This is a genomic window from Blautia parvula, assembly GCF_020215665.1.
Lineage (GTDB): Bacteria > Bacillota > Clostridia > Lachnospirales > Lachnospiraceae > Blautia > Blautia celeris.
Genome location: NZ_CP084061.1, coordinates 346,029 through 403,699 on the forward strand (window position 1 = coordinate 346,029; position 57,671 = coordinate 403,699).

A 57,671-nucleotide genomic window follows, 5' to 3' on the forward strand; every position below is an offset into this window, starting at 1 on the left:
ATAAGATGCGCGTCCGCGTGATCGGGGAGCCCTCTGTCTTTGACGAGGACCTGCAGGCAAGGATCAGAGAACTGGAGGAGTATTCCAGCCAGTTTGATGAGCTGCATTTCCAGATCGCGCTGAATTACGGCAGCAGGGATGAGATCAAAAGAGCGGTGCAGGATCTTGCCGGGGATGTGAAAAAAGGCGTGCTGGACCCTGCGCAGATCACAGAGGATACCATATCCGGATATCTGGATACCAAGGGACTTCCGGACCCTGACCTGTTGATCCGTACCAGCGGGGAGGAGCGCCTTTCCAACTTTCTCATGTGGCAGCTTGCCTACACGGAGTTTTATTTTACCGATGTGGCATGGCCGGATTTTAACAAGGCTGAGTTTGAAAAGGCCATTTGGAAATTTAATCAGAGAGACCGCAGATACGGCGGCGTGAAGGAGGAGTAACATGTTCAAGACAAGGCTGTTAAGCGGAATTGTGCTGGTCATCATTGCCCTTGCCACCATTATTCCGGGAGGAATCGTGCTCTTTGCCACGCTGGCTGCCATCTCCCTCATCGGTATGCAGGAACTGTACAAAGCCATGAGAGTACATGAAAATCAGGCCGGCAGCCTGGAGATCATGGGGTATGCGGGGGCCATGGTTTACTACCTGACCCTTCTGCTGGACAGGGAAGAATTTTCCCTTATTGCCATTTTATTTGCATTGGTCCTCATTATGTCCGTGTATGTGTTTACATACCCAAAATACCATGCAGACCAGATCATGGCTGCCATGTTCGGTGTTATTTACGTGGCTGTCATGCTTTCTTATATCTATAAAACCAGGAATCTGGAAGGCGGTGCATGGCTTGTGGGCCTTATCTTTATAAGCTCCTGGGGCAGCGATACCTGTGCCTACTGTGTGGGAATGCTCATCGGCAAGCACAAAATGGCGCCTGTGTTAAGCCCGAAAAAATCCGTGGAAGGCGGTGTGGGCGGCGTTGTGGGGGCCGCGCTTCTGGGCGCCCTGTATGCAGTGGTGATTGCAAAATGGAACCCTGCTTCCGGCCATACGGCCCTTATGTATGCCCTGATCTGCGCGGTGGGTGCATTGATCTCCATGGTTGGAGATCTGGCGGCATCCGCGATCAAGAGAAACAAAGAGATAAAGGATTACGGCAGACTGATCCCGGGCCACGGCGGTATTCTGGACCGTTTTGACAGTGTCATATTTACGGCACCGTTCATCTATTTCCTGGCAAATGTACTGCTGTAAATGAGGTTGTGATGATATGAAGAAAATTGCGATATTAGGTTCCACAGGTTCCATCGGCACACAGACTTTGGATGTGGTGGAGAGAAATGATGACCTGCAGGTGGTGGGAATTGCCGCAGGCAGCAATATCCGGATGCTGGAAGAACAGATTCGGCGCTTTCATCCGAAGCTGGCGGCTGTGGGGGATGAAAAAAAGGCGGCTGAGCTAAGAAAAAGGGTCGCAGATACGGATTGTACGGTGACAGGAGGCATGGAAGGGCTTCTCGCCCTGGCTGCCATGCCGGAGTCGGATATACTGGTCACAGCCATTGTGGGCATGATCGGCATCCGCCCTACTGTGGAGGGTATCCGGGCCGGTAAGGATATTGCCCTTGCCAATAAGGAGACACTGGTGACAGCCGGGCATATTATCATGCCCCTTGCCAAAGAGTACGGCGTGCGTATCCTGCCTGTGGACAGTGAACACAGTGCCATCTTCCAGGCTCTGAACGGGGAGGACCCTTCCAGGATCCACAAACTGCTGATCACAGCTTCCGGCGGGCCTTTCCGGGGAAAGAAGCGGGAGGAGCTTACGAATATCCGTGTGGAGGACGCTCTGAAGCATCCCAACTGGGCCATGGGGCAGAAGATTACCATTGACTCCGCTACCCTGGTGAACAAGGGACTGGAGGTTATGGAGGCAAAGTGGCTGTTCCATATGGATCTGGACCGGATACAGGTTGTGGTGCAGCCTCAGAGTGTCATTCACTCCATGGTGGAGTTTGTGGACGGGGGCATCATTGCCCAGCTTGGAACTCCGGATATGCGGCTTCCCATTCAGTATGCCTTGTATGGGGGCGAGAGACGTTTTCTTCCCGGAGAGCGTCTGGATTTTGCGGCACTTGGATCTATCACTTTTGAGGAGCCGGATATGGACACCTTTAAAGGGCTGCCGCTGGCTATGGAGGCATCCAAAAGGGGTGGTTCCATGCCCACGGTATTCAACGCTGCAAATGAAAAGGCAGTAGGTATGTTTTTGAACAGAAAAATCGGTTTCCTGGATATTTATTCAATAATTGAAGAAGCTATGGAAAGACATAAAGTGATTGAGAATCCGGACGTAGATGAAATTACAGGCATCGAACAGGAGACTTACAGATGGATTGAAGGCAGGTGGTAGATTGAGTTTTTCCGGTATTATAAATATTTTGATTGCAGTTATTATCTTTTCCCTGATCGTTATTTTTCATGAGCTGGGACATTTTCTGCTGGCAAAGAGGAACGGCATTGCAGTGACGGAATTTTCACTGGGTATGGGGCCGAGGCTGATTTCCACAGAGAAGGGCGGCACCAGGTATTCCCTGAAGCTGTTTCCCATCGGCGGTTCCTGCCTGATGGTAGGAGAGGATGACGATGACGACAGCGCAGGTTCCTTCAACAACGCCTCTGTGTGGGCCAGAATCTCCGTGGTGGCGGCAGGTCCTGTGTTTAACTTTATCATGGCCTTTGTCTGCGCCATGATCATCACCAGCGTGGTGGGGTATGACCCGGCCAGAGTGACCGTTGTGCAGGAAGGGTCTGCGGCGGAAGCGGCGGGACTTAAGGAAGGCGACCTGATCACGGAATTCAACGGAAAGCATATTTCCATAGGCAGGGATTTGAGTCTTTACCAGACACTGCACGGGTATCAGGATAAAACCATTGATATGAAAGTGAAGCGGGACGGGAAGACAGAGGACATTTCCTTTACTGCTGACAGCATAGAGAAGAAGATGCTGGGATTTACCTACAGCAGTGAAGGCCCTGCGCAGATCATGGAGATCTATATTGACAGTCCCATGATGAAAGCCGGTCTGCAGGCCGGGGATGTGATCACAGGCATTGCGGGCACGAAGATCACAGACGGAAAAGAGCTTCAGGATTATATGGAGGCGCATCCGCTCACAGGGGATGAGATCACTCTGACTGTGGAGCGTAACGGCAAGGAGCGGGAAGTTACGGCAAAACCTCAGATGCGGACTGTGGTCAGCAGCGGGTTTGACTATAACCTGTACAGAGAGAAGACCGGATTTTTAGGCGTGCTCAAATACAGCGCCGTGGAGGTCCGCTACTGGATCACCAGTACGGTTCAGAGCCTGGGACTTCTCATCAAGGGGACATTTTCCGTAAATGACCTGTCCGGCCCGGTGGGGATTGTGGACGCCATCGGAGATTCTGTCCAGGAGGCAAAATCCGAGGGCAGCGTGATATTGAGCATGCAGATGCTCTACTGGGTGATCCTTCTGTCAGCCAATCTGGGCGTTATGAACCTGCTGCCCATTCCGGCACTGGACGGAGGTCGTCTGGTATTCCTCATCATAGAGGCCATACGCGGCAAAGAGGTGAACCGGAATGTGGAGGGTATGATACACTTTGCGGGGTTTGTTCTTTTGATGCTGCTCATGGTGTTTGTCCTGTTTAATGATATCAAGAGGCTGTAAAAGAAAATCCGGGAGGGTTGGGTACAAAGAATCTGTACCCGGCCTTTCCGGATTTTTTGGTGATGGTTATACAAGTTCCGCGATTCTTGTGACGCCCACGTAGATCTCCTGTATTTTGTACCAGGTGGGATAATCCACAATGCCCGTGACAGGCAGGCTGAAGATCCGCTGAAAATCCCGTACAGCCCGCTGTGTGCCCTCCCCGTAGATGCCGTCCACGGTTACGGCCGGCAGTGCGGGATAGCCCTGGCGGATGGCATTTAGCTGTTCCTGTAGCTGCTCCACCTTGTCGCCGGAGCTGCCGATATCCAGATTGCTTCCCGGCCATGAGATGGGGATGCCGGCAATCTCCTCAGCCGTATTGATATACATGTTGTCACCGTAGAAATTCCGGAGGATCTCAATGGCGGTGTAGCCCTGGTCGCCCAGATACTTGGACCCCCACTGTGTCATCCAAATTGCAATAGCCCCTAGAGCGTGTTTGAAAATGCATTCCGACAATCTGTACGCCCCACTCTGCGGCATATTTGCCCCCTATTCAGTCAGCGTAGCCCGCTACGCTAAATGCCTTTATGTTTCACGCAGAATAAATTTTCAGTCTGCAAGGCGGCTTCAAATTTATCTATGAATAGTAATACTGTATATCTAGGCTGTCGTTGTCTCTATTATATACTATTTTTGATATGATTGATTGTAAAGATGTACTTTTTTGCTCTATGGTAAAATTAGAAGATGTGACGATATCATATGTGGTTTTTATCAGTTCTTTCATTAAAGGAGTGTAGTCTTTGGAATCCGGTTGATCAAGCTCGGCTATTTTTTGCGCAATACTCTCGCGCTCTTTTTGAAGCAACAGCTTGTTTTCGCGGTATTCTTCTAAACTATCAATGCCATTTTGATAGGCAGTTTTGATTCGCTTTTCTTTCATATCTACTTTATCATACAGCTTTTTTAAAATATCTGCTTCACTGTGATTTTGGTTCGATTTTCTTTTGATTTCAAAATATAAATTTTTACTACGTGTTGCATCTTTGAGTGCCTCGAAAAAGACAGGTTCTATTTTGTGGGTGCTCAAAGTAAGGCTTGATAGACATTTTCCTTTTGAATATCCATAACAGGAATAGTAAAAAGTATCAACCGTTCCATTCTTTTTGTAGTGATTTTTACAAACCATAGTTCGGCCACAGACGGGGCATTTTAATAGCCCACTCAACCAATGGCGGTAACTGGATGTCGGTCTTTTTCCCTTGGGCTTATAGGTGGTGTTATATCGTTCTTGGGCTTTATTGAATAATTCTTCGCTTATTATAGCCTCGTGATATCCTTTAGTAATAACCCACTCTTCTTTTGGCCGAATTTCATTAGTTTCATTTACGGTGCGATTCCAGCGGATCATACCGCAATAAGTAGGATTTTGTAAAATATATTCTATGCTGCGTCGCTCAAAGGGTTTATTATGACTTGTTTTATAACCTAATGCGTTTAGGGCACGAGCAATCTCGAATAATCCCATTCCTGCATTAACATACTTGTTAAAAATCATTTTAACAACTTCAGCTTCTTCAGGAACTATAACAGGAGGCTCTCCTTTTCTATCTATTTTATATCCGAGAGGAGGTCGAGCTTGGTATCCTCCTCGAAGCGCTTTTTCCATCATTCCACGTGAAACTTCCCCGGAAAGGCGAATAGAATAATATTCGTCCATCCATTCTATAATTCTTTCAATCAGGCTGCCAAAAGGGCCTTCTATGATAGGTTCTGAAACACTAATAACTTCTATATTGCATTGCTTTCTAAGTAAAGATTTATAAAGTATAGACTCTTCCTGGTTTCGGGCAAATCGAGAAAATTTCCATACATAAATCACTTTGAAAGGTGCAGGCTTTTGCTTAGCCAAAGAAATCATTCGTAAAAATTCCGGCCGTTTATCCGCCTTTTTTCCAGAGATTCCTTTCTCAACGAATACATAGTCATTTGAAATTATAACACCATCGGTTTTTGCATGATCCATAATTAGCCTTTTTTGCGCGTCTGGAGACAGCTCATCCTGCATATGTGTTGATACTCTTATATATGCAGCTCCAAATTTTGCCTGGCTTATCTTTTTATCATTCATTTCTTTCAAATGTAATCACCCTCAATGTTTTATGTAAAACGCCCCGAACTTTATACTGTAGCTGCAGCCCTTGTCTGTGAGTCTGTTTTTGTCACAGATAATGCTGATATCCGGCTCAACGTAAGTTTTATCATCTGCAGTCAAATTGACTGCAAATGAGTATAACTCTTTTCTTTAAATAATGGCATAAAGATAGCTCCTTTCATTTTAAAATATATCAGGAGATATTATTATTTATTACCTTTATTTATATCATATCTTAATAAAAAATTCTTCAGCTGTTTGTCTGTATATCAAGGATACTAAAACGGCATGATGAATAACGGTATGCAAGTTGTACAACCCATAGGTCATACCATTGAATAAAAGAAATAGGGGAGTGTTGATTATGACATATAGAAATATTGTAATAATTAACGACAAAGAAGTAGATATAAAAGAACTTACGGAAGAAGAGAGGAAATGCCTTGCAGAATTTTGGAACAGGAGAGCGGCAAATGCAATAGGATATCAGGAGGTTAAATCACCAAAGAAGATTTGTTAAGAGCCCTCTTGTATAAAGGTGCCATTACTGGCACCTTTCAGACTGTAGACAATCACCCTCTTTTTGGAGGCGGTTGTCTATTTTCAGTTTAACCTGCCCTTTCCAGATGGTATAATAGGATCATCAGGAAAGGCAGGTTTTTCTTTATGATGGGGAAAAAAGATAACGCAGAAAGAACACAGATGGAAATCGCAAGTCTGGAGGATCTTGTACCTAGAAACCATCTGGTACGGAAGCTGGATGAAGCTATTGACATGAGTTTTATATATGAGGAAGTGAAAGATTTATACAGTGATTTTGGACGTGAAAGTATCGATCCGGTTGTATTGATTAAAATTGCCATGATCCAGTACATTTTCGGAATCCCTTCCATGCGCAAAACAATTCGTGAAATTGAAGTAAATTTTGCTTACAGGTGGTATCTGGGCTATGGAATGCATGAGGAAATCCCTCATTTCTCCACCTTTGGCAAAAACTATTCCAGACGTTTCAAAGACACGGATTTGTTTGAGAAAATCTTCTCAAAGATACTGTCCGAGGTTGCAGCAAATGGTTTTCTTGATACAGAAAGCTTGTTTATTGACGGCACTCACATCAAAGCCAGTGCCAATTCTCATAAATATCAAAATGAGGTTATCCGAAAAGAAGCACGCAGTTATGAGAAGGAACTGCAGGAAGAAATCAAAAGGGATCGTCAGGAACACGGAAAGAAGCCACTGAAAGAAAAAGAAAAGGAACCGGAAATGATCACACAGAAGGTCAGCACCACTGACCCTGACAGCGGCTGGTTCCATAAAGGTGAGCATAAGCAGGTCTTTGCCTATGCTGCCAACACCTGTTGTGACAAGAATAATTATGTTTTGGATTTTGAAGTGACTGCGGGGAATGTCCATGACAGTGTGTCGTTCTGGCATTTATACCGACGATTAAGGCAGAATTGGAAATATGGGATATACTACGTAATGGATGCAGGATATAAGATACCGTCAATCGCCCGCCAGCTGATAAAAGATGGAAAGACTCCGGTCATGCCGTACAAAAGGCCTATGACTCAAGCTATTTTTCAAAAAATATGATTTTGTATACGATGAATTCTTTGACTGCTATCTATGCCCGGATCACAAAGTGCTTCATTACACGACAACAAACCGTGAAGGATATCGGGAGTATAAAAGTGACTGGCTTATTTGCCAAAGCTGTCCTCACCGGGATCGTTGCACAAACAGTAAAGATTCCGTAAAAGTAATTACGCGTCATGTATGGGAAAACTACATGGAGCAGGTCGAAGAAATCCGTCATACAATCGGAATGAAAGAACGATACAAACAACGCAAGGAAACCATAGAGAGAGTCTTTGCAGATGCAAAGGAAAAACACGGAATGAGATACACTCAGTACAGAGGTCTGGCTAAGATCAAAATGGAGCTTAACCTCTTATTTGGCTGCATGAATCTAAAGAAACTGGCAATTTGGAAATGGCGGATAAAATGGGGAGCGAAATACCGCTCTTCATCATTGCAATTTTTCTGTTCCAGCATAAAATTTAGAGAGTGTGAAACTTTTTCTGTAAAATAGGATTTATAAGATTCTTCTATGATAAAATAAAAATCATAGGAGGGCCTTTTATTATGGCAAGACAAAAGAAACCAGTACACAGAGTACATATGACGGAAGGAAAGCGCAGCATTATCCATCAGCTTTTGGAAGAATACGATATTCAGACAGCTGAAGACATTCAGGATGCCCTGAAAGATCTTCTTGGCGGAACCATCAAGGAAATGATGGAGGCTGAGCTGGATGATCACCTGGGATATCAAAAATCGGAACGCTCAGACAATGATGATTACCGGAACGGTTACAAACGAAAACGGGTCAACAGTAGTTACGGTTCCATGGAAATCGATGTGCCGCAAGACCGAAAATCTACCTTTGAACCACAGGTGGTCAAAAAACGCCAGAAAGACATTTCTGATATTGACCAGAAGATCATTTCCATGTATGCGAAGGGAATGACTACCCGGCAGATATCTGAAACTATTGAAGATATCTACGGATTTGAGACCTCGGAAGGATTTATTTCTGATGTTACAGACAAGATCCTTCCTCAGATCGAAGACTGGCAGAACCGTCCTCTGGATAATGTCTATCCCATCCTTTACATTGACGCCATCCACTATTCTGTCCGTGACAATGGTGTGATCCGCAAGCTTGCCGCCTATGTCATCCTTGGGATCAATACAGAAGGAAAGAAAGAGGTACTGACAATCCATGTGGGAGAGAATGAAAGTTCAAAATACTGGCTGTCTGTTTTAAATGAACTGAAGAACCGGGGGGTAAAAGACATCCTCATCATCTGTGCGGACGGCCTTACGGGAATAAAGGAAGCCATTGCTGCCGCATTCCCCAAAACAGAATATCAGAGATGCATTGTCCATCAGGTAAGAAACACATTAAAATATGTTCCAGATAAAGACAGGAAGGCATTTGCCGCAGATCTAAAGACCATCTACCAGGCAGCTGATGAAAAAAAGGCGCTGGCAGCACTTGACCGGGTAACAGAAAAATGGACGCCCAAATATCCGAATTCCATGAAGCGCTGGAAGGATAACTGGGATGCCATATCCCCAATTTTCAAGTTTTCAGCAATGGTCAGGAAGGTCATATATACGACTTATGCCGACAAAGAAACTATACCGACATTTCTAAGAAATCCCGTATTTACAAGGTCTTTCTAAAAAAATGTCGGTATAGTTTTTATAGCCGGTATAAAGCTTCCGATATTTTTTTATCCTTCCAGTTCTTTTCTGCATCTCCTCCATCCGGATTGGTCTGTTCCAATACCTTTGCTAATGTATCCAGGGTCACAAAGGCGTAGAATCCGGAGGTGGTTGAGATATTTTCATGTCCAAGCATCTGCTGGATATAGGATAAAGGACATCCCTCCTGGTATAAGCTCATCGCCCTGGTCTTTCTTACCATGTGGAAATGGATGTCCTCCGGCATTGGGACCCCTTCATTCCGGCATTTTTCCGCATACTTTTTCAAGACTTTCTGGATGCAGTCATCTGACAGCCCATGCCTCACCCCATGTGTGGCCGCATAAAAGAGAGGCGCGTCCGGTTCAGGGAGATCCCCATGAAATTCCCCGAGATATCCCCTCAGGTGCTGCACAGTCTTTTTCATCAGTGGGACACTCCTGTATTTTTCGCCTTTTCCAAGTATCCGGATATAAGGTGTTTCCGCATTAAGATGCAGGTCATGGACCTTCACCCCTGTCAGTTCCCCTACCCGCATGGCGGCATCATATCCAAGGACCAGGAGCACCCGGTTCCGGCGTTCAGACCGTTTCTCCCTACCAGGCGCGTCAAGAAGTGCCTTTATCTGATGATCTTCAAAATACCTGATCTCGCCTCCGGGAACATTCAAACTATGTATCGTCTGGCTTGAAACAAAGAGCGGGGTAATATCGATGCATTCTTCCGATGCATACGACAGCAGGGCTCTCGCTGCGGTCAGCCGGAGATTACAGGTCTTTGGACTCCAGCTCTTGATATCAGCCATCCATACAAGATAATCTTTCAGGCTTTTTCTGTCCAGGTCATTGAAACATACACGTTCACGGCAGATACCTTTCATCTCCTCCAGAAAGTCAATACAGGTGTTGAGCGAGGAGCGGTAAGAAGCAACTGTATTCCCGCTCTTTTTCCTGATCTTTGGAAGCTCGTGGTCCAGAAAGCGTCTGGCCGTCTCCCAGAAGAAAACGCTGTCAAACCTTTTGGGGTTGTTTTTATCATTCCTCCCTGCCATCATCCACCTCCGGTATCAGCCCTTCCGAATGCCCGGACATCTCCAGGATCCCGCCATAAATATCCGGCACAAGATGGAAATAATACAGGGTATTTTTGATCTCGGAATGCCCCATATACCGCATAAGGTAAGGGAGCATGGCGTTTACGTCCTTCCCCTCCCGCAGCCAGCGGTTCATGTTGGCATAGACAAAGTGATGTCGGAGATCATATGCACGGATGCTGATGCCCGAATCCTTCTTTTCCGGGAAAGCGGCATACCAGAAACGCAGGAAGTTCCGTTCCAGCCAGCAGGCACCGTATGGACGGCCTTTCCTGTTTGGGAAAAAGAACGTGCGGTCCGGGAACAGGCGGCTGATCCGGCTGTCATAGCCAGCCAGATATTCCGTAAGTTCTTGGGAAATATAGACTCTCCGGCTCTTGGGCCCCTTGGACTGGAGGACATCGAGATAACCCTGATCCAGATGTACGTTTTGCCTGGCAAGTGTGCGTGCCTCTTTACAGCGGAGCCCACAGCAGTACATAAGCCGGAAGATCGCGGGGAGGATCAGATGCCTTCCCTTTAAATAGGGTGTATCCGGCATTCGGTCGCATTCCATGAAGAACGCGATGATCTCATCCTCCGTAAAAAATACGGTTGGGCCGGTGTGGGGGGATGCAGCCTTCCGGACGGGATAAGATATGCTTTGAGGCCCCGTGCATGAAGGTATCTGCTGAACTCACGCAGAAATGCGGCCGCATTATAAAGGCCTCCCGGGGTATCCTGGAGCCTTTCAAGAAACCCCTCAACGCTTGCTTTGTCCGGAACTGCGGTTTCAGGAGCTGTCTCCATGACAAACCGGACATACTTCTTTAGATAATAAGCTCCAGTCTCGTATTGATACCCATTAGCCTTTTTATAAGAAACAAACTGGCTGACAAGTTCCGGAAGAGATTTACTGTACATGGGCGATACCCCCTTTCCAAACAGGAGGGAGCGGGAGCGTACAAGCAGCCAGACTGATGGCATCCGTTAAAAGATATACGGATACCGTGTTTGGATCTCTGTGCCCGAGAACTGCTGAGATATCTGGCATGGGGATGCCCGCCCGCAGCATGGAGGATGCGGCGTGGTGCCTTGTCATCCGGCTCCCCACAGGCCGTCCTTCGTTTTTGATCCCGGCAAGCCCCTCCAGTTTTTTCAGGATCTCATAAATGCTCCCCGTACCCAGGGGCCCAAACGGTGCAAAAGTTTTCAAAAAAACATTGTCTGATCCGCTCTTAGGGCGTTCCTTCAGGATGTAATCAGCGATAGCATTCCCGTAAGACGCCCTCAAGGGAAGGATGAGCGGTTTCCCCGTCTTATCCTGAATGATGGAAATGCAGTCCTTCTCCCAGTCGATATCTTTCAGCTTCAAAGAACAGACATCGGTCCCCCGGAGCCCTGTCTCTAAAAGAAGCTTACAGACAGCAGTATCTCTTTTTGTCAAAAGCCCTGATGAGAGCGTTGTTCTGAGAGCCGCAAGCTCCTCCTCCTGATAGATCTCTATGATCTTTATTTCCTTTGGCAGATGCACCGGTATCTCCAGAAGAAACTGTGCCGTGTGGCCATTACTGGAAAGGAACCTGCGCAATCCTGCCAGGCCGCTTCCAATCGTGGACGGCTGGTACCGTCCATCTTTGTAAAGAGATACGATAAAAGTGCTCACATCATCTGTCCTGATATCGGATAACTTCCCATACCCGTTTTTTTGGCAGAACAACAAAAAATAGGTAACGATACGCTGATATCCGGCTATGGTATTGGGGCTGAGTCCCTCCTGTTCCAGAACTTTGACAAAGCTTTTTATTTCCAATCGGAATCCTTCATTCACAAGTTTTTCGGATATACCTTCTGTATCCTGCCTTCTCCAGTCAACAGTCCCTGTTTGTATAAGCGACAGGAGCAGCCGGATACAGCGTTTTCGGTGGGTCAGTTCCTTCTGGATCCATTTTTCACTGCATGTGGCCGGACTGTCCAGAAAAGTTTTTATGAGTTCCTCCGAAAGCCTTCCCTCTCCCATATGCTGTGCCAGAGATATCAGAAGCTGGTAACTGGACTGGTAATGTATAAGTGTCTTTTTTCCATACCTTCTTTCGGCCATCTGATCCATTACTTCCTGGATCGATCCATTAAGTTCCTTTTGTTTTTCCCTCATCATAGGAAACCTCCTTCTTTTTGTTCCATCATGAGGGATATTTAAGAAAAGGTCAAAAACTATACCGATATTTTTTCGAAAGAGCCAGTGAATGAGGGATTTGTTAAAAATGTCGGTATAGTTTTTTTGTCGGCATAAGTCGTACTATGCCGATTTCGTGATAGTACGACAAATGCCATTGAATCGCTGAATTCCACTTATCGAAAGCTGAACCGCCAGAGAAGCGTATTTCCAAGCGACACAGCGTTGCTCAAAGCGTTATATTTAGCAACCTTTGAGGCCACAAAGAAATGGACCACAACCATCCGGAACTGGGCTCAGGTGTATGGAGAATTAAGTATCATGTACGAAGGACGGCTTCCGGAGTGATCGAACATGAGCGAATAACAGGCGGATTTACCGCCTGCTGTTGACATGCCTTTTTGTAACTGTTATATATAAAGTAAGGGTGAAAAGCCTATTCTTAAGACTTTTCACCACTCATTATCATAGAAGAATCTTATTTACAGACTTTTCTTCATAGTCTCAAAATTTAAATTTGAAAACTGGAAATGGGTAAAAAAACGGTTCGCGGACATGACATCGCGAACCGTTTTGTCTACAGTCTGAAAGGTGCCATTACCGGCACCTTTATCAAAAATCGTCATATAGGAGGATACGAATATCCGCAATGCGCCACCCCTTCTCTTTTCCATTGCACAGGCCGCTGATACTGCAATTGGCTCACAGCTGCCTGTGATTATATTTATTAAAATTATAACAAATCCATTCTGATTCCGATATGGAACATGCGCTCAAAAATAGCACAATATGCTTATTATTCTACAATAGACGCAGTTTCTGATAAATACTTTTTTAGTAAATTTTTTCCAATCTCCTGGCTTTTAAATGAATGACTGCCCAACTTTTTTACAGGCATAATACCCAACAGAGAATTTGTCAAAAACATCTCATCATAATCTAATATCATATCAGGAGTTAAAATCCGTTCCTTAATTTTGCAGGAATCATATATATATTTTCGAATAATTCCCGGCAGCATGCCGCAGGACATTGGTGGTGCGATAATGTCTTTGTCCTTTACAAAAAATATATTTGTGGTAGCGCCTTCTGAAAGTTCTCCTTTTGTATTCAAAAATATTGGTTCCTGAATTCCCCTCTTCCTGAAGCTTCTTTTTTCCATTAGGCAATCACCATAATTCAAAGTTTTGTGATAGGTCAAAGGAGAGGTTTCATTGCGCCGAACAGCGGAATAATCTGTAATAAATCCTTTTTCATAATCTTTTTTACGGTATGTATTTGGCCTGGTGGAAATAAGTACATTTTCTTTTGAAACTGTAATTTTTAACACCTTACTTCCCTTCTGCATATCTTGATTTTCTAAGGTATTTTTTACTTCCCTCTTTATTTCATCCATGGATATATTCGTAAGATTTAAAAATTTTAGAGTATTCAAAAGCCGATCATAGTGGTGAGACAGAAGTATAGGAACTCCATCTTTAACTGCAATTGTTTCAAAAGCACCAATTCCAAAAAAAAATCCGTCATCTGCTATTATCATTTTTCTCCTTTCAAATCATGCTGCATAAAAACTTTTGTCATTATTCATCACCAATAGCTTCCAGAATAGCCTTTGCTTTCTGTAGGGTTTCTTCATATTCAAATTCTGAGTCAGATTCACAAGTAATCCCCCCTCCAACGCCTATATAATAGGTATCATTTTGATAAACAGCGGTACGTATAACAATATTAAAATCACAATCTCCATTAAAAGAAAAGTACCCGATAGAACCGGTATATAAATTTCTTCTATCATGTTCCAGTTCATCAATAATTTCCATAGAACGTATTTTGGGAGCGCCGGTAATAGAGCCACCTGGAAAAGTAGCTTCTATTAAATCAGTAGTCTGAATTGTTTTCTTCATTTTACCGATAATAGTAGTAACCAAATGAAACACTGTAGCATAAGTTTCTACTGCAAAATGCTCCGTTACTATCACGCTTCCTGGTTCACAAACATGATTTAAATCATTCCTTTCTAAATCTACAATCATCAGTAACTCACTACGGTCTTTGGAGGATTGTTGTAATTCTAATTTTAACTGTAAATCTTCTTTTTTTGTTTCTCCACGCTTTCTGGTCCCTTTGATTGGTCTTGTTTCTATATTACCATTTTTCACCTGCAAAAAACGTTCTGGTGAAGCACAGGCAATTTGATAATCTCCTCCTTGAAAAAAGACGCCAAAAGGAGATGGATTATATACACGCAAATAACGATAGACATCATAAGGTTCTTTCTGACTGTATATTTTTAATTGCTGTGTCATATTTGCAATATAAATATCACCCTCTATGATGTAAGAAATCATTTTTTCAATGGCTTTTTTGTAATCTTCTTTTGTAAAATTTGGAGAAAATAACGCAAGTTGATATTTTTTTGGGGGTTTTAGAGAAAGATTACAAGATTTAATTTCTTTTTCCAATTCTGTAATTGCTGTTTCCGCATCTTTAGTTTCACCTCTTGCGGTGATATAAAGTGCTTTTTCTTTTTTATCATCAATAATCAAGAAATCATAAAATGCAAACATAGCTTCCGGCATATGGATTTTTTTTGGATGACGGGTAGAAATATGTTCAAACTTTCTTCCATAGTCATACGAAAAGTAACCAATTGCACCGGAAACCAATGGTAATTTCGTTGGATTTTTTTCCTGATATTTTTGTAAGGCCTTTTTCATTCCAAATTCAAAAGTTTCAAACTGCGGTTCATCATTTTTATAAAAAACTCCATCCTCTTCTTTTAATATCAAATAAGGCTCTAAGCCGATAATCGAAAATTGCCCCAGTTGATTTTCAAGAGAAGAATCTAAGAAAACAGCCATTTTTCTATTTTTATATTGCTCAAAAATATCTTCTGATTTCACATAAAAATCTAATTTATGAACTATAGTTCTCATGTATCTTCCACCATCCTTTGCATAATTCAATATAATTTTTAAGTATTTCGTGACCATATTCAGTTAACACGGCTTCAGGATGAAACTGCACACCAAAAATAGGAAATGTTTTGTGATGAATACCCATAATTATTCCGTCTTCTGAGCGTGCATCTATCTCCAATTCATCAGGAAAGCTTTCTTCACTGATAATTAAAGAGTGATAACGAGTTACATTGTAATGTAATGGAAGTCCTGTAAACAATTCTTTTTGATTTGTCACTATTTTAGATACTTTACCATGCATGGGTTTTAATCCCTTTTGAACGATCGCTCCAAACACATGACCTATAATTTGATGTCCCAGGCAAACACCTAAGATTGGAAGTCTGCCCGCCATTTTATTAACAATTTCTTTGCAGTTTCCACAGTCTTCAGGGCTTTTAGGTCCCGGCGATATAATCAATCCTTCAATTCTTTTAAGGGATACTAAATCTTCAATTTCTTCCACAGAAATTTTATCATTACGCACTAACTCTACCTTTTCCCCTAATTCTTCCATATAACATACAAGATTGTACACAAATGAGTCATAATTATCAATCATTAAATACATTTTTTTCCTCCAAAAAAACTGCCAAAAAAGTCCTTTCAAAGAACTTTTTTGGCAGTCTTCCAATTTCTGGGCACACCGATTATTGAGATAATTCATTATATCAGATTTTAGTAAACTTGTCTAGTCTTTCTCATGTACAGGTTTTGATAAAAAAATGTCCGTGACGAAAAGAAAAGCATTGTGCAAAATACATAAAAGATTGCACCGTAATTTGTAAAAAATATAAGAAAAACCTTATGATTTGTAGAAATACAAGAAAACCCTTTGACATTTAGATGTGAAAGGAGTATATTTAAATGCATCAAAGCGAAAACGTTTTTGAAAGCGATATTGTAGGTGATTATATGGCAGTTTCTATTAAAGATGTGGCTAAAAATGCCGGTGTATCTGTAAGTACAGTTTCAAGAGCCTTGAATGGTTATACGGATGTAAATGAAAAAACGAGAAAAAAGGTTCAAAAGACAGTACGCGAATTAGGATATGTGCCAAATCAGAGTGCTAAGAATCTATCCTCTAAGTCAAAGAGAAATATGGCATTGATCATATCTGATTTGTATAAAAATGAAAGAATGGATGAATTTACCGGCAATATACTCAGGGGAATTTATGAGTATGTGAACGAAAGAGGAACCACTGTAGCAACTTATGGAATCAGCACGAAAATGCAGAAAGAAAAACTATTGGAGGATATGTGCAGTGAATATAGTCTTTCGGGCGTTATTATCATGGGTATGAAAATACAGGATGAATATTTAATAGAAGCAGGTAGACTGGATATTCCCTGCGTTGCTATTGATACAGTGCTTCAGGGGAAAAATATTGCTACTGTGATGACGAATGATGAAGCAGCTTTTGAAGAGATCACAGACTATGTGTTGGATCAGGGACATAGAGAGGTGGTTTTAATAAAAGGTAAAGAAGATGCGGAAGTAACACATAAACGTTACCGGGGATTCAAAAAAGCCATTGAAAAGCATAGAATAGATATAGATAACATAGGGATTTTTGATTGCTATTTTAATGAAGCAAAAGCATTTGAAAATACAAAAGCATACATAGAAAAATATCAAAAAACAAGAGCTACCGCATTTATCTGTATGAGTGATCTGATGGCGCTTGGTGTCTGCCGAGCAGTAAGTGAGTGTGGATACTCTGTACCAGAAGATTTTTCTGTAACGGGATTTGATGGACTTTATACCCTGGACTATATAAAACCGGGAATTACCACCATAAACCAGAATATCAGGGAAAAAGGATATGTGGGGATAAAAGTTTTAAATGATATGCTGAATGGAGAAGTGGTTTCTGACAGGATATTTGTTCCTCATAAACTTATTGTAAGAGATTCAGTAAAGAGATTAGATATTTAAAAAGCAGCAGAGCCTGCTTTTTAAAATATAATTTTTCAAAAACGTTTTTGGAAATAAATAACATTCTTTAGGAGGTAAAATTTATGAAAATCAAAAAAGTAACAGCATTGGTATTGGCGTCTGTTATGGCGCTTAGTCTGACGGCATGCGGCGGCAACAAAAATGAAACGTCAGAAGGTGGAGAGGCAAAAGAAAGCAAAGGAGTTATCGAATTAAAGTTCCCAACATATCTTGCTGGTGAAAATGTGGGAGCAACTTTCTTTCTTCCTGAAATAGAGCGTTTCAATGAAAAGTATGAAGGAAAGTATAAAATTACAGTTGAAGAAGTTCCTCAGGCCTCTTATGCAGATAAAATCAAACAGCTTGCCCAGCAGAATAAGCTTCCTGTTCTGGTGCATGCTCCAGGTTCAGGCGGTATTGATACGCAGTGGTTCAAACAGATTGTACTGGCCAATGACATGGCATACGACTTGACAGAATTTGCGGAGGAAAATCCAGATGTAGCAGCAAACTGGATTCCCGAATCAAGGGAATTTTGTACAGTAGATGGTAAATTAATCTGTAAACCAACGAGCGTGCTCAAACCTGTAGGCCTTTATTATAACAGTTCCATGTACACTCCGGATAAGGATATCAGGGATATGACGGTTGATGAATTTGTGGACAGCTTGGGAGACAACAAGATAGCGTTTATGACGGCAGAAAACGGCTGGACAACTGCCTTAATGCTGACAGCTCTGATCGCAAACGAAGAGGGCGGTGTTGAACTGCTGAACAGTAGTGTGAATGATAAATTATGGGATTACTCTGCTCCTGCTTTTGTAAACGGAGTTGCAAAATTGCAGACAATACTTCAGAATAATGCGTCATCAAATACGGTAGGTGCAGCATATGCAGACGCAGCAAATGCATTTATGAGCAAAAATGCGGCAGTCATTTGTAATGGTTCTTGGATGGCACCTGAATTTGAAGAAGGCTCAGCAGATAAATGGAGCAATGGTTTTAATGGTGAAGATGTAAAAGCAACCATTTATCCTGGAAATATTGCATTCGCAAACCCCAGTTCATACGGGGAATTCTGGATAGCCAATACAGCAACTGATGAAGAGAAAGAAGCGGCGGAGGCGTTCCTTGCATTTCGTGATTCTCAGGAGGAAATTGAGGAATTGGTATTGACAGAAGGCGGGGTTGCTCCTCAGCTTACTTATTCGGACAACTTTTTGGCAGAACTGAAAAAAACTCCTTTGTTATATGAACTGTCTGAAAGCATGAATGATGAAACCACCTATTGTGCGAGTCTTGGGGATGTATTCCCTGCGTCTGTAGCCGATACAGAATTTGGCAAGCTGCTTCCAAAACTCATTGACAACACACTGACACCGGAAGAGTTTTGTGATGAACTGACAAAGAAGGCAGAGGAAGCAAAACAGTAAAATTTTGAAAAAGGGCAGCAGGAAAAGAGTAATTTCTTAAATCGCTGCCTGTAAGGAAACAAGCTGTCCAAAGGGATTTTCACGTTTGAGACAGCTTGTTTTAGAAGAAAGGAGAGAAAATTTTTGGTCAAAAAACAAAAAGTTAAGATCAGTAAGCTGGAAAGAAGAAATTATAAATGGATATATCTTTTCTTGCTCCCATCCCTTCTGATTTTTCTGATATTTTACCTACAACCCATTATTACCGTATTTTATACATCACTGACAAAGTGGGACGGATTTAATACACCAGTTTTCATTGGATTAAAAAATTATATGGATATGTTTACAAATGATGCATTCCGTATCTCTCTGAAAAATATACTTTTGTGGTCCCTGATCGCCGGAACGCTTCATGTAGGATTCGGCGTTTTGGTTGCGTTCATCCTGTATCACAAACCAAAGGGATGGAAATTCACTCGTGCAGTATTTATGGTGCCTAACGTTATCTCAGCGGCGGCATGGGCCATGATTTACAGATTTATTTTCAATGATGACATGGGTATTCTGAACAACATTATCCGCAAAATCAACCCGGATTTTCACATACAGTGGTTTTATGAGTCACCGTATGCATTCTGGGCAGTTACATTTACCTGGTTATTCTATGCGGTTATTGTCACGCTGATCGTACTCAATGACCTGATGGCTATTCCCGAAGAATTGACAGAAGCGGCAAAAGTGGATGGTGCAACGGGCTGGCAGATTACACGTATGATCCATCTTCCGCTCTGCCGGAATGCCATTGGTACAGGTGTGATATGCTCCATTACTTCCCGTGTAGCTATGTATGAACAGATTGCGCTCACCACAGCCGGAGGTCCCGGAGATGATACCATGAACCTTCCAATCATTTTGGTAAAAGCTATCCAAGATATGAAATACGGCTACGCCAACGCCAATGGTGTGATTATGTTTATACTTGGACTGATTATCTTAGCCATAGTCAACAGAGTGTTTAAAATGAACGAAAGTGTTTATTAAGGAAGGAAGGTCATCATGGAAAAAATGAAAAAGAAGATCATAAAAATTTTTATGTATACAGTAATGATATTCACAATTATCGTATCTGTTTTTCCGATTATCTGGGTTATCATGTCCGCCTTTAAAACAAATGCTCAGATTTTATCAAGTCCCTTTTCACTGCCTACCAGTATCAAGTTTGATGCATTTGTGTATATTTTTGAAAAGTATAACTTTGTCCAATACTTTATTAATTCTGCGCTGATCTGTGTGGTATCAACAGCTGCTTCCCTTGTGATATTTGCAATGGGCGGATATGTAATAGCAAAATTTAGATTTCCTGGGAAAAGTCTTATTTTTGCACTGTTTACCATTACTCTTCTAGTTCCGGCACAGTCTAAGGCTCAGCCTTTGTTTTCACTGGTCATGAAGTTAAATCTGTACGATAATATCTGGGGGGTTACGCTGGTATATCTGTCCATGGGGCTTGCCATGTCTATGTTTATTTTGAAATCAACCTTTATGGCTATTCCAAAATCACTGGATGAGGCGGCAACTTTGGATGGAGCGGGATTTTTCACTATATTCTGGAAGATAAATTTTCCACTGGCAAAAAGCGGACTTGCCACCGCAGGGATTCTGATGTTCCTGAATAACTGGAATGAATATTTCTATGCGTCCCTGCTTACTTCTTCTGACAAGAACAGAACACTGCCGCTGGCACTGCAGTTTTTTACGGAATCATTCTCTTATGACTACACAAAATTATTCGCTGCCCTGACAATTGTCGTACTTCCAGGCATTCTTTTATATGTATGTGCACAGGAACAGGTACAGGCATCTGTGGCGGCTTCAGGGGTAAAAGGCTAATATAGGAAGAGAGGAAAGCCGATTTATGAATATGATGAAATACGATGCAGGAACCGGAGAACTGAAAAACTGGCTGATTCAGGAAAACGCTTTTGATGAGAGATATTTGGGAAAATGTGAAGCCATTTTTGCCCAGGGAAACGGATATCTTGGTGTCCGCAACGCTTTGGAGGAGGCATATACAGGAGAAGTAAGAAATACATTCGTTACAGGAACGTTTAATAAAGCTTCCAGGGAAGAAGTGACAGAGCTGCCAAATGCTGCGGATATGACTGGTATGACAATTATGATAGACGGTCATAAAATCAATCTGTCCCAGGGAGAATTGAAAGCATATAAAAGAACTATGAACCTGAAAAATGGAGAGGTTATCCGTGAATTTACATGGACAAGCCCTTCCGGTGTGACCATAAATGCCCGGTTTCAGAGAATTGTATCGCTGGCGGATGAACATGTGATGGCAGCAGCCCTCTGTTTATCAGTGGATAAAGACGCAGCAGTGAGCATTGAAACGGGAATAGACGGTAGTGTGACAAACAGCGGTTCTCAGCATTTCAAAGACCTGAAAAGAAGAATTTATGAAGCAAGGGACATGCAGTATCTGGCAAAGACCACAGAATCCGGAGTTTGGTTTGCACAGCACGCGGCATGCAGCTTGGATGCGGAGGCAGAGGTACTTCCTATTATGGGAAGGAGAACCCTGATGAATAAATTTAGCTTCAAGGTGCCGGCGGGGCAATCGATTCATTTTGAGAAGATTTCCATTCTGCATACCTCCCGTGACAAGGTATATGAAGGCATGGATGCGGAAAATATTACGGAAACGCTGAAAAAAGATGGTATGACAGCTTTGAAAGCCGCATTTGCCAAAGGTTATGAAGTGCTGAAACAGGAAAGTGAAAACAAATGGAAAGAATATTGGAAGGAAAGTGATATTCTTATTGAAGGAGATGCGGATTTTGACCAGTTGGCAGTTCGTTTTGCGTTGTATCACTTAAATATTATGGTAAAGCATGATGATAACCGTGTGGGAATCGGAGCAAAAGCCCTCACGGGAGAAGGGTATAAAGGTCATTCTTTCTGGGATACAGAGATGTTTATTCTTCCTTATTTTACCTTTACAAGGCCGCAGACAGCAAGAACACTGCTGGAATACAGATACAGGAATCTGTTTGGAGCGCACCTAAAAGCCAGAGAATGCGGTTATGAAGGTGCCATGTACCCTTGGGAATGTGCTTGGGTTGACGACGGTGAGGTGACTCCATTGTATATCGGAGCAGATGTTGTTACAGGAAAGCTGACCAAATGCTGGACAGGAATTATTGAACATCATATTTCCGCAGATATTGCTTATGCAGTGGAACAATATTACCTGATTACAGGTGATAAAGAATTTATGAAAAATTACGGTTATGAAATTATTCTGGATACGGCGCTGTTTTGGGCAAGCCGGTTACAGTACAATGCAGAGAAAGATAGGTATGAAATCCTTGATGTTATCGGGCCGGATGAATATAAAGAACATGTGGACAATAATACATACACAAACTATATGGCTGCCAACAATATGAGCCAGGCTCTTAAAATTATTGCTCAGCTTTCGGAGGAAGATTCGGAATCGTATCGAAAGCTGGATGAAAAATTGGATCTTTCTTATATTAAAGAAAAGATTGAAGCATGTATTGATAAGATTTACCTTCCTATCCCCAATGAGGATGGAATCATTCCTCAGTCTGATCAGTTTCTGAGTTTAAAAAAGCTGGATCTTACGAAGTATAAGACCTCCGATAAGGTGCTGACCATTTACAACGATTTCAATACGGAACAACTGAATCAGTATATGGTTTCAAAACAGGCAGATACTGTTATGCTGCTGTTTCTTCTGGATACATTGTTTGATCAGGAAATAAAACGTAAGAATTTTATTTTTTATGAAGATAAGACGCTTCATGATTCTTCTTTGAGTAAATCTACACATGCAATCCTGGCAAATGATCTCGGTCTGGAAAAAATGGCATATGATTTGTATGAGGGAGCATTGACCATTGATTTGGGAACTCAGATGAAATCTTCTAACGAAGGAATCCATAGTGCATCCGCAGGCGGCATATGGGAGAGTACGGTAATGGGATTCGGCGGTGTGAGAATGGAAGGTGAGCATATGCGCATTGCTCCAAAACTGCCGGAAAAATGGAATAGGCTTATATTTCCGTTATGCTTTAAGGGGAATTCTTTCATAGTCAAAGCTGATCATAAATCAGTTGTGGTAGAAAACAATGGGAAAAAGGATGTTGCGATCCTTCTTGGAAAAGAAATGGTGACAATAGCAGCAGGGCAGAAAGTTAAAAGAAATCTATAGGGAGAGACATAACTATGAAATATCAAGGCGTCATTTTTGATCTGGACGGTGTAATCTGTCATACTGATGATTATCATTACCAAGCATGGAAAAGGCTGGCAAATAAACTTGGAATTTACTTTGATGAAACCATTAACAACAGACTAAGAGGGATAAGCCGTATGGAGAGTCTGGACATTGTTTTGGAAAAATACCATAAGACTCTCACCTGGGAAGAAAAAGTGAAGTATGCAGAAGAAAAAAATACCTTCTACAAGGAACTCCTTAGAAAAATGTCACCTGCCGATTTAAGCCTGGAAGTAAAGGAAACCTTGGATCAGCTTAAAGGAAAAGGTTTAAAACTGGCTATAGGCTCATCCAGTAAAAATGCGGGTTTTATTCTGGAAAGAATCGGGCTGGCCGCATATTTCGATGCAGTTTCTGATGGGAACAATATATCTAATTCAAAACCGGATCCGGAAGTATTCTTCAAAGCAGCTCATTTTATGAAGCTGGAACCAAAAGACTGTCTGGTTGTGGAAGATTCAGTAGCAGGACTACAGGCGGCAGTAAACGGAAACATGGATTGCGCAGCAATGGGTGATGCTGTGAAATCAGAATTGGCCGCCTACCAGCTTCAGAATTTTAAAGATTTACTGACGGCGGTGGAGGATGGCTTACAATGAAATGATGAATAGAAATATATCTGGTTTTGTCAGAGCGTTTATTTGGAGGAGGACTTTGTATTATGGAAAAAGCATGGTGGAAAGAAGCTGTAGTATACCAGATTTACCCTCGTAGTTTTATGGATTCCAACGGAGACGGAATCGGAGATCTGCAGGGTGTTATCAGTAAGCTGGATTATCTAAAGAAGCTGGGGATTGACGTTGTGTGGATGTCGCCCTGCTATAAATCTCCAAATGATGATAATGGATATGATATCTCTGATTACAGGGATATTATGGATGAGTTTGGAACAATGGAAGACTTTAGGGCGCTGCTGACGGGAATTCATGAAAGAGGAATGAAACTGATTATGGACCTGGTAGTAAATCATACTTCAGATGAACATCCATGGTTTATAGAATCCAGGAAATCTAAAGACAATCCTTACCGGGATTATTATATCTGGAGGGATGCAAAAGACGGAAAAGAGCCAAACAACTGGACCTCATATTTCTCAGGTCCTGCATGGGAATTTGATAAGACAACAGAGCAGTATTATCTCCATCTATTTACAAAAAAGCAGCCGGATTTGAATTGGGAGAACGAAAAAGTACGCTATGAAGTCTACGATATGATGAAATTCTGGCTGGATATGGGATGCGACGGATTCCGCATGGATGTTGCAAACCTGTATTCTAAAGTACCGGGACTGCCGGACGGGGAGCCGCGCCAAGGAAGGATTGGGGCTGAGAATTATCAGAACGGTCCCCGCATTCACGAATTTTTTCATGAGATGAACAGGGAAGTGCTGTCTAAATACGACATCATGACCGTAGGAGAAATGTCAGATGTCTCTCTTGAAGAGGCATTAAAATATGCAGGTAATGATAAAAATGAACTGAATATGGTATTCCAGTTTGAGCATGACGATCTGGATACCCTGGATGGGGAACGTTGGGCCTATAGAGAGGTTCCTCTTTCCGAATTAAAAAGAGTTTTTAGTAAATGGCAGACTGCAATGGACGGTAGAGGATGGAACAGCCTGTACTGGACAAACCACGATCAGCCCAGAACCGTCTCAAGAAGAGGAAATGATAAAGAGTTCCGAAAAGAGAGCCAGAAAATGCTGTATACCATGTTGATGACCATGCAGGGAACGCCCTATATCTATCAGGGAGAAGAAATCGCAATGACAAATGTTTCTTTCGACATTGAGGACTACGATGACGTGGAAATCCGTAACTGCTGGAGAGAGCGCGTGGTAAACGGAAATGCTGATCCCGAAAAACTGCTTGATGGCATTCGTTACCGTGCGAGAGATAATGCAAGAACACCTATGCAGTGGGATGATACAGAAAATGCAGGCTTTACCACAGGAAAACCGTGGCTTAAGGTGAATCCCAACTACAGGGAGATTAACGTAAAAGAAGCGCTTGCGGATGCAGATTCCGTTTTCTATTATATGCAGAGGCTTATCCGTATGAGAAAAGAAAATAAAGTTGCCGTTTACGGGGATTTCAAAGAGTATGAACCGGAAAACGAACAGCTTTATATTTATGAAAGAAACTTTGAAGGGGAAAAGCTGTTTGTAATTCTGAATTTTTCAGGGGAAAAAGCTAAGTTCCATATACCAGAAGAATGGAAAGATCAGAATACGGAGCTTTTGATCAGCAACTATAAAGGGGGAGCGTTGCAAGACAGAGAAATGCTTCCATACGAAGCGGCTGTGTATCTGAAAGTTAGATAAGCTTCCTGTTGCTTGCAGCCTCTTTTGACACTATCTGGAAATATATTGACGTTTGGAGGAAACAGTATGAGAGACATAAAGGCCAAAAACGAGGCAGTGATACAAGGTAAACATTACCGATTTACGGTGCTGACCCCCTGTCTGATAAGAATGGAATACAGTGAAAGCGGGAAGTTTGTGGATCAGGCCACCCAGACAGTGGTAAATCGTACCTTTCCGGTTCCGCAGTTCCGATTGGAGGAAACAGATTGTGAACTGAAGATCGTTACTTCTAAGTTGAGGTTGACATACAATAAAAAGCCCTTTTCTTCAGTGGGACTGAAGATTAACATTAGCGGAAATTTTCCGGGGATCCTGCCGGTATGGCATTATGGAGATGCAGTTTGTGATTTAAAGGGAACGGCCAGGACGCTGGATGGGGCTGATGGTGCGATACCTTTAGAAACGGGAATTTTATCTGCACAGGGCTTTAGCCTGCTGGATGATGGGGGAACCATGCTTCTGGATGAAAATGGATGGATTGCCAGTAGAGAGGACGCTGATGGGAAGGATTTATATTTCTTTGGTTATGGAAGAGACTATATCACATGTTTGAGGGATTTCCATATTCTCACAGGGGAAGTTCCGCTGCTGCCTAAGTTTGCTCTTGGAAACTGGTGGAGCAGATATTACAAATATACGGAAGAAAGTTATCTGAGACTGATGGATCGGTTTGCACAGGAGGAAATTCCTTTTACCGTGTCTGTATTAGATATGGACTGGCACATTACAGATGTGGATCCTAAATACGGAACCGGTTGGACCGGATATACCTGGAACTTAGACATGTTTCCTGATCCAAAGCGTTTCATGGATAAATTGCATGAAAAAGGGCTGAAGGTCACGCTGAATGTGCATCCGGCAGATGGTATAAGAGCCTTTGAAGACTGCTACAAACCTTTTGCGGATTATATGGGGGTTTTGGCAGAGCAGGAAGATCCGATTCCCTTCCAGCCAGGAGACGAGAAGTTTATGAAGGGATATTTTGATTATGTGCATCATCCTATGGAAAAGCAGGGGGTGGATTTTTGGTGGATAGACTGGCAGCAGGGAAATAATTCAGGAATCGAAGGATTAGATCCCCTGTGGGTGCTGAATCATTACCACTATGAGGATAGCAGGAGAAGTGGAAAACGTGGGCTGATCTTCTCAAGATATGCAGGACCGGGAAGCCACCGCTACCCTGTGGGATTTTCAGGCGACAGTGTGATCACCTGGGAAAGTCTTGATTTTCAACCTTATTTTACCGCGACTGCATCCAATATAGGATATGGCTGGTGGAGCCACGATATCGGCGGTCATATGCAGGGAATCAAAAATGACGAACTTGCAGTGCGCTGGCTGCAGTTTGGAGTGTTTTCACCTATTATGCGCCTGCACAGCACCTGCAATGAATTTAATGGAAAAGAGCCCTGGAGATACAATTCTATTGCAGAAAATATAATGAAAAAATATCTGCGTCTGCGCCATAAACTGATTCCCTATCTGAACACCATGAATCTGCGGGCTAATCAGGAAAGTATGCCTTTGATACAGCCCATGTACTATCATAATCCATTACAGGAGGAGGCTTATCATGTGCCGAACGAATATTATTTTGGTTCAGAACTCATAGTCTGCCCTATCACTTCACCGGTGGATAAGCGTACAGGAATGGCAAAATTTGCCGCATGGCTGCCGGATGGGATATGGGTTGACTTCTTTACAGGCGTGACTTATGAAGGTGGCAGAAACGTGGACTTTTACCGTGGAATTGATAAGATTCCTCTGTTGGCAAGAAGAGGTAGCATCGTACCTCTGGACGGCAGGGAAACGGGCAATGAACTGACCAATACAGATATCCTGGAACTTCATGTTTTCGCAGGAGACTCCGGAGAATTCTGCCTGTGGGAAGATGATTCCGATGCTGCAGAATTTGACCAAAATAGCTGGGCAAAAACTAAAATGCAGTACCATTGGGATGAAAATGCCCGGCTGACGATTCACAGAGCGCAGGGAAATCTGCAGGTCCTTCCTTCAAAGAGGGCATATAGAATTTGCCTTGCGGGCATGAAAGAAGGCTGTGACCCTAAAGTTCTCGCTGGAGGAAGAAAACTAAAGGGCATCAGCAGTAAATACTGTGCCGAAACAGGTTTTACTTGGATAGAAATTCCGGAGATAGATGTCACGGAGGATGTTATTATAGAAATGAACCAGGCTGCGGAAGGGGAAAATCAGATTGTACAGAGAATTTTTGACTTTCTGAATCAAGCTGAAATTGAGTTTGATCTAAAAACACGCATAATATCTGTTGTGCGCCAGCTGGAAACAGGAAAGAAACCTGTATATGTGCTTGGACAGTTACAGGCAATGGACCAGCCGGAAGAACTTATGGGGCCGCTGTGGGAAATTATTACGGCATTTGAAGAGTAAACGAAATTCACTGTCCGCTCACACTGCTTGTGAGCGGCAGTTTGGTTTTTATTCAAGATATCACCTTCTTTCCTTTTTGTTTAGATGTTAAATATATTATATATAATTAATATATTTTGTAAAAAGCTAAAAATAATTAATATATAAAACGTATGAATATAGGGGTTAGTAAATTGGCTATTATAATGACTATTATGCAAATAGTATTGTTATAAAGAAATATATTTGATATGATACGATTAGGGAGGAAAGCAAGATGAATTTAATCGATAAGATAAAACATAATAAAGATAAATTTATGGAGATACAGGAACAATTAGAACCCATGTATTTAGAAAATTACGAAGAAGCGTTTCGTATATCGTATACACACAATTCGACTGCTATAGAGGGTAATTCACTTACCCTCTTAGATACTAAGCTGGTGCTTAGTGATAAAGTATCCGTAGGCGGCAAAGATCTACGTGAGATTTATGAGGTGATAAATCATGACAAAGCATATCGTTATATAAAGCAATGCATCAAGGATAAAAAGGCTCTGTCAGAGACAATCGTGAAACAGATACACAAGATTTTAGTAGAGAATATATTTCCGGGTGGAAATTATCGTATTGGAGATGTATTTATAGGAGGAAGCCAGCATGAACCGCCGTCTCCTCAAGATATGATACTTCAAATGAAACATTTCTATAGAGATCTGGAATATAAATGTGTGCTAGAAACTACAGAGCTTGCGGCCTGGACACATGCTGAATTTGTCAGAATCCACCCGTTTATAGATGGAAACGGGCGTACTGCACGACTTCTTATGAATTATCAGCTGATGGATGGCGGGCTACTGCCAATTAATATTCTAAATGAGAACAGGCAGGAGTATTATAAATGTTTGGAAGAACATCATTTACATGGAAATCTGGAGCCTTTTCATGAAATGGTGATGAAGCTGGAGGAGATGGAGTTAAAAAAATACCTTCATCTGGCAGCGCAGCAAGGACTGGTAACAGAAAATGAAATTTTATGAATCCTTGGAAATATTAAGAACATACTCTGGCAGGAGTTATGAATGTGGCAGTGTCATTCATTGGAGGATGATAAACGAATGAAAAATTTAAGTGTAATGATCAAACCAGTATCCGGAATGTGCAATATGACATGTGATTATTGCTTTTACTGTGATGAGGCCAAAAAAAGAGAGAAGAAATTTTATGGACTTATGAGAGAAGAAACATTGAAAAATATAATCAGAAGGACGATGCTTCAGGCAGAAGGCGTTGTCAGTTATACATGGCAGGGAGGAGAACCTTCTCTGCGTGGATTGGATTTCTTTCAGAAAGCAGTCTGGTATCAGCAGAAGTATAATCGCAGCCATGTACGTATCATCAATGCTTTTCAGACAAATGGATATGCTGCTACAGATGAATGGTGCCAGTATTTTAGAGACAATCATTTTCTGGTTGGATTGTCAGTAGACGGTACACAGGAAATTCATGATTCCATGCGTCATGATAAGAAGGGGAATGCAACATTTCTGAAGGTAGAAGAGACTTCAAGACGGCTAGATAAGTATGGTGTGGATTATAATATTCTTACCGTAGTGACTCCGAAAGTTGCAGATTGTATACACAATATCTATCAGTCCTACAAGAAACGAGGCTGGAATTATCAGCAATATATAGCCTGTTTGGATCCATATGGAGAAGGACATGGAAAAACACCATATTCAATCTCGCCGGAACAATATGGGCAGTTCCTTTCAGAACTGTTTGGATTGTGGTATCAGGATTTAAAAAATGGATGCCATCCATATATTCGGCAGTTCGAAAATTATGTGGGACTGGCGGCAGGTTATATGGCTGAATCCTGTGAGCAGCGAGGAAGTTGTGGCGTGCAGTATGTGGTAGAGGCGGATGGAAGTGTATATCCGTGCGATTTTTATGTAATGGATGATTTTTATCTTGGCAACCTAAATGCAGATATCCTTTCGCAGATTGATGAAAAACGTGAACAGATCGGATTTATAGATCGTTCGCTTAAGCTGGATGAAGAGTGCAGGAAGTGTAAATATTTCAGGTTATGCCGTGGAGGCTGCATGCGGAATCGGGAACCACATGAAAATGAAGGGATGTATCGAAATTATTTCTGCAAAGGATATCAAACATTTTTTGACCAGTGGTATGAGTTGATCATGCAACTGGGAGCTATGGTAAAAAAATAATAAAAATGCTTCGATTATTTTTCAGACCACCATTCGGGAGTATTCGAAGTTAGCAATGATTGCTGGAATTCTGTTGGAGGAATTCCAGTGGTCTTTTTAAATACCCGGCTGAAATAAAGTGGATCGGGGAAACCTACCATAGGTGCAATGTCTGACAGGTACATTGTATTTGTTGCAATTAGATCTTTGGCTTTTTCAACTCGAAGTTCAGTAAGATAACGCATTGGTGCAACGCCCATCCGTTTTTTGAATATGTGAGAAAAATAGCCGACACTTAATTTACAATATTTCGCCATTGATTCAACACTCCAGTTATCTTTATAGCGTTGGTGAAGCTGCATAACAAGTCGGTCAATAGAAAAGTCGTTTTCCAATGGAGAGAGAATCTTTTGATGGGAGCGGGCGATGATGGCTAATATCTGAAGAAAATTACTTAAGACAACATCTTCGAAAAATGCTTTTTTTAATTGCAATTCGATAATCGTTTCCTGGAAAAGGGTTTTTAGCAGTATATGTTCTCCGATATAGCAGTTATGTAGCTGGTATTTATTGATGATATTTATACAGTTACTACCGGTAAAATGAATCCAATATATTTCAGGATGTTCCTTTGCATAATAAGAATAGGTTTGAGGCTCCTGCGGACGGAAAAGAAGGATATTTCCAGCACCTAAAGCATGCCATTCCTTATTCATATAGTAGTGTCCGGCACCTTTGTAAATATATATAAGCTGATAATCGACTCTTCCCGCTGAACGGTTCTGAGAGTAATCCTTTGTTTTGAAAACCTGCATACCACAACAGTTGACTGATAATGGACTTGAATCATCTGCAAATCCAGTTGCACGTCTTTCATTTCTTAAATGCCCCGAAACATTAATCATAAAAATCCTCCTTCCTTTTGAAAAATGTCCTTTTGTTAAGAAGAATATAGCATAGAAAAGCAGAATTGTCCATGCAAAACACAAAATCAGATATGGAAATGCAGGTATATAAGCACTATATTAAAATCAAGGAATGAGCAGAATAGGCCATAACACGTAAAATTGAAGGAGGATATAACATGAAGAAACAATTGATATTCCTGATGACGGATACAACCAGAAAAGATATGGTCGGATGCTATGGCAATCCAAGGATAAAGACACCAAATCTGGATCGCCTGGCTGAGGAAGGAATCCGTTATGAGAATGCGTATACCTGCCAGCCAGTCTGTGGGCCAGCCAGAAGTGCAATCTTCACTGGTACGTTTCCACATACCAACGGCATGGTAACAAACAGCATTGCTATGGGGGATAATGTGAAAACGGTAGGTCAGAGACTGTGCGACAATGGCATTAATTGTGGCTACATTGGTAAATGGCACCTGGATGGTTCGGATTATTTTGGAAATGGACGATGTCCAGAAGGTTGGGATCCAAATTACTGGTATGATATGAAAACTTATCTGAATGAATTAAGTGATGAGGATAAAGTGAAATCCAGAGATCCAAAAGAAGCATATAAAGAAGGTTTTTCGGAAGAATTTACTTATGCACACCGCTGTTCAAATCGTGCGATTAAATATCTGGAAGAGTATAAAGATGAAGACTTCTTCTTAAGTGTATCTTATGACGAGCCTCATGGACCTTCTCTCTGCCCAGAACCGTTCAATCATATGTACGATGGTTTTAAGTTTGACAGTTGTCCTAATTTCCAGGATGATCTATCTAAGAAACCATTAATGCAGCAGCTTTGGTCTGGCAAGAATTTACATGCGACAGAAGATGAAATTAATCAGCCTTCTGATGGATTATCCTTATTCCTTGGATGTAATTCTTTTGTAGATTATGAGATTGGACGGGTATTGGACAAGATTAAAGAAGTAGTACCGCATGCGATGGTCATATTCACGTCTGATCATGGAGATATGTTAGGAGCACACAGGCTGTTTTCAAAGAATGCAGCGGCATACAAAGAAGTGGCAAATATCCCATTGATCATCAAAGGCGGAGTAAAGGGATGCGTAGTAGACACGATGGCATCCCATATTGATATTGTTCCGACGATCATGGATTACTTTGCACTTCCAATTCCGAAATTACTGGAAGGAAAGAGCATGCTTCCGCAGATTTATGATCCATCCAAAGAAATCAATGATGTAGTATACACAGAATTTACTAGATATGAGATTGATCATGATGGATTTGGTGGTTTGCAGATTATGAGAGCAGTGATGTCCAAACGTTATAAACTGGTCATTCATCTGTTAGACAGTGATGAATTTTATGATCTGGAGAAAGATCCATATGAGATGAATAACCTAATCAACGATGAAAGTTATACAGAAGTCAGGAATGCAATGCATGATAAGCTGATTGCACATATGAACAACACAAGAGACCTGTACAGGGGGTATCAGTGGAGTCTGCGGCCATGGCGAAAAGATTTTGTACCGAATTGGGAGAATGAAGGTTATACAAGGCAGAGAGAGAATGAAGAGTATGAACCAAGACAGCTGGATTATGATACAGGACTTCCAATGGAATCAGCAGTCAGAAAGAAATGTTAGAGGGAGAAGGAGAGGATACGATGGAGGAAAAGAAATATTTAAAATGGTATAACAAAGTGGGCTATGGTTCTGGAGATATTGCAGGTAATGTGGTGTTTGCATTCCTGTCATCTTTTATTATGATTTATCTGACCAATACGGTAGGATTGAATGCTGGTGTGATCGGTTCGCTGATTGCAGCATCAAAAGTATTGGACGGTATTTCAGATGTTATATTTGGTTCCATGATTGATAAGACACATACGAAAATGGGTAAGGCAAGACCTTGGATGCTCGGGGCATATTTGGGTTGTGCTATCACGTTAATCGCAGCATTTTCCGTACCCACTACCATGGGTAAGACATCACAGTATGCCTGGTTTTTTATTACATACTTACTGCTAAATGCAGGATTCTACACAGCAAATAATATAGCATATTCTACATTGACAGCCCTGATTACAAAGAATGGAAAAGAACGTGTACAGATGGGATCTATCCGTTTCATGTTCGCATTTGGAACAAGTTTTATCATTCAGACAGTTACCGTGGGTCTTGTTGAAAAACTTGGCGGCGGAGCTTCTGGTTGGAGAACTATCGCAATCATCTATGCTATCATCGGTCTGATTTCCAATACAATTACTGTATTTTCTGTAAAAGAACTTCCAGAAGAAAAACGCAGTAATGGAGATACAGAAACAGCAGAAGAAAAATACAGCCTGATCGAATCTATCAAAATGTTGATTCACAATAAATATTACCTGGTAATCCTTGTAGTAGATATTCTTCGTCAGACTTATTCAGCAATCATTAACATGGGAATCTATTACATGACATATGTACTTGGAAAAGCAGAACTTTTGGGGACATTCTCCGGTGCCATTAACTTGGCATTGATCATTGGTCTTGCATTCCTGCCGGCTTTGGTTGCCAAATTCAAAGGATATTATAAACTAAACTTCTCTGGATATCTCATAGCAGCTGCAGGACGTGGAATTGTAATTGTTGCTGGTTATATGGGAAATGTTCCGCTTATGTTAGCAGGTACTGCAATCGGTGCAATTGGCATGGCTCCCTGGCAGGGCAACTTAAATGCATTAGTTGCTGAATGTTCTGAGCATACATTCCTGCAGTACGGTAAGAGAATCGATGGAACTATGTTTTCCTGCACATCTATGGGATTAAAAATTGGTAGTGGATTTGGAACAGCGATCGTTGGATGGCTTTTGGACTTCGGTGGATTTAATGGACAGCTGGCAGTTCAGTCACAGTCTTGCATCAATATGCTTCACTTTATGTATCTGTGGCTGCCAATGTTGATCAATATCCTGGTTGCTCTTCTATTAACACAATTAAATGTAGAAAAGGCAAATGAAAAATTGAGATTACAGAAGGCGATTGAGACAAAGTAAAAAAGGAAGAGGCGGTTCTTTTTTGAGAGCCGCTTTATTTAGCACTCATTAGAATCAGCAATGAGGCAAAAACGAGAAAAAAACTGAATCACTGCTGCGAACGGGCGGGCATATCCTGATATGTTTGGATATGCCTGCCTGTTTTTGCATATCCTTTTGTCATGACATAAACGGCAGTCGTTTGGATATCGTATTCCTCCAAAAACTGATGAATAATGTTCCGTTTTCCTTCCGTCATTTGCACTCTGTGTACGGGTTTCTTTTGTCTTGCCATTATAAAGAGTCCTCCTATGATTTTCATTTTATCATAGAAGGACCTTATATTGTGACGCACAGCTTGCCGAAAGCAATTTTCAAACACTTTTTGATGTTCATACGGCCTTTGGGATCTATGTCGTAATATTGAAACTGTGTGGTATCTGTAGTAATTTTATGATGGGATCTGAGTTCAAATCGTCTCAGTAATCTATTAGGGGCAACCTTCCCGAATCAAAGGCAGATAGATTCTTTCTTATCTGCCTGCTTTGTGTAAAAAAATATATTCTCTATTTCGCAGAGCTCAATACTCCATGCTTTTAGAATAACACAAAAAATCGTAATTCTCAAGGTATAATTTTCATTTTTGAGAGCTTTTTTCGGAAACTAGCCATTTTTTTAGCCTTCAGAAAGGTGTTTTCACTTTTTTTTTCCAAATAGTCGGTACAGGAGAGCTTTAACGCCGTCAAAGATGCCGTCAAACTTGACAGTCTGCAGAGGATTTTTATGTTAGGCAATGAAGGAACGTTTCAAAGGAGGTTTTTTTCATGAGCAGAAAAGGAGAGAACATTTACAAAAGAAAGGATGGGAGGTGGGAAGCACGGTATTTGAAGAAGGATGCTCTGGATGGCAGGCCTCATTACGGATATTGTTACGGAAAGACTTACAGTGAAGCGAAAGAAAAAGTCACCAAAGCCAAGATGGGACTCATTGAACGCCGGCCCGCAGTGGAACAAGACGGAAAAAAAGTCTTTTCATACTATTGCGATGAATGGCTTTTATTAAAACGGAGCAAGGTAAAAAAATCTACTTTAGTAAAATATGAAAATATGCTGGAAAATCATATCAAGCCCCAACTGGGGAGGCAGTTGGCAGAAACTTTTACAGAAGTCCAGATTGAAAGGTTCAGCCACGAATTGTTCCACAGAAAGAAACTTGCTCCCAAAACAGTAAAAGATATCCTGGTGGTCATCCATTCTGTGTTAGATTATGCTCAAAAACAGAATAGCTCCATCAAATCCCCGAACATCGTATATCCGAAGGAAAACATAAAAGAAATGCGGGTCTTGTCTTATGATGAACAGCAGCGCTTTAAAAACTATTTGCTGAATGGTATGGATACCTGTAAATTTGGTGTGTTTTTGGCATTATATACAGGACTAAGGATCGGAGAGCTTTGTGCTCTGACCTGGCAGGATCTTTCTCTCAAGGAGCATACGCTACGGGTAAGCAGGACCATGCAGCGTTTAAAACAGCCGGAAGATACACAGGGCAGAAAAACAGCGATCGTGATCGACCGTCCGAAAAGCGGAGCATCTGTACGGATCATCCCATTAAATCAGGATCTTGCAGCTCTTTGTAAAATATGGGAGGCGCAAAATCCGGCGGCTTATATCCTGACCGGGGAGAAAGGCCGTTATATGGAGCCCCGGACTTTGCAATACCGTATGGCGCATTATACAAGAGAATGCGGCCTCAGCGGAGTACATTTCCACACGCTGCGCCACAGCTTTGCGACACGCTGTGTGGAGGTTGGTTTTGAACTAAAAAGTCTGTCCGAGATCCTTGGTCATTCCAACCCACGAATCACACTGGAGCGTTATGTTCATTCCTCTTTGAGACTCAAACGTGAAAATATGGAAAAGCTGAATGGGATATAAATCCATACGCCGTCAAAAAGAGCCGTCAAAGGTTACAAAAAGATTAGAAAATCCCGCAAAACAGCGTATCTCTCGCAGAATATTGAGCTCTGCGAAAGAGCATTATGCAACATCCTAATTATATGATTGCCAAAAATAAAATGATAATACTGGCACAATAGTTGGAAATTTATGTGTAAGCAAGTGCCCGGCTTTATAGCTGCCATATGCAGACACAAATAAGGAGGTTAGGGTATGAATCATCATTATTCATCTGGGAAATGCAGATTACTAAAGCGGATTTTCTCAATTTGCATCGCTTTGTTAATGGTCTGCAGCGTTTCCGTTCCCGTTTTTGCTGCAAGTGTGGGCAATGATACGGATGATATGGATGGTAATATGGTGCAGCAGCCTGCACCGGCAATTACCTACAATTTTTATGCGGAAGGAGAGCTGTACGACAGTCAGATTATCCAAGACGGGGAGGCGCTGTCAGAACCTGCCGCTCCGGAAAAGGACGGCAGTATTTTTGATGGTTGGTACAACTCTGAGACGGACGGCGAAAAATTCACGGACTTCTCCCAGAAAAGGGTGACCGAGACCGCAGCTGTAAACCTGTATGCAAGGTGGCAGGAGGTACAGGATACATCATCGTTAGATGAGGAAGGGATTGAAGAGGAAGAACCATTAGAATCTGCGGATCTTTTGCTTCAAAAATCGGTTTCTGTTTTACAGTCTGAATCTGCGGAGGAAGATCCCAACTTTATAGTGGTTGAGAAGAAGTTTGTCGGAATTAAAAAAGACCAGATTCCAGATAATTTCCAGATCACTGTAGCATCAGGTACTGCTGAGTACGTGCTGACTAAAAATACAGATTCATGGACGGAGACCGTGGGTGAGGATGGAACTGTAACCTGGCGTTGGAAGGTTACGGGAGTAGGCACGGGCATCTATACGGTTAGTGAACAGAACGAAAATATTTCTGATTATAATGTGGTAAAAACCGGAGAAGGCAGCGTTGAGGTTAAGGCAGCAGAAATAGGAATTAGAGTGAAAAACCATGAGACAACATGCAGCCATACTAATTGGCCGGTAAAAATTGAAGGAGATCAAAATGTTCTGTTTGCTGCAACACTTACACAGGGCGGGGTTGCTGTTATTTCAAAAGAGTCCCTGCCGGCATCACAAAGAGCTGCAGTTGCAGAGGAGGTTACCAAAATAAATGGTCCGTGGAAAAACCCTGTATACTTTTACAGCATTGCAGAACAGAACCAGAGTGGGCAAGGGTTTGAACTCAACGGAGCTACCATTACTTATGACGCCGATAGCGGTGAAGTCATCATTGGTAATACAAGTAACTGGCAGCATGTTGCGACATTAGGGTATTCTATCTCCCAGGCAAGTAATCCGGAAATCAGTATCACAAATACATATACACCTTCCACACGGGATATCACTATTAAAAAAGTAGTAACCGGTGGATTGGGGGATGTGCAGAAAGACTTTAACTTTACTTACAGTTATACCAATGCATCCGGTGTTAAGACGGGTTCGTTCACTCTGAAGAATGATGGGACATATACCATCGCTGGTATTCCTGTGAGTGGGGAATTGACATTGACAGAGACTAATGCAGAGGGGTATGTGACCACTGCCCAATATGGAGCATCCACTGTCTCAGTGTCCGGGAATAAAGAGAATGCTGTCAAGAGTATGGCTATTACAATCAATAAAGATGACAACATGATCACGGTTACCAATCACAAAGAGGCTATTCCGGATACCGGAGTATATATGGACTCCCTGCCATATATTCTGATATTCGCTCTTGTCATTGCAGGTACGGCTGTATTGATCTTCCGTAAATGCAAAAGGCGTTACATTTAAAATGTTGGAGGGGCAGTGACTGGAAAGCGTATAATGAAACAACAAAAAAGACAGAACCGCAGTGCGAAAACAGAGCATACTCTGCCGGAGACCGGCACAGAAACCGATATAAATAGACGGGCGGTGAACCGTGAGCATGAGAAACTTATACAGTGGTTTCGGACCGTAAAATTTCGGAAAGTCCTGATCGGCGGAGTGGATGAGGCACAGATTTGGAAAAAGCTGGAGGAATTAAATAAACTCTACGAAGCTGCCATCAGTGCGGAGCGGACAAGGTATGATGTATTGCTCCGTGAGCATACAAAAAATTGTAATGCTCTGATTCGCAAATATAAACAGCAATTGGCAGAACTCATTTCCGAGAAGAATAAACAGAATACTGAATCAGGAAGAAAGGAGCAGGGATGATGCATACCGAACAGACATCTGAATGCTCGCAGGTCATCCGGAAACGGCGGGAGCAGGCAGAAATAAGGAAAGGCTATGCCAGACTGTCAGGACAGGTTCTGGCAATAGCAGTGACCGGCTTTTTACTGTTTACGCAGGTGTTTTTGGCCACCCAGGCTTCGGGGAATGATATGTTTCCGGCAGTGAAGGACGGAGACCTTCTGATTGGATTCCGTTTACAAAAAGAATTATCAAAAAATGATATCGTTATCTATGAGACAGAAGGGCGGCAGAGAGTCGCCCGGATCCTTGGTAAAGAGAACGATGTGATCACATTAGATGACACAGGCTCGCTGCTTGTTAATGGGACTGTCCAGGGCAATGAGATCCTTTTCCCGACCTATGCAAAGGAGGGGATGGAGTATCCCTATACGGTTCCTAAGGGCTGCGTTTTTGTTTTAGGAGACTACCGGACGCAGGCTGAAGACAGCCGTGATCATGGCTGTGTGAAACTGGGGGATGTGAAAGCGAAAGTGATTACAATCCTCCGCAGACGGGCGCTATAAGCCTAAAGTGGTATATAGGCGGAAAACGCTTATATAGATTAAAAATTTTATATGGAGGTACTTTTTTATGAAAAGGACAAAAAAATTATTTGCAGTTCTTCTTACAACAGTGACAATGCTCTGTATGGGCACGACTGCTTTTGCAGCAGAAGAAGATCCTGCAAACACAGATGCAACAAGTGTAACGATTACAAAAAAATATGTAGCTGCCAATGAGGGGACAATATCACCAGCAGAAACCTTCACATTGACCCAGCAGGGCGATGGTGTAGTAACAGATGGGGAAGCTGCCAGCGCTCCGGCACTTGGAGCCGTCACAGGAGCAGTATTTGCAGAAGGTGTTGCAACAGAAGAGGGTGCAACCGCAGAAATCACTGTGAATCTTCCGGTGTATGAAAGAGTCGGTGTCTATACCTACACACTGAAAGAAACAGATAATAAGACTGCTGGTGTTACATACTACAGCAAAGATATCAAACTGGTCGTAACCGTTATCCAGGGAGAGGACGGAAAATTAAGGGTCGCCGGCGTACATACAGAAGATGAGGGCTCGGATAAATCTGACGAGATCACCAACATCTATTCTGCTGGTACCTTAAAAGTGAGCAAAACAGTGACCGGTAACTTAGGTGATCGGGATAAATACTTTACCTTCAAGGTTACCTTAACAGGCGAACAGGATAAAAATTATGCAGATTCTTATGCAGTGACAGGCGGTTCTTACGAAGAAAATCCGACAACGGTAAAAGTTGGAGAACCTGCTGTTTTCCATCTGAAACATGGAGATACCATCAGTATTTCAAATCTGCCTTATGGAGTAACTTATACAGTGGAAGAGACAGCAGCAGAAGGCTACACAACTGAAAAGACTGGTGATAGCGGAAGCATCAGTAGTGCAGAAGCAACAGCAGCATTTACGAACACAAAAGAAGGCGATATCGATACCGGAATCAAACTGGACAGCCTTCCTTACATCTTAGTATTTGCCGGAGCACTGGCACTGGCAGTTATCATGGTGATCAGAAAGCGCAGGATCAGTGATTAATGAAAGCATGGTAAAGGCAGGGAGGGCTGCATGAAAGCCTCAAAAGTATTTTTGAAAACGGCAGATGTCATGGTCCGTGCAGCAGTGATTTTTTTCCTGGTTATTGCGGGGCTTTATTCCGGATATGCATTATGGGATAATGCGCAGATATATGCTGCCGTGGATGACGTACAGTCTGAACTGCTAAAGCTGAAACCAGATACTGCGGAAGATGGGGGTGCTTCTTTTGAGGAACTGCGGGCGGTCAATCCGGATGTGTGTGCATGGCTGACACTGGATCATACAAACATCGATCAACCGATCCTTCAGGGGAAAGATAATCTCAGTTATATTAATACGGATGTGTATGGGAACTTTGCAATGGCGGGGAGTATTTTCCTGGATTCCGGATGTGACAATGAGTTCCGGGAACCGTATGCCCTGCTGTACGGGCATCATATGGCGGATCATAAGATGCTTGGTGATCTGGATCTGTATGAAGACCAGGTGTTTTTTGACCAGAACACCACCGGGGAGCTTATGCTCCCGGACCGTACATACAAGCTGAAGATATTTGCCTGCCTGCGTGTGAAAGCATCGGAGGAGGCAATCTTTACACCGCAGCGGTGGAAGACGGATAACAGTGGGCTGATCGAGTTTGTGAAAAAGAATGCCATGCATGTCCATACGGATACTATGGAGCAGATTGGCTCCACAAAAGAGTTCTCACAGATCCTGGCGATGTCAACCTGCTCTTCGGAGTTTACCGAAGCGAGGACCGTCCTTTTGGCGGTTATGGCACCATATGGACCAGAAGTGTAAGGAGGAGATGAAAACGAAGATCAGAAGATTTCCTGCAGTGCTCATGCTTATAGTTCTGTGTCTGACAGTTTTTCCGGTTTCAGCTTTTGGAGCCGGAAATGCAGAAGTAAAGATACCTGTCAGTGTGGAACTGTCTGGTGAGATACCTGCACAGGATGAAACCTATACGGTGAAACTTTCGGCATTGGACCAGGCTCCTGTGCCAAAGGATGATACATTAAAGATTACAGGGGAGGGGACATCCGCCTTTCCCGCTATTTCTTACAGCAGCCCAGGCATATACGGCTATAAGGTCAGCCAGCAGGCCGGCAGCCATAAACGGGGACATTACGATGAAACCGTTTATTATGTAAGAGTGACTGTGACAAACGCGGAAGACGGCGGATTGGAAGCGGCAGTGGCAGCACATACGGATGCCGGGATGACAGGAGAAAAACGGGATATCGTATTTCAGAATACGTATGATGCGGTTCCTAAGCCGCCAAAACAGGATTCCCCTCGGAAACCAGCGGTGAAGCAGCCTGCAGATACAGTCAAGACAGGAGACACCACGCATCTGTTCTTATTTGGCAGTCTGCTGGGAATCTCATGTTTGGGCATTTGTCTGGCAGCCGGTATTGATAACCGGAAACAGCGGAAAGAAAGATTATAACTGGCGTAAACAAAAGGATATTTATGTTTGACCAGAAGCAGTGCTTTTACGAGTACTGCTTCTGGTCTTTCTGACAGAAAAAAGTATTTGGAGGAGGAAAGAAAGATGGAGATTTTTTCCCTGAAAATAGACGAATATAAGAATGGTCAGCTGCGTGGAGAGGTCCAGCATTTTCCTTCGCAGAAAAAGATCGCATATAACGGCCTGGTGGATGCGGTCTTAAAAATGGACCGTATACTGGATGGGAGCAGCTTTCTGTGGGATGGACCTGAACAGCTGCGGGATTTCCAAAAGGAAAACAGAAAAAGTGTTTCGGCAGAGGCGGGGAACACAAAGTCCAGGAGAACAGCTGGAAGATCCAGTAGTGAAAAATCCAGCTATTTGATTTACATTTATTATCGGAGAAACAGCAGCTGGCAGGGAGAAATCATTTGGTACAACGGGAAAAAGAAAGAAGATAAACAATATTTCCGCAGTGTTTTAGAACTGTTGCACTTGATATATTCCTCTTTTACAATAGAACAGTAAGAATGCCTACCAGTTTGTGCCGGAATTACATGCGGATTATATTACTCGGACTGGTCCGGTGTTACTGTGCTTTGTAGATATCTCCCCGGAGGATTGCCAACCCCTTTTGTAGGGATTCCATAAGAATACTTTTAAATTTAGGATAGCGGTATAGCATGACAGTGTTATACCGTTTTTTCCATATATATTGACTCTTTCGTGCATCAAATCCATTCTGACGAATATGTGACTCTGTAAATGCATCTATGTATTTTTCATCTTGCAGCAGCTTAGAGTACGGTAGCTAAAGTTACAGGAAAAGGCTTTTGTGAATATACCATTTTAAAAATCCGAATATTAGGAAACCTATCGGCGTTTTACCTGATATTAATATGCTATTAACAAAAATATGCTAGATTGCCGAGCAGTACGGGAGTTATCATAGTTTACGGATATCCCAAGGAGCTGCTCTGCTGCGTGAGTTCAAAGGCCGCCCAAATGAACTGAGGGAGTTTTTGAATTTACCTGTTTTAAAAACTACAGGAAACACAGACCTGAAAAGAGTTTTTCAATTCAGGCCTGTGTAGGAGGAGAAAGTTTATGTTCAAAATGTTGAATCCACGGCGGTTTTATCATGCGGTGGGAAGACGCAAATTTCTGGAATTTGTCCTGCTTGCAGTATTTGTCCTGTTTTTTTACGGTCCGCTGCTCAACATGCTGATGTTGGCTTTTGCAAATGAGTACAATGTACCGCATGTCCTGCCGGAACAGTGGGGGATTGAATGGTGGGGGTATGTTTTTGGACAGGAGAGCCTGGTATCTTCTATGATTCAGTCCTTTATTGTCGCCATTGCCACCACAATTATTTCTATGGTTTTCTGTATTCCGGCTGCATATTCCATTGCCAGGTTTAAGTATCGGGGACGAAAAATTTTTATGTTGTCGTTCCTTTTAACCAATGCATTTCCGAAACTGGGAATCTATACTTCCATCGCAGTTTTGTTTTATAAATATGGTCTGATGGGTACGTATCCGGGCGTTATTATTATCCATATGATTAACTCCATGATGTTTATGGTATGGCTGCCTTCCAACGCGTTCCGCAACGTACACCGGCAGCAGGAAGAGGCTGCCCGTGATGTGGGAGCAGGCCCGATTCGTACTTTTTTTAAAGTAACCTTCCCCATGGCAATGCCGGGAATCGCGGTGGCGACGCTGTATACCTTCCTGGGGTCTATGGAAGAGGCACAGGGAACTATGTTGGTGGGGCTTGCCCGAATTCAGACCATGCCCGTAGCAATGTATGGAATTGTGCTTGACAGTTCCGCCGTTCAGATTGGTGCGGTATTTGCAATTTTGCTGATTATCCCCTCTGCGGTGATGATTATTCTCATGAGAAAATTCATTGGACCAGAGGCCATTGCCGGTGGATTTAAGATGAAATAAGAAAAGTTTTGGGAGGAAAGATATTCATGAGCAATACGATGACAGGCAGCGAAAAGGCCGCAGCGGCTGGTACTGCTGCAGAGAAGCGGAAAGTAAAACTGGAAATTAAAGATATGACCAAGCATTATGATAACGGAGACGGCGTTGAAAATATCAACTTGAAGATTTATGAGGGCGAGATCGTGACCTTTTTGGGTCCCTCCGGATGTGGAAAGTCCACAATCCTCCGGACCATTGGGGGATTTCTGGATGTGACTTCCGGCGATATTCTCATTGATGGACAGTCCATCGTGAATCTGCCCCCGGAAAACCGTCCTACTGCCATGGTTTTTCAGAGCTATAACCTGTGGCCTCATATGACTGTATATGAGAATCTGGCATTCGGTCTGAAGCTTCGCAAGATTCCGAAAAAAACTATGGATGAGGATATCAGAAAGATCCTGGCGCTGGTTTCCATGTGCGGGACCGAGAAAAAATATCCCGGACAGTTGTCTGGTGGCCAGCAGCAGCGTATTGCCATTGCCAGATCCCTGCTTCTGAAACCGGCCCTTTTGCTTCTGGACGAACCTTTTTCCGCACTTGACGCCAAAATCCGTCAGCAAATGCGCGAGGAACTGAAAAGAATCCAGAGTAGTCTGGGAATCACTGTAATCTTCGTAACTCACGACCAGGAAGAGGCTATGGCTATTTCTCACCGAATTGTGGTTATGAATAAAGGGAAGTTCGATCAGGTGGGAACACCGGATGAGATCTATGATCAGCCGGCAACTCTCCATGTGGCATCCTTTATCGGAGAGATGAACTTCATCAAGAAAGACAATTACACCATCGCGGTACGGCCGGAGAATCTGCTGGTGGATAACGAAAAGGGTGAAATTGAGGGAACGGTAAGTACTATTATGTTGATGGGCCATTATGTACTGCTTATGGTTCAGGTGGGCAGTGAGATAGTCAAATGTTATGTAAATCGTGAGATGGGTGATCAGCAGAAGGAAGGTAATAAAGTGAAATTGACTATCAGCAAGTCTGCGCAGTTTCCATTAAGAGCCTGATTTGCATAATATTTCAGCGGCACAGGAAACGGTATTTTTATATTGTAGTAGAAAGGATGAAAGAGATGAAAAGACTGAAAGTAAAATCATTACTGGCACTGACAATGGCCGGTGTGCTGGCAGCATGCATGGCAGGCTGCAGCGAATCTAGAAAATCGGGAGAGACTTCCGAGGCTTCCGCAGCCGGAGAGAAATCCACCGTAACTATCTGGGCAACGGGTTCTGATAATGTACGTCAGGTATATGAGGCGCTGATTGAGGATTTCAACAATAACTCCGACTATGCGGATCAGTATACTGCCAAACTGCAGTTTATGCTGAGCGGTACGGGGACTCAGTCTATGACCGATATGCTGGCTGCCGCTTATCAGGCAAAACAGACAGATACGGATTATGACCTGGTAGATCTGGGTGGTGATGATCTTTCTGCTGTAATTGCCAGGATGGGAGAGGAAGCATTTGTAAAGCTGGATGATTCCAAGATTCCCAATGCGGAGAGAGTATCCGGAAAGAGCAGTGTAGCTGCTGATTATGTACAGCCCTACAGAGGAACCACTGTAGTTCTGGCATATGATTCCGAGGTGGTGGAAACTCCGCCGGCAACCATGGATGAGCTGGTTAATTGGATGAAGGAAAATCCAGGCCGTTTCGCTTACAATGCACCTGGAACCGGTGGAGCAGGAGATTCCTTTGCACGTACCGTTGTATACAACTTACTGCCTGAAGAGGCTATAACTTCTGATGATCCCAGCTGGGAAGAACAGTGGGATAAGGGATTCCAGCTCCTGACAGACATGCATCCGTATATGTATACTTCAGGTGGAAGTATTGTATACCCTAACAAGAACCAGGGAGCATTGGATCTGCTGAATCAGGGTGAAATCGATATTTGTCCTATGTGGGCCGACATGGTGCTGTCCCAGAGAGCAGAGGGAACTTTGAAAGACACTATCAAGATTTCTCAGATTGATCCTTCATTTACCGGTTCGCTCCAGTCTCTGGCAATACCTACGTTTGGATCCAATGAGGAAGGAGCCTATGTGTTTATAAATTATATGCTGACAGACGCTGCCCAGGAGATTTTGGTAAAAGAGATGGCGGCTATTCCTCTGGTAGATACAAGCAATCTGGATATGACCGGATATGAGGATGTTATGAATCTGGATGTAAGCAGCTTCCGCATCATGTCCATCGGAGATTTGGGAACTGATTTCAATGCCCGCTGGGACAGCGAGATTGGAACACTGGGATAATTCAGGAAAGGATTGATATATGAGTAAAAATCTGAAAAAAAATTTGATGGCTTATGTGATGGTTCTTCCGGCATTCCTGGTGGTGATACTGACGGTGGCCTACCCGATTGTGACTGCCGTGATTCAAAGCTTTCAGAACAGTGAGACAGGAGATTTTACCTTGGCCAATTACACCTATTTCTTTACGGACAAGGCTCAGAGAAATAACTTGATGTATACCCTTTATATTGTGGCAGTGACAGTGGTGACTGCTATTGCGGTAGCTTATCTGCTGGCATTGTATCTGAGATTCATAAAATCAAGAATTTCCAAAACGATTGGTATGCTGTACCTTCTGCCCCGCTTTGTGCCGTCCATGTGTGCTGTGTACGCCATGATTACTATTATCCGTGATAGTGGCCTGATTAACCGGATTGGACAGCTTCTCGGTGTGGATATCAATATGGGAATGATGTATCACGCTAGTGGAATTATCACCATGAATCTGTGGTTCAATATTCCATTTGCTGCTATGATGATTGCAGCGGGCCTTAGCGGAATCCCCGATTCCATTATCGAGGCAGCCAGCGATGTGGGTGCTGGCAAACTGAGAATTTTTTGGAATATGATCCTTCCCTTGTCTTTAAAGGATGTGGTGGTAGCAGCTACTTTTGTGTTCATGTCCAACGTGAGTTCCTTTACCACCCCTTACCTGATGGGAGGGAACGCACCGAAGATGCTGGGCATCTCCTTGTATGATCAGTTTAACAGATACATGGACTATAACCGGTCTGCGGCGTTGTCTGTGATCATGTTCCTAATCTGCTCAGTATCTGCTGCTGTATATATCTACTCAAATCTGAAAGAAAACGATTGGGAGAAGTAAATAAAGTGAAGAATGAAATAACATGGATTACAGCACATTCCGGTGCAGACGGAACCTGTGAAAACAGTATGGAATTTGTTTATTATGTACTGACCACCTCTGCGGATATCCTGGAATTGGATGTGCGTAGGGACAAGGACCATAACCTGGTTATCGCCCATGATGAGACTGACGGCGGGGCGGTCAGTCTCCGGAGTGTTTTTACGGTTATGAGAAAGCATACCGAAATGCGTATGAACTGCGATTTAAAAGAATATGGACTAGAACTGCCGGTATTGAGACTGGCAGAAGAGTGCGGGCTGTCCCCGGAACAGATTCTGTATTCCGGAAGTGTTAGACCTCTGCGGATGGCGGAACCCTGCTCCTGGAGGGAGGTAGAGGTCTACTGGAATGTGGAAGAATGTATTCCGGACATTTGCGGGGATATTGGTCCGTACCATCCGAAAGATATCAGCACGGAGAGTACAGCCGAAAAACTGGTAGCTGCCTGCCGGGATTGCGGAATCAGCACTGTAAATATCTGCGAAAAATTTCTCAATGAAAGCTTTCTTTCTGTAATGAAGAAAAATGGGATTGGGATTTCCGCTTGGACGGTCAATGAACCTGTCCGAATCCGCCAGCTGCTGGGAATGGGAATACGCAACATCACTACCCGAAATCTGAAAGAGGCCCTCATGCTGCGCCGGGAAGGAAAAGCGTTATGATTCTTCTCAGAGAGCGTTACCGGTGGAAACCGGAAGATTCAAAAACCAATGTGAGGTTTTCTTTTGAGTGTCCCGAGGAGGTTATAAGCATTCGGATTCTTTTCAGTTTTGAACCAGATGCACTGACAGAACCGGAGGCCTGCCTCCCCATGATAGACAGGGCTGTCCGCCGATATTATGATGGAAGAGGTTTGGAGTATGACCAGATTTCTCCGGAAAGCATCGGCCCTCTGAAAAACTTAATCACGATTTCTCTGTCAAAAGACGGGAGTTATCTGGGAAACGCTCACTGCTGGCAGAAAAACCAAGTACATGAGATTACCAAGATGAAAGCTGCCCCCGGGTTTGTATGCCCACCCAGGGTGGCAGGAGTGTGGGAGGGCATGATTCACCTGCATGCAGTCTGCACGTTGAAATGTGAAGGTAGACTGATTATTGAAGGGAGGGTGTCCGATGCGTTGGTATCCGGTTGAGCTTCACACGCATACCTGTCACAGCGACGGAACTTTTACCGTGGAGGAACTGGTGCAGGCTGCAAAGATGAATGGCTACCGGGCGCTGGCCCTCACAGATCACAACACCGCCTCCGGTACACCCGAACTGATTGAAGTGGCCAGAGAGCAGGGAATTCTTCCGGTTCGCGGACTGGAGTGGACGACTTATTACGGCCACATGGTGGTACTGGAGGAGAACGGCTATACGGACTGGAGAGACGTAAAGCCGAATGAAATAGACGAGGCCATCCAATCGATTCATAAAAACGGCGGAATTGTGGGCATTGCCCATCCTTTTTCCTTGTCCGATCCGATTAATACCGGATATCACTGGGCATTTCAGATAAAGGATTGGTCTCTGCCCGATTATATAGAGGTATGGAGCCGGAACTATGCGCCCCACCGTCTGCAGAGTCTGCGAGCTTTTGGACTCTGGGATAAACTTCTGTCAGAAGGCTATCGAATCACTGCCATGACTGGACGGGACTGGCATAAAGATGACTGCCTTCCCTGCTGCTATACCTGGGTGGGAACGGAAGAAGAGTTGACAGTGAAAGCAGTTATGGATGCCGTCAGAGGTGGAAACATCTGCCTGACTGCAGGCCCTCTTCTGACTATGGAAGCCGTTACGGGAGGAAGAACGATCCCCTGCGGGGGAATTATTCCGGCGGGTGAAAAAGAACTGGAGCTGTATTTACAGATTCAGTCGGATGTATTGCCTTGTGTCTGGGAAAAGAAGCAGGTTCGCGCCGGGGAGATTCGCCTGATTGCCGACGGAAATGAAGTGGATCGATTTCCGGCAGGTGTTTCCTGTATTCGTAGGGTAAGAGTACCGGAAAAATGGCTGCGTGCGGAACTGTTCGGAAGCTATTACGGATTGGAAGACTGTAGGATTGCACTGACGAATCCCGTATACGTGGAGTAACGTATATCTTGTGGCACATCGATTTGTCCATGAAACCCACAGCTTCCATCATTTCCTTGATGATCCCCCCAAGGAAATCTTTCAGGATGCATAATGTTCCGGTTTCCTTCCGTCATTGCAAAAGAAGGAACGCTCATCAGCGTGGCTTGTTGCCTGCTGATAACCGTTCCTCTTTTTTAACTATTTATATTTTTGCGATATTCAGAAGGAGACATTCCTTTGGCTTTTTTGAAAATACGGCTAAAATAAAGAGAATTATCATAACCAATAATACGGGAAATTTCAGCAATATTATAGCGGGGATTTTGAAGCAATATCTCTGCATTGTAGATTCGCTTGGAAAGAATATACTGCATAGGTGTAAACCCGTACATACTTTAAAGTTGCGGATGAACCAGCTGGTGCTTACATGATGTTCCTTTGCATATTCATCAATGTTGATTGGCTCGTTGTAGTGTTCGTTGAAAAAGGAAGCGGCCTTGTCTATTTCTTCAACAGCATGAGCATTGTCTATCTTTAAGGAGGTTTTGAAGTATCTCTGTAATTTGATAAAGATTTGTCGTAAATACATTTCTAATATTTCCTGATAGCTGTCCCGGCACATTTGCAATTCGTTTATCATCGCACGAAAAAGTTGTTGGTATTCCAGATTGGAACCGCAGGAAAAAACTTTTTTATCGTTTGTAAGTCCATAAGAACGGAGCAGATTGGTAACATTACTGCCAGTAAAATGAACCCAGTATACTTCGGTCTGATCTTCTGCGTAATACTCGTATTGCTGCGGTTCTTTCGGGCGGTAGAGTACCATATGCCCGGCATGAACAATCGTTTCTTTTCCATTAAAGTGAAAATGGGCTTTGCCGGATACAATATAAAGTAATTGAAAATCAATGCGACCTTTGGGACGCAAGGTATAAAAAACAGAACGAGTATAGAGTTTGTATGTCCCGCAACTGGTAACGATTAAGGGCTTGGTTTTGTCCTTTATATCGATGAGCGAATTGTTTAAATATGCCTTGTTGGTATACATTTGGTCCTCCTTATCTGATGCTTCAAAAAATGTATGTTGAAAATGGCTAAAATTCTGTAATACTATTTACTTTCTTACCGTAATTTTACCATTTTGTGCATATTTTGTCCAATTTATGATATAGGAAAAATATCTTTATTTTTTTATAATATCCAAGCAAGAAAAGGCATGACTAGAAACGTTGGAAGGAGACATATTAATAAGATGGAAGAAAAAAGATACCTGAAATGGTATAATGTGGTGGGCTATGGCTCAGGAGATATTGCAGGAAATGTAATATACGCATTTTTATCCTCATTTGTTATGATTTATTTGACGAACACAGTGGGATTAAATGCAGGTATTGTAGGTACACTGATTGCAGTGTCAAAATTATTTGATGGTGTTACAGATATATTTTTCGGTACAATGATTGACCGAACAAAGAGCAAAATGGGTAAGGCAAGACCATGGATGTTTTATGGATTCTTTGGTTGTGCCATTACACTGTTTGGAGTGTTTGCGATTCCTACCAATATTGGCCAGACCGCACAGTACGCATGGTTCTTTATCGCATATACTTTGCTCAACGCAGTATTCTATACAGCAAACAATATTGCGTATGCAGCATTAACATCACTGGTAACAAAGAACAGTAAAGAGCGTGTGCAGATGGGTTCATTCCGTTTCATGTTTTCCTTTGGTACAAGCCTGGTAATTCAGTCCATTACCGTCGGAGCAGTGGAAATGCTTGGTAACAATGCAGCAGCATGGAGAACGATTGCATTTATATACTGTATTGTGGGCGTTATTACCAATACACTTGCTGTATTTTCTGTTAAGGAGCTTCCAGATGAAGAACTGAAAGAAGATGGTCCAGTGGGAGAGGAAGATGATAAGCTTTCCTTTGTGCAGACGGTAAAACTTCTTTTCAGCAATAAATATTTTGCAATGATTTGCATCATCTACATTCTTCAGCAGCTGCGTGCAGCAATGGTAAATGTTGGTATCTATTTTATGACTTATGTGCTTTTGAATAAGAATCTGTATGGCGTATTCTCATGGGCAATAAATATTCCATTAATCCTTGCACTTGCAATTACACCTGCCCTGGTTGCAAAGATGAAAGGAATGTATAAGTTAAACAAATACAGCTATGCGTTTGCAACGGTATGCCGTCTGATAGTAGCAGTTGCAGGATATATGGGAAGTATTCCGCTGATGTTATTTTTCACAGTCCTTACATCCCTTGGGGAAGGACCGTGGCAGGGTGATATGAGTGCTGTGATTGCACAGTGTTCGGAACATACATATTTAAAAAGCGGAAAGAGAATTGACGGTTCCATGTTTTCTTGTACTTCGTTAGGTGTAAAGCTTGGCGGAGGTATTGGTATTGCACTTTCAGGCTGGATGCTTGATGTAAGCGGATATATTAACCTTGATAATGCGGTTCAGCCCGCCAGCTGTATCAGCATGATGTATTTTATGTACCTGTGGCTGCCATTCATATTTGATATTATTATTACAGTAATTCTTTCTTGTTTAAATGTGGAAGGCGCAAACAAAAAGTTAAAAGAAAATGTGCAGAAATAATAGCAAGATAGTCCAAAAAGTTTACTGTAGGGGCAATATGGAAAGTGAGGATAATTATGAACGCTGACATAAAATGGTTGGACAATCCGGAAGTGTTCCGGGTAAATCAGTTGGACGCACACAGCGACCATGGCTACTATACGGATTATGAAGATGTGGAAAAGAAAGATAATGGTCTTACACAGTCTTTAAACGGACAGTGGGATTTTTCTTTCAGCAGGAATGTAGGGAGCAGACCGGAGAACTTCTTTGAAGAAAACTTTGATGCATCCGGTTTTGACAAAATCATGGTTCCGGGACATATCGAACTGTCAGGCTATGATAATATCCGTTATATCAATACTATGTATCCGTGGGAAGGAAAAGAGTACCACAGAGGAGCTTACAGCATGGAAAGTACCGCAGATGAAGCGGGAATGTTTTCGGAGGCAGAATATAATCCTGTAGGCTCTTATATTAAAAGATTTGATTTAAATGAAAAAATGACAGGCAACAGAATCCGTATCTGCTTTGAAGGCGTGGAGCAGGCAATGTACCTATGGCTCAACGGTCAGTTTGTGGGATACGCGGAGGACAGCTTCACACCGTCTGAATTTGATCTGACACCATATATCAGACAAAAGGGAAATGTGCTAGCGGTGCAGGTACACAAGATGAGTACCGCAGCATTTCTGGAGGATCAGGATTTCTTCCGTTTTTTTGGAATTTTCAGAAATGTTACCTTAAAAGCAGTACCGGACATTCATATGGAAGATGTATGGTTCCATCCGGTATTAAATCAGGACAATGCAAGCGGTAAAGTATCTGTGACGATGAAGGTATCTGCTCCAAAAGGCCAGAAAGTAAATGCCCGCTTAGTTTTAAAGGACAGGGAAGGAATGCAGATATTGGAGGAATGCATTGTACTGGAAGAAAATAATGGAAGTCTTGCAGGCAAGATAAGTGCAGAGGCAGAAAACATCAAGGCATGGGATAATCACAGTCCGTATCTGTATCATGCGTTTGTGGAGCTTAGAAGCGAGAATGGCAAGTTATTAGAAGTTGTTCCGTATGACATTGGTTTCAGAAGACTGGAAATGATCGATAAGGTCATGTATCTGAATGGAAAGCGTCTGGTCGTTACCGGCGTAAACTGTCACGAGTGGAGTGCCAAGACCGGAAGATGTATAGGTATGGAAGAAATGGTTACTGATATTAACTGTATGCTGAGAAACAACATCAATGCAGTGCGTACCTGCCATTATCCGGATCAGATTCCGTGGTACTATCTGTGTGACGAAGCAGGCGTTTATGTGATGGCAGAAACCAATCTGGAAAGCCACGGAACTTTCCAGAAGCTCGGTGCGATTGAACCGTCCTGCAATGTACCTGGCTCTATCCCTCAGTGGATAGAAGCTGTGATTGACAGGGCAAGGAACAATTTTGAAACCTTTAAAAATCATACTTCCATCCTGTTCTGGTCTTTGGGTAACGAATCTTATGCAGGCGATGACATTGAAGCCATGAATACCTACTTCAAGGAAAAACAGGACGGACGTCTGGTTCATTATGAAAGCTCCTTCTACAACAGGGCGTATGAAGATACGATTTCCGATATAGAGAGCAGAATGTACGCAAAGCCTGCGGAAGTGGAAGAATATTTAAGCAATAACCCGAAAAAACCGTATCTTTTGTGCGAGTTCATGCATGACATGGGTAATTCCATGGGTGGACTTGGTACTTATATGAAGTTCATAGACAGATATGAAATGTACCAGGGCGGATTTATCTGGGACTTTATCGATCAGGCTCTCTTGGTAAAGGATGCAGTGACAGGAAAAGAAGTATTGCGGTACGGTGGCGATTTTGACGACAGACCATCAGACTATGAGTTTTCAGGCAACGGAATCGTATTTGCAGACCGTCAGGAAAAGCCAGCAATGCAGGAAGTGAGGTATTACTATGGTTTATACAAATAAGAGTAAATTAAGAGTAGTATATGGAGATTATACACTTGGCGTACATGGGGAAGGTTTTGGTTATATCTTTTCCTATGCGCAGGGAGGATTGGAATCCATCGTGAAAAATGGCTATGAGTGGCTGTATCGTTGTCCGAAGCCGACCTTCTGGAGAGCATTGACCGATAATGACAGAGGAAGTAAGTTCCATATCAAGAGCGGAAGCTGGTTTGCAGCGGATATGTTCATGGACTGTAAAGGAGTAGAGGTTATCATGGACGGAGTAGTGCAGAAACAGTATGCTCCTGACAATAACTGCTATGGTGGAGATGTGACTGCTGATGAGATTGTCGTGAGATATACATACGAAACAATTACAAATCCTTCTGCCACAGTAAAAGTTACTTATACGGTAAATGGAACAGGAAAAATCAATGTAGAGGTTCATTACGCTGGTGTGAAAGGTCTGCCGCAGCTTCCGGCATTCGGAATGAGATTTATCATGCCGACACTTGCAGAAAAATATTTATACAAAGGTCTGTCTGGGGAAACTTATCCGGACAGAAAAGCGGGAGCATCGGAAGGTATCTATGAGGTAAAAGATTTAAGCCTGACACCGTACCTTGTTCCGCAGGAGTGTGGAATGCATATGGATACGGACTGGGTGGAAGTTACAAGACATACAAGCCTTGACAACAGCAGAGCAGATATTTCCCCACAGATACTCCGAATTGAGAGAACAGACGAAGCATTTGCATTCTCCTGCCTGCCTTATACTGCAGAAGAGATAGAAAACGCAACACACCATGAGGAATTGCCGCCGGCAAGAAGAACGGTTTTATGTGTCTATGGTGCAGTGAGAGGCGTTGGTGGAATTGACAGCTGGGGCAGTGATGTGGAAGATGCTTCCCATATCAGTGCAGAAGAAGATATTAAGTATTCTTTTGTCATTTGTTAATGAGTAGATAAAGTTTAGATTCTTTTTTATGGAAAGCTGTTCACATTTCCCGCTGCGGAGCCGGATGCCTGCTGAAAAATCAGGGCACCGTTTTTTGACCAGGACATTGATATCGTCGTTAGTGGTTATTACAATTTGGTCATCCAGTTCGGGCAGGTCACCCGCTGTCCGTCACAGTATTGTGTGAGAATGGGCTGTCTGACGCCAGGCCTGGAGAGATAATCAGCGAACAGCTCATCCACCACCCGGGAGATGCTGTCAAAGATATTCCTTCCGTTCATCCACTTGTGGTCAAAGGCAGTGGAGGAGGTGATGGTAAAGTCATAGCCTTTATTCCGGTACCACTCCGTGTAGACCCGGTTCAGGGTAAAGGACATAATAGCCAGCACATTGGCGCGGATCGTCTCTGTGGGCCATGTGGCGTAGATCTCACTGGATGCCACATTTTTAATGTAATCCCGGTAGCGCACATAGAAGTTCTGGGCAGTGGGGTCTGTGGGGGCGCCGTCATGTACCACCACAAATTCCGGCACGACCACCCGGCTCAGAACAATCTCCCCGGATTCGTCCATGGGTTTGATCTCGTCTTCGGGTATTTTTTCCGGGTATGTGCCGAACAGGGTGTGGGCCGGAATGACAATATTCTGAAAGGTGTTCTCCGGCGTCTGGGCCTGGAGCCTTGCGGTCTGCAGGGCAGTGACCTCAGGCAGGATCTCCGCGCCGGAAATGTCCAGCGGCTCGAAATCCTCGGCTTCAATGTGGAAGGTGTATTCTGCGTAGGGCTGGTACTCAGAAGGTTCCATACTGTATTCCAGGGGCGGAGCGGGAAGCGTGATCTCCGGTGTCAGTCCGTTGGCATCCGTTTTCAGCTCATCAATAACAGAGGATGGTTCTCCCGTGTAGAGAATATCTATTGTGGCGTTTTCAATGGGGGTATTCCTGATCGCGGAGAGCACGGAAATCCTCAGACGGCCTTCATCCGGGTGGTCTGTCTGCATGGCTTTTATGGGAAAATAGTTCATAGGTAAAACCTCATGGCAGTTCGTTGGTTTAGGATATGCAGGCAGCGAAAAAATGTGACGGAATGATTGACAGAAATCATACTTTGTGCTAAGATTCCTCATAACATATGAGGCTTTACGGACTGGAGGACAGCAAATCATGAAAAAGATGCAGCGTGTTTGTTATGGTATTGCATTTTTTCTTTGTGTACTGTGCTTCTTTTTTATTTTTTCCCAGAGGCAGGAGAACAGGGATGCAGGAACAGGATCGACAGACGTATCCGGTTAGACTGCCATTACCCGGACTGTCCATACAGAGCAGTCCGCCGGTCTTCAAAAAGAAGAGACATTTTCAAGTCTCTGTTTCGGAAAAAATAAGGGAGAGGAGGATCTTTTTCTCAGGCTCCTTCCTCTGTCTGCCCTTTTACTTTCCTGTGCCCTTGTTTTTCTGTTTTCCGGAGAGACAAAGGCTTCTGTCTATGCCTTTTTCAGGCGCAGCTTTCTGCTGAACCAATCCCCCATGGAACGGATTTTTATTGTCCAGTATAAGGACGGAAAGAAGAGAAGTTTCCCTTTTATCTGATCGCGTAAAATTAGAACAGAAAGCAGGGAAAACATGAAAAATAAAAAAATACATATATGGATAGCACTGGGAATCATTGCTGTCTTTCTTTTCATTGCCTTTTTCGGCTGTGGAGAAGACATCAAAGGCATCCGGAATATGCGGTTCGGCATTGACATCCGGGGCGGCGTGGAGGCTGTGTTTGAGCCGGTGGGCATCACGAAAAAGCCTACGGCAGACGAACTGGAATCTGCCAGAAACATCATGGAGGGACGTCTGGATGCAAAAAACATCCTGGACCGGGAAGTGACCGTGGAAAAAAAGAAGGGCAGAATCCTTGTCAGGTTTCCGTGGAAATCCGATGAAAAGGACTTTAATCCCGAGGAGGCCATTGCAGAGCTGGGAGAGACAGCAAAGCTGACCTTTCAGGATGAAGACCACAAAGTGCTGGTGGAGGGCCGGGATGTTGCCGGCAGCTCTGTGGTGCAGAGCCAGGATACCAGGGAGTATAAGGTGGAGCTTCACTTTGACAAGCGCGGCACGGAGAAGTTTGCAAAGGCCACAGAGGACAATCTGGGCAGGAATATCGGTATCTATATGGATGATACGCGGATTTCCAATCCGGTGGTGCAGCAGAAGATCGAAGGAGGAGAGGCTGTCATTAATGGCATGGGTTCCAGGGAAGAGGCCCAGGCGCTCTCCGACAAGATCAATGCCGGCGCGCTTCCGTTTTCCATGAAGACCAGTAATTACAATACCATCAGCCCCACACTGGGAAACCGGGCATTAACATCCATGGTGACAGCGGCGGCAGCGGCCATGGTTCTGGTATGCCTGTTCATGAGCTTTTACTACAGGCTGCCCGGCGTGCTGAGCTGTGTCACGCTGCTGTTTCAGATGGCACTGCAGGTGCTGGCTATCTCCGTTCCCCAGTATACCATCACACTTCCCGGAATTGCGGGGCTGATCCTCTCGGCAGGCATGGCAGTGGATGCCAATATTATCATAAGTGAGCGGATCAGTGAGGAGCTGATGCACGGGGCATCGGTAAAGGCAGCAGTCAGAAATGGATACCAGAGAGCATTTTCCTCTGTGCTGGACGGAAACATCACCACAGCGGCTGTGGCTGTCATCCTCATGATGTTCGGCTCGGGAACTATGCTGAGCTTTGGATATACCCTGTTTACCGGTGTTGTGATCAACCTGTTTGCGGGAGTGTGGATGTCCAGAACCATGCTCACCTCTGTGGTGCAGTATAAATTTTTCAAACGCCCGTCCATGTTCCGCAAAAAAAGGGAGAGAAAGATTCTGGACTTTTCGGGAAAACGCAGATGGATCTTCCTTTTTACCGCCTGTGTGCTCTTTGCAGGGTCCATACTGAGCGCGGCAAACGGTATGAAGCTGGATACACAGTTTACCGGAGGCGTTATCCTGAAATATACCTTTACAGGAAATGCGGATATGGAAAAGCTGAAGGAGAAGGTGGAAACCGTGCTGGAACGGCCTGCCAACATGCAGATCACCCGGGACCCGGCAAGCGGGCAGCAGAAACTGGCAGTGACGCTGGCCGGAAATAAGGGGCTTTCACCTAAGGAACAGCAGGAGGTGACAAAGACACTGAACGCGGAGGGAGGACAGGAGTATAAGCTCTCTGAAACGTATGCGGTGGAGCCTTATATCGGGGCAAAGGCGCTTAAAAATTCCGTCATTGCCATTGTACTTTCCGCTCTGTTTATCGTCATATATATAAGGATACGGTTTTCCTCCATGTCCGGGCTTGCGGCGGGGATCTCGGCTGTGGCGGCACTTCTGCACGATATCCTCATCGTGGTGTTTGTGTTCGGCGTGTGCAGGATTCCGGTGAATGATGCCTTTGTGGCCGTGACCCTGACCATTATCGGGTATTCTATCAATGACACCATTGTTCTCTATGACAGGATCCGGGAGAACCAAAAGGACAGGGAAAAAGGGGAGACGCTGGCAAAGCTGGTGGACAGAAGCATCACGGAGACGCTGGGGCGGTCTGTCAATACAGCCTTTACCGTTGTGGCCTGCGTGTTTATCATTTATCTGTTTTCTGTTTTTTACCATATTGAATCCATCCAGGTATTTTCTCTGCCGCTTCTGGCGGGGATGATCAGCGGATGTTACTCTTCCGTATATATTGTAGGCCCTCTTTGGGTGTGCTGG

49 protein-coding genes and 6 pseudogenes (2 of these 55 cut by a window edge) are annotated in these 57,671 nt (G+C 43.2%); 40 read left to right on the plus strand and 15 right to left on the minus strand.

Features of this window, described 5'->3' with window-relative positions; translation table 11 throughout:
* The 4 genes in view from LC508_RS01710 to rseP are tightly spaced (at most 16 nt apart) and all read left to right on the plus strand, a layout consistent with a single transcriptional unit that may run on beyond the window.
* A protein-coding gene (locus tag LC508_RS01710; RefSeq protein ID WP_103731173.1) for an isoprenyl transferase crosses the window boundary here: on the plus strand, nucleotides 1–443 show its 3' portion. The gene continues 265 nt to the left of window position 1, outside the view; the window shows 443 of its 708 coding nt (coding positions 266–708); its start codon lies beyond the left edge, outside the window; its stop codon occupies nucleotides 441–443.
* A 1-nt stretch (nucleotide 444) separates the two neighbouring features.
* Nucleotides 445–1,254, plus strand: a complete 810-nt coding sequence (locus LC508_RS01715; RefSeq protein WP_033143420.1) for a phosphatidate cytidylyltransferase — start codon at nucleotides 445–447, stop codon at nucleotides 1,252–1,254.
* A gap of 16 nt (nucleotides 1,255–1,270) precedes the next feature.
* Entirely contained in the window at nucleotides 1,271–2,413 is a 1,143-nt protein-coding gene (gene dxr, locus LC508_RS01720) for a 1-deoxy-D-xylulose-5-phosphate reductoisomerase (protein WP_054352417.1), read from the plus strand.
* Nucleotides 2,397–3,713 carry an RIP metalloprotease RseP gene (gene rseP / locus LC508_RS01725; protein ID WP_291586706.1) on the plus strand — a complete coding sequence of 439 codons (1,317 nt, stop codon included), beginning with the start codon at nucleotides 2,397–2,399 and terminating at the stop codon, nucleotides 3,711–3,713. The genes dxr and rseP overlap by 17 nt, the downstream gene beginning before the upstream one ends.
* Before the next feature lie 66 nt (nucleotides 3,714–3,779).
* On the opposite strand, the pseudogene LC508_RS01730 reads toward rseP, so the two are convergent.
* Nucleotides 3,780–4,169: pseudogene (locus LC508_RS01730) on the minus strand (peptidoglycan-binding protein); the annotation flags it as partial.
* Complete coding sequence (locus LC508_RS28680) at nucleotides 4,114–4,251, minus strand: DUF6783 domain-containing protein (protein WP_317430407.1); 138 nt, start codon at nucleotides 4,249–4,251, stop codon at nucleotides 4,114–4,116. The pseudogene LC508_RS01730 and the gene LC508_RS28680, both read right to left, overlap by 56 nt.
* On the opposite strand from LC508_RS28680, the gene LC508_RS28455 reads away from it, so the two are divergent.
* Nucleotides 4,201–4,341 carry a DUF6783 domain-containing protein gene (locus LC508_RS28455; protein WP_306800705.1) on the plus strand — a complete coding sequence of 47 codons (141 nt, stop codon included), beginning with the start codon at nucleotides 4,201–4,203 and terminating at the stop codon, nucleotides 4,339–4,341. The two genes, LC508_RS28680 and LC508_RS28455, sit on opposite strands and share 51 nt — an antisense overlap.
* On the opposite strand, the gene LC508_RS01735 is transcribed toward LC508_RS28455, so the two are convergent.
* Together LC508_RS01735 and LC508_RS28460 are read right to left on the minus strand one after the other, a co-directional pair.
* Nucleotides 4,336–5,829 (minus strand): recombinase family protein, encoded by a 1,494-nt coding sequence (locus LC508_RS01735; protein ID WP_103731179.1) that lies wholly within the window; start codon nucleotides 5,827–5,829, stop codon nucleotides 4,336–4,338. The genes LC508_RS28455 and LC508_RS01735 overlap by 6 nt on opposite strands.
* Nucleotides 5,830–5,892: 63 nt before the next feature.
* Nucleotides 5,893–5,985, minus strand: a pseudogene (locus LC508_RS28460) (Uma2 family endonuclease); the annotation flags it as partial.
* A gap of 232 nt (nucleotides 5,986–6,217) precedes the next feature.
* On the opposite strand from LC508_RS28460, the gene LC508_RS01745 reads away from it, so the two are divergent.
* The 3 genes and pseudogenes from LC508_RS01745 to LC508_RS01755 form a co-directional block, all read left to right on the plus strand.
* The gene (locus tag LC508_RS01745; protein ID WP_158587307.1) at nucleotides 6,218–6,373 is read left to right on the plus strand and encodes a hypothetical protein; all 156 of its coding nucleotides are present in this window, start codon (nucleotides 6,218–6,220) and stop codon (nucleotides 6,371–6,373) included.
* Nucleotides 6,374–6,519: 146 nt separating this feature from the next.
* Nucleotides 6,520–7,948 (plus strand): annotated as a pseudogene (locus LC508_RS01750) (IS1182 family transposase).
* Nucleotides 7,949–8,001: 53 nt separating this feature from the next.
* Nucleotides 8,002–9,045: pseudogene (locus LC508_RS01755) on the plus strand (IS256 family transposase); the annotation flags it as partial.
* Between the two features lie 82 nt (nucleotides 9,046–9,127).
* On the opposite strand, the gene LC508_RS01760 reads toward LC508_RS01755, so the two are convergent.
* From LC508_RS01760 to LC508_RS01775, 4 genes are read right to left on the minus strand one after another with little or no spacing between them, the layout of a single operon-like run.
* A complete protein-coding gene (locus LC508_RS01760; protein ID WP_225305298.1) occupies nucleotides 9,128–10,183 on the minus strand; it encodes a tyrosine-type recombinase/integrase in 1,056 nt (351 codons plus the stop codon).
* On the minus strand, nucleotides 10,164–10,763 hold the full coding sequence (locus LC508_RS01765; protein ID WP_187370736.1) for a tyrosine-type recombinase/integrase: 600 nt from the start codon (nucleotides 10,761–10,763) through the stop codon (nucleotides 10,164–10,166). Before LC508_RS01765 ends, LC508_RS01760 begins: the two co-directional genes overlap by 20 nt.
* On the minus strand, nucleotides 10,742–11,125 hold the full coding sequence (locus LC508_RS01770; RefSeq protein WP_148394099.1) for a hypothetical protein: 384 nt from the start codon (nucleotides 11,123–11,125) through the stop codon (nucleotides 10,742–10,744). The genes LC508_RS01765 and LC508_RS01770 overlap by 22 nt, the downstream gene beginning before the upstream one ends.
* Entirely contained in the window at nucleotides 11,115–12,359 is a 1,245-nt protein-coding gene (locus LC508_RS01775; RefSeq protein WP_148394088.1) for a tyrosine-type recombinase/integrase, read from the minus strand. Before LC508_RS01775 ends, LC508_RS01770 begins: the two co-directional genes overlap by 11 nt.
* 162 nt (nucleotides 12,360–12,521) lie before the next feature.
* Here LC508_RS01775 and LC508_RS28465 point away from each other — a divergent pair.
* Nucleotides 12,522–12,725: pseudogene (locus LC508_RS28465) on the plus strand (transposase); the annotation flags it as partial.
* 448 nt (nucleotides 12,726–13,173) lie between these two features.
* Here the strand turns inward: LC508_RS28465 and LC508_RS01785 are convergent.
* The 3 genes from LC508_RS01785 to LC508_RS01795 are packed head-to-tail and all read right to left on the minus strand — an operon-like array spanning nucleotide 13,174 to nucleotide 15,908.
* Nucleotides 13,174–13,917 (minus strand): aminotransferase class IV, encoded by a 744-nt coding sequence (locus tag LC508_RS01785; protein WP_103733190.1) that lies wholly within the window; start codon nucleotides 13,915–13,917, stop codon nucleotides 13,174–13,176.
* A gap of 40 nt (nucleotides 13,918–13,957) precedes the next feature.
* A complete protein-coding gene (pabB, locus tag LC508_RS01790; protein ID WP_118594135.1) occupies nucleotides 13,958–15,313 on the minus strand; it encodes an aminodeoxychorismate synthase component I in 1,356 nt (451 codons plus the stop codon).
* Nucleotides 15,294–15,908 (minus strand): anthranilate synthase component II, encoded by a 615-nt coding sequence (locus tag LC508_RS01795; protein ID WP_103733186.1) that lies wholly within the window; start codon nucleotides 15,906–15,908, stop codon nucleotides 15,294–15,296. The genes pabB and LC508_RS01795 overlap by 20 nt, the downstream gene beginning before the upstream one ends.
* 296 nt (nucleotides 15,909–16,204) lie before the next feature.
* Between LC508_RS01795 and LC508_RS01800 the strand changes: the two genes are divergently transcribed.
* The 10 genes from LC508_RS01800 to LC508_RS01845 all read left to right on the plus strand — a co-directional run bounded on the left by LC508_RS01800 (nucleotide 16,205) and on the right by LC508_RS01845 (nucleotide 30,000).
* Nucleotides 16,205–17,278: a LacI family DNA-binding transcriptional regulator gene (locus LC508_RS01800; RefSeq protein ID WP_225305299.1), complete on the plus strand. Its 1,074-nt coding sequence runs from the start codon at nucleotides 16,205–16,207 to the stop codon at nucleotides 17,276–17,278.
* 83 nt (nucleotides 17,279–17,361) lie between these two features.
* On the plus strand, nucleotides 17,362–18,711 hold the full coding sequence (locus LC508_RS01805) for an ABC transporter substrate-binding protein (protein WP_103732267.1): 1,350 nt from the start codon (nucleotides 17,362–17,364) through the stop codon (nucleotides 18,709–18,711).
* Between the two features lie 123 nt (nucleotides 18,712–18,834).
* Nucleotides 18,835–19,734 (plus strand): carbohydrate ABC transporter permease, encoded by a 900-nt coding sequence (locus LC508_RS01810; RefSeq protein WP_103732268.1) that lies wholly within the window; start codon nucleotides 18,835–18,837, stop codon nucleotides 19,732–19,734.
* Nucleotides 19,735–19,749: 15 nt separating this feature from the next.
* Entirely contained in the window at nucleotides 19,750–20,583 is an 834-nt protein-coding gene (locus LC508_RS01815; protein WP_103732269.1) for a carbohydrate ABC transporter permease, read from the plus strand.
* A 25-nt stretch (nucleotides 20,584–20,608) separates the two neighbouring features.
* Complete coding sequence (locus tag LC508_RS01820) at nucleotides 20,609–22,942, plus strand: glycoside hydrolase family 65 protein (RefSeq protein WP_103732270.1); 2,334 nt, start codon at nucleotides 20,609–20,611, stop codon at nucleotides 22,940–22,942.
* A gap of 14 nt (nucleotides 22,943–22,956) precedes the next feature.
* A complete protein-coding gene (gene pgmB, locus LC508_RS01825) occupies nucleotides 22,957–23,607 on the plus strand; it encodes a beta-phosphoglucomutase (RefSeq protein ID WP_054352422.1) in 651 nt (216 codons plus the stop codon).
* Nucleotides 23,608–23,669: 62 nt separating this feature from the next.
* On the plus strand, nucleotides 23,670–25,334 hold the full coding sequence (locus LC508_RS01830) for a glycoside hydrolase family 13 protein (protein ID WP_103732271.1): 1,665 nt from the start codon (nucleotides 23,670–23,672) through the stop codon (nucleotides 25,332–25,334).
* Nucleotides 25,335–25,400: 66 nt separating this feature from the next.
* Entirely contained in the window at nucleotides 25,401–27,785 is a 2,385-nt protein-coding gene (locus tag LC508_RS01835; protein ID WP_103732272.1) for a glycoside hydrolase family 31 protein, read from the plus strand.
* Between the two features lie 256 nt (nucleotides 27,786–28,041).
* Nucleotides 28,042–28,806, plus strand: a complete 765-nt coding sequence (locus LC508_RS01840) for a Fic family protein (protein WP_103731340.1) — start codon at nucleotides 28,042–28,044, stop codon at nucleotides 28,804–28,806.
* Between the two features lie 78 nt (nucleotides 28,807–28,884).
* Nucleotides 28,885–30,000, plus strand: a complete 1,116-nt coding sequence (locus LC508_RS01845) for an anaerobic sulfatase maturase (protein ID WP_118594136.1) — start codon at nucleotides 28,885–28,887, stop codon at nucleotides 29,998–30,000.
* Nucleotides 30,001–30,014: 14 nt separating this feature from the next.
* Here the strand turns inward: LC508_RS01845 and LC508_RS01850 are convergent, their stop codons facing one another.
* Nucleotides 30,015–30,884 (minus strand): AraC family transcriptional regulator, encoded by an 870-nt coding sequence (locus LC508_RS01850; RefSeq protein WP_054352423.1) that lies wholly within the window; start codon nucleotides 30,882–30,884, stop codon nucleotides 30,015–30,017.
* 179 nt (nucleotides 30,885–31,063) lie between these two features.
* Between LC508_RS01850 and LC508_RS01855 the strand changes: the two genes are divergently transcribed.
* Together LC508_RS01855 and LC508_RS01860 are read left to right on the plus strand one after the other, a co-directional pair.
* Nucleotides 31,064–32,551 carry a sulfatase-like hydrolase/transferase gene (locus LC508_RS01855; RefSeq protein WP_054352424.1) on the plus strand — a complete coding sequence of 496 codons (1,488 nt, stop codon included), beginning with the start codon at nucleotides 31,064–31,066 and terminating at the stop codon, nucleotides 32,549–32,551.
* 20 nt (nucleotides 32,552–32,571) lie between these two features.
* The gene (locus tag LC508_RS01860; RefSeq protein WP_054352489.1) at nucleotides 32,572–33,942 is read left to right on the plus strand and encodes an MFS transporter; all 1,371 of its coding nucleotides are present in this window, start codon (nucleotides 32,572–32,574) and stop codon (nucleotides 33,940–33,942) included.
* 88 nt (nucleotides 33,943–34,030) lie between these two features.
* Here LC508_RS01860 and LC508_RS01865 read toward each other — a convergent pair whose 3' ends face one another.
* Nucleotides 34,031–34,216 (minus strand): hypothetical protein, encoded by a 186-nt coding sequence (locus LC508_RS01865; RefSeq protein WP_054352425.1) that lies wholly within the window; start codon nucleotides 34,214–34,216, stop codon nucleotides 34,031–34,033.
* 529 nt (nucleotides 34,217–34,745) lie between these two features.
* Between LC508_RS01865 and LC508_RS01870 the strand changes: the two genes are divergently transcribed.
* From LC508_RS01870 to LC508_RS01940, 15 genes are all read left to right on the plus strand, one after another.
* On the plus strand, nucleotides 34,746–35,858 hold the full coding sequence (locus tag LC508_RS01870) for a tyrosine-type recombinase/integrase (RefSeq protein ID WP_103731342.1): 1,113 nt from the start codon (nucleotides 34,746–34,748) through the stop codon (nucleotides 35,856–35,858).
* 234 nt (nucleotides 35,859–36,092) lie between these two features.
* Complete coding sequence (locus LC508_RS01875) at nucleotides 36,093–37,724, plus strand: InlB B-repeat-containing protein (RefSeq protein ID WP_103731343.1); 1,632 nt, start codon at nucleotides 36,093–36,095, stop codon at nucleotides 37,722–37,724.
* Nucleotides 37,725–37,757: 33 nt separating this feature from the next.
* On the plus strand, nucleotides 37,758–38,132 hold the full coding sequence (locus LC508_RS01880; RefSeq protein ID WP_054352428.1) for a hypothetical protein: 375 nt from the start codon (nucleotides 37,758–37,760) through the stop codon (nucleotides 38,130–38,132).
* Nucleotides 38,129–38,677, plus strand: a complete 549-nt coding sequence (gene lepB / locus LC508_RS01885) for a signal peptidase I (protein ID WP_054352429.1) — start codon at nucleotides 38,129–38,131, stop codon at nucleotides 38,675–38,677. The genes LC508_RS01880 and lepB overlap by 4 nt, the downstream gene beginning before the upstream one ends.
* Before the next feature lie 67 nt (nucleotides 38,678–38,744).
* Entirely contained in the window at nucleotides 38,745–39,722 is a 978-nt protein-coding gene (locus LC508_RS01890) for a DUF7601 domain-containing protein (protein WP_054352430.1), read from the plus strand.
* Nucleotides 39,723–39,752: 30 nt separating this feature from the next.
* On the plus strand, nucleotides 39,753–40,523 hold the full coding sequence (srtB, locus tag LC508_RS01895) for a class B sortase (RefSeq protein ID WP_103731345.1): 771 nt from the start codon (nucleotides 39,753–39,755) through the stop codon (nucleotides 40,521–40,523).
* Between the two features lie 7 nt (nucleotides 40,524–40,530).
* Nucleotides 40,531–41,175, plus strand: coding sequence for a Spy0128 family protein (locus LC508_RS01900; RefSeq protein ID WP_158587359.1), 645 nt, complete (start codon nucleotides 40,531–40,533; stop codon nucleotides 41,173–41,175).
* A gap of 105 nt (nucleotides 41,176–41,280) precedes the next feature.
* A complete protein-coding gene (locus tag LC508_RS01905; protein ID WP_146051669.1) occupies nucleotides 41,281–41,703 on the plus strand; it encodes a hypothetical protein in 423 nt (140 codons plus the stop codon).
* A gap of 579 nt (nucleotides 41,704–42,282) precedes the next feature.
* Complete coding sequence (locus LC508_RS01910; RefSeq protein ID WP_103731346.1) at nucleotides 42,283–43,128, plus strand: ABC transporter permease; 846 nt, start codon at nucleotides 42,283–42,285, stop codon at nucleotides 43,126–43,128.
* A gap of 26 nt (nucleotides 43,129–43,154) precedes the next feature.
* Nucleotides 43,155–44,180 (plus strand): ABC transporter ATP-binding protein, encoded by a 1,026-nt coding sequence (locus tag LC508_RS01915; protein ID WP_199687338.1) that lies wholly within the window; start codon nucleotides 43,155–43,157, stop codon nucleotides 44,178–44,180.
* Nucleotides 44,181–44,245: 65 nt separating this feature from the next.
* Nucleotides 44,246–45,433: an extracellular solute-binding protein gene (locus LC508_RS01920; protein ID WP_103731347.1), complete on the plus strand. Its 1,188-nt coding sequence runs from the start codon at nucleotides 44,246–44,248 to the stop codon at nucleotides 45,431–45,433.
* A 19-nt stretch (nucleotides 45,434–45,452) separates the two neighbouring features.
* Nucleotides 45,453–46,298 carry an ABC transporter permease gene (locus tag LC508_RS01925; RefSeq protein WP_103731348.1) on the plus strand — a complete coding sequence of 282 codons (846 nt, stop codon included), beginning with the start codon at nucleotides 45,453–45,455 and terminating at the stop codon, nucleotides 46,296–46,298.
* 5 nt (nucleotides 46,299–46,303) lie between these two features.
* Nucleotides 46,304–47,002, plus strand: a complete 699-nt coding sequence (locus LC508_RS01930) for a glycerophosphodiester phosphodiesterase (protein WP_054352434.1) — start codon at nucleotides 46,304–46,306, stop codon at nucleotides 47,000–47,002.
* Nucleotides 46,999–47,475 carry a hypothetical protein gene (locus tag LC508_RS01935; protein ID WP_103731349.1) on the plus strand — a complete coding sequence of 159 codons (477 nt, stop codon included), beginning with the start codon at nucleotides 46,999–47,001 and terminating at the stop codon, nucleotides 47,473–47,475. Before LC508_RS01930 ends, LC508_RS01935 begins: the two co-directional genes overlap by 4 nt.
* Complete coding sequence (locus tag LC508_RS01940; protein ID WP_103731350.1) at nucleotides 47,456–48,421, plus strand: CehA/McbA family metallohydrolase; 966 nt, start codon at nucleotides 47,456–47,458, stop codon at nucleotides 48,419–48,421. Before LC508_RS01935 ends, LC508_RS01940 begins: the two co-directional genes overlap by 20 nt.
* 176 nt (nucleotides 48,422–48,597) lie before the next feature.
* On the opposite strand, the pseudogene LC508_RS01945 reads toward LC508_RS01940, so the two are convergent.
* A pseudogene (locus LC508_RS01945) lies at nucleotides 48,598–49,451 on the minus strand (helix-turn-helix domain-containing protein).
* 204 nt (nucleotides 49,452–49,655) lie between these two features.
* Here LC508_RS01945 and LC508_RS01950 point away from each other — a divergent pair.
* From LC508_RS01950 to LC508_RS01960, 3 genes are read left to right on the plus strand one after another with little or no spacing between them, the layout of a single operon-like run.
* Nucleotides 49,656–51,023: an MFS transporter gene (locus LC508_RS01950; protein WP_118594137.1), complete on the plus strand. Its 1,368-nt coding sequence runs from the start codon at nucleotides 49,656–49,658 to the stop codon at nucleotides 51,021–51,023.
* A gap of 56 nt (nucleotides 51,024–51,079) precedes the next feature.
* A complete protein-coding gene (locus tag LC508_RS01955) occupies nucleotides 51,080–52,981 on the plus strand; it encodes a glycoside hydrolase family 2 TIM barrel-domain containing protein (protein WP_054352439.1) in 1,902 nt (633 codons plus the stop codon).
* The gene (locus LC508_RS01960; RefSeq protein WP_103732980.1) at nucleotides 52,965–53,918 is read left to right on the plus strand and encodes a beta-galactosidase small subunit; all 954 of its coding nucleotides are present in this window, start codon (nucleotides 52,965–52,967) and stop codon (nucleotides 53,916–53,918) included. The genes LC508_RS01955 and LC508_RS01960 overlap by 17 nt, the downstream gene beginning before the upstream one ends.
* Before the next feature lie 128 nt (nucleotides 53,919–54,046).
* On the opposite strand, the gene LC508_RS01965 is transcribed toward LC508_RS01960, so the two are convergent.
* The gene (locus tag LC508_RS01965) at nucleotides 54,047–54,940 is read right to left on the minus strand and encodes a SpoIID/LytB domain-containing protein (RefSeq protein WP_103732979.1); all 894 of its coding nucleotides are present in this window, start codon (nucleotides 54,938–54,940) and stop codon (nucleotides 54,047–54,049) included.
* A gap of 595 nt (nucleotides 54,941–55,535) precedes the next feature.
* On the opposite strand from LC508_RS01965, the gene secF reads away from it, so the two are divergent.
* Nucleotides 55,536–57,671, plus strand: the 5' portion of a protein-coding gene (gene secF / locus LC508_RS01970; protein ID WP_118594138.1) for a protein translocase subunit SecF. 30 nt of this gene lie beyond the right edge of the window; 2,136 of the gene's 2,166 nt are visible here — the first part of the coding sequence; the start codon lies at nucleotides 55,536–55,538; its stop codon lies beyond the right edge, outside the window.

Excerpts from the sequence above, each read along its gene's own strand:
- LC508_RS01800 (WP_225305299.1), top strand. The coding sequence starts at position 16,205 with ATGCATCAAAGCGAAAACGTTTTTGAAAGCGATATTGTAGGTGATTAT.
- srtB (WP_103731345.1), top strand. The coding sequence starts at position 39,753 with ATGAAAGCCTCAAAAGTATTTTTGAAAACGGCAGATGTCATGGTCCGT.
- pgmB (WP_054352422.1), top strand. The coding sequence starts at position 22,957 with ATGAAATATCAAGGCGTCATTTTTGATCTGGACGGTGTAATCTGTCAT.
- LC508_RS01715 (WP_033143420.1), top strand. The coding sequence starts at position 445 with ATGTTCAAGACAAGGCTGTTAAGCGGAATTGTGCTGGTCATCATTGCC.
- LC508_RS01840 (WP_103731340.1), top strand. The coding sequence starts at position 28,042 with ATGAATTTAATCGATAAGATAAAACATAATAAAGATAAATTTATGGAG.
- LC508_RS01765 (WP_187370736.1), bottom strand. The coding sequence starts at position 10,763 with ATGCCGGATACACCCTATTTAAAGGGAAGGCATCTGATCCTCCCCGCG.
- LC508_RS01875 (WP_103731343.1), top strand. The coding sequence starts at position 36,093 with ATGAATCATCATTATTCATCTGGGAAATGCAGATTACTAAAGCGGATT.
- lepB (WP_054352429.1), top strand. The coding sequence starts at position 38,129 with ATGATGCATACCGAACAGACATCTGAATGCTCGCAGGTCATCCGGAAA.
- LC508_RS01770 (WP_148394099.1), bottom strand. The coding sequence starts at position 11,125 with ATGTACAGTAAATCTCTTCCGGAACTTGTCAGCCAGTTTGTTTCTTAT.
- LC508_RS01735 (WP_103731179.1), bottom strand. The coding sequence starts at position 5,829 with ATGAATGATAAAAAGATAAGCCAGGCAAAATTTGGAGCTGCATATATA.
- LC508_RS01910 (WP_103731346.1), top strand. The coding sequence starts at position 42,283 with ATGTTCAAAATGTTGAATCCACGGCGGTTTTATCATGCGGTGGGAAGA.
- LC508_RS01955 (WP_054352439.1), top strand. The coding sequence starts at position 51,080 with ATGAACGCTGACATAAAATGGTTGGACAATCCGGAAGTGTTCCGGGTA.
- LC508_RS01845 (WP_118594136.1), top strand. The coding sequence starts at position 28,885 with ATGAAAAATTTAAGTGTAATGATCAAACCAGTATCCGGAATGTGCAAT.
- LC508_RS01785 (WP_103733190.1), bottom strand. The coding sequence starts at position 13,917 with ATGATAATAGCAGATGACGGATTTTTTTTTGGAATTGGTGCTTTTGAA.
- LC508_RS28455 (WP_306800705.1), top strand. The coding sequence starts at position 4,201 with ATGCATTCCGACAATCTGTACGCCCCACTCTGCGGCATATTTGCCCCC.
- LC508_RS01835 (WP_103732272.1), top strand. The coding sequence starts at position 25,401 with ATGAGAGACATAAAGGCCAAAAACGAGGCAGTGATACAAGGTAAACAT.
- pabB (WP_118594135.1), bottom strand. The coding sequence starts at position 15,313 with ATGAGAACTATAGTTCATAAATTAGATTTTTATGTGAAATCAGAAGAT.
- LC508_RS01900 (WP_158587359.1), top strand. The coding sequence starts at position 40,531 with ATGAAAACGAAGATCAGAAGATTTCCTGCAGTGCTCATGCTTATAGTT.
- LC508_RS01745 (WP_158587307.1), top strand. The coding sequence starts at position 6,218 with ATGACATATAGAAATATTGTAATAATTAACGACAAAGAAGTAGATATA.
- LC508_RS01960 (WP_103732980.1), top strand. The coding sequence starts at position 52,965 with ATGGTTTATACAAATAAGAGTAAATTAAGAGTAGTATATGGAGATTAT.
- LC508_RS01760 (WP_225305298.1), bottom strand. The coding sequence starts at position 10,183 with ATGATGGCAGGGAGGAATGATAAAAACAACCCCAAAAGGTTTGACAGC.
- LC508_RS01935 (WP_103731349.1), top strand. The coding sequence starts at position 46,999 with ATGATTCTTCTCAGAGAGCGTTACCGGTGGAAACCGGAAGATTCAAAA.
- LC508_RS01795 (WP_103733186.1), bottom strand. The coding sequence starts at position 15,908 with ATGTATTTAATGATTGATAATTATGACTCATTTGTGTACAATCTTGTA.
- LC508_RS01805 (WP_103732267.1), top strand. The coding sequence starts at position 17,362 with ATGAAAATCAAAAAAGTAACAGCATTGGTATTGGCGTCTGTTATGGCG.
- dxr (WP_054352417.1), top strand. The coding sequence starts at position 1,271 with ATGAAGAAAATTGCGATATTAGGTTCCACAGGTTCCATCGGCACACAG.
- LC508_RS01920 (WP_103731347.1), top strand. The coding sequence starts at position 44,246 with ATGAAAAGACTGAAAGTAAAATCATTACTGGCACTGACAATGGCCGGT.
- LC508_RS01850 (WP_054352423.1), bottom strand. The coding sequence starts at position 30,884 with ATGATTAATGTTTCGGGGCATTTAAGAAATGAAAGACGTGCAACTGGA.
- LC508_RS01830 (WP_103732271.1), top strand. The coding sequence starts at position 23,670 with ATGGAAAAAGCATGGTGGAAAGAAGCTGTAGTATACCAGATTTACCCT.
- LC508_RS01860 (WP_054352489.1), top strand. The coding sequence starts at position 32,572 with ATGGAGGAAAAGAAATATTTAAAATGGTATAACAAAGTGGGCTATGGT.
- LC508_RS01940 (WP_103731350.1), top strand. The coding sequence starts at position 47,456 with ATGCGTTGGTATCCGGTTGAGCTTCACACGCATACCTGTCACAGCGAC.
- LC508_RS01905 (WP_146051669.1), top strand. The coding sequence starts at position 41,281 with ATGGAGATTTTTTCCCTGAAAATAGACGAATATAAGAATGGTCAGCTG.
- LC508_RS01775 (WP_148394088.1), bottom strand. The coding sequence starts at position 12,359 with ATGATGAGGGAAAAACAAAAGGAACTTAATGGATCGATCCAGGAAGTA.
- LC508_RS01865 (WP_054352425.1), bottom strand. The coding sequence starts at position 34,216 with ATGGCAAGACAAAAGAAACCCGTACACAGAGTGCAAATGACGGAAGGA.
- LC508_RS01890 (WP_054352430.1), top strand. The coding sequence starts at position 38,745 with ATGAAAAGGACAAAAAAATTATTTGCAGTTCTTCTTACAACAGTGACA.
- LC508_RS01925 (WP_103731348.1), top strand. The coding sequence starts at position 45,453 with ATGAGTAAAAATCTGAAAAAAAATTTGATGGCTTATGTGATGGTTCTT.
- LC508_RS01965 (WP_103732979.1), bottom strand. The coding sequence starts at position 54,940 with ATGAACTATTTTCCCATAAAAGCCATGCAGACAGACCACCCGGATGAA.
- LC508_RS01820 (WP_103732270.1), top strand. The coding sequence starts at position 20,609 with ATGAATATGATGAAATACGATGCAGGAACCGGAGAACTGAAAAACTGG.
- LC508_RS01915 (WP_199687338.1), top strand. The coding sequence starts at position 43,155 with ATGAGCAATACGATGACAGGCAGCGAAAAGGCCGCAGCGGCTGGTACT.
- LC508_RS01855 (WP_054352424.1), top strand. The coding sequence starts at position 31,064 with ATGAAGAAACAATTGATATTCCTGATGACGGATACAACCAGAAAAGAT.
- LC508_RS01870 (WP_103731342.1), top strand. The coding sequence starts at position 34,746 with ATGAGCAGAAAAGGAGAGAACATTTACAAAAGAAAGGATGGGAGGTGG.
- LC508_RS01880 (WP_054352428.1), top strand. The coding sequence starts at position 37,758 with ATGAAACAACAAAAAAGACAGAACCGCAGTGCGAAAACAGAGCATACT.
- LC508_RS01950 (WP_118594137.1), top strand. The coding sequence starts at position 49,656 with ATGGAAGAAAAAAGATACCTGAAATGGTATAATGTGGTGGGCTATGGC.
- LC508_RS01815 (WP_103732269.1), top strand. The coding sequence starts at position 19,750 with ATGGAAAAAATGAAAAAGAAGATCATAAAAATTTTTATGTATACAGTA.